The sequence below is a fragment of the Clostridium sp. OM02-18AC genome (assembly GCF_003481825.1).
Lineage (GTDB): Bacteria > Bacillota > Clostridia > Lachnospirales > Lachnospiraceae > Brotaphodocola.
This window is the reverse complement of sequence record NZ_QULW01000014.1, coordinates 1-57,671: the sequence shown is the minus strand read 5'-3', so window position 1 is coordinate 57,671 and position 57,671 is coordinate 1. Positions and strand designations below refer to the sequence as shown.

Genomic DNA, 57,671 nt, shown 5'->3' with positions numbered 1-57,671 from the left:
AATGACGGGTGGTGTTGTGCTTCTCGGCACGGAACACCGGAGCCACCTCAAATACGCGGTCAAACACGCCGACCATCATCTGTTTGTAGAACTGCGGGCTCTGTCCAAGCTCTGCTTTTTTGTTAAAATAGTTTAATTTAAAGACGTTTGCGCCGCCTTCCGCACCGCGGGATACGATCTTCGGGGTATGCACTTCGGTAAAGCCCTGACTGGACAAAAACTCACGGAAACCGCGCACAATACCTTCCTGAACTTTGAATTTTGCACGTTCGCGGACATTTCTTAAGGATACCGGACGGAGACTTAAACGTGTCTCTAAGGAGGTATTCATCTTCCATTTGTTGATGGCGATCGGCATAACCTCGGACGGCTGGGACAATACCCGGATACCGGTAAGACGGAGTTCAAATCCCTGCGGGGCACGCTCCTCCAAAGCAACCACACCGGTCACTTCCACAGCGGATTCTTCCTTCAGTTCTTTTAGATCGAAGTCGGTTTTTCCTTCCTCATACACACACTGCACCAGACCTTCTGCCTTGCGCAAAATGACAAATGCAAACTCACCCATATCACGGATGTTGTGGACTGCACCGTTCATTTTTACGACCTTTCCGACATAATCTCCGCTTAAGATTTCGCTGATTCCGATGGTTTCCTTTTCCTTTACACCTGTTAAAAATTCCATGCTGTTCTCTCCTTACCTGAATGTGATGGTTCTGTATTCCGGAAGGAATTTGGGGAAACTATCAGGAAATACACGTTGGTGAATTTCTGATATATAACACAAAAAATCCCGTCGCGGAATACTGTTACATATTCCGGGACGGGACACTATGATTTTGTTATGTTCCGCGGTACCACCCGCATTGAGACCTGACTTTCTTTCCCCTTTGAACGAAAGCGGCTCCACTCTTTTAAGACACGTAACGTGTGTCCTACGGATACCCCTACGCACATGACTGGCAACTTGAACCGTTTAACAGTCTATGTCTTTCGAAATACCGGCTCCGGAGTGTTCCCTGTGAGCCAGAGTCCAACCTGACGGCGCTCTCAGTCGGTGACGCCCTCTTCCTGTCGAAGTCCTGCTGGCAAGAGTCTCCTTCACTGCCATTTGTTTGGTTTTCTTTCAGAAGTGTTCCTCTGAAAATTGACATCATAATATCACAAGTTTTTCCGCTTGACAAGGCAGAAAATTTTTTTTTAATCAGATTATTTTTCAGTTTTGTAATTTCTATACAGCAACTGCTGCTTTCCTGAACTCATGAACAGATCAGCAGCATTTCCATTTTCTTTTCCACAAATTCGTCAAAAACATGCTGTTTCAGGCATATTTTCCGAATCTTTTTTCGAAGTCTCACGACCCGCATGGCAATGGCACTTTCCTTCACACGGTCTCTTTTTGCTATTTCCCGGTAGGAAAGTTCCTGCAAAAAGACAAGACGGATCAGTTCCATTTCCCGGCTGTTAAAAAGACATAAAACAGCAGGTGCACAATTCTCCAGATCCATTTTTTCGATGACCGCAGTTTCCATTCGGCATACATGTATTTCCCGGTTAAGTACTGTCATTTCTGTCTTTTCCAGTTCTTCCAGCTGTTCCTGCCTCCGTTTTTCCTGCCGTATGGTATCGATCAGCCGGTTGACCAGACACGTTTTAAAATATTGTTTTGCCTGTTTTTCTGTCAGATTTTCAAAGATTTCCAGATGTTTTTCATTCGCGATAATGGCTACAACTGCATCATGAATGATGTCTTCCGCATGATATGGCAGCCCGGTATTTTTCAATTTCCGATATAAAAACCAATAGTAAAACTGCTTGTGTTTCTCATAAAATGTTCCAAGATCCATAAGTAAATATCCCCTCTGGCTCTATGCCATTTTCTGTTGAAAACACTATAACACGCAATATTTTCCAGAACCACAAAGGTGGCATATTCCGCTGTGTTTTTGACGAAATATGCCACCTTGTTACTGTTCAAGCGTGCTCAAAGCCTTCTTAAACTGCCGTCTGAATAAGAGTATCGTAAACGATACTGCCAGGAAATCTGCCACTGGTTCTGCTGTATAAACCGCCATAGTCTGATCGCTTACCAGTACATGCGGAAGAATGTAGATCAGCGGAAGTAAGAGAATAAACTTTCTGGTTACTGCCACAATGATGGATTCCTTAGCAAAACCAATGGAGGTAAAGGTCATCTGGCAGGCGATCTGAATGCCAAACATAAAGATGCAGCCCATATAAATACGAAGTGCGCGGGACGTAAAAGCAAGAAGCTCTGCATCCGCAGTAAACATCCCTGCAAAAGCCTGCGGAACCAGCTCCACAAACAGCCAGATCAGGACAGAATAGGTCAGGCTTACCTTTAACAGAAGCTTAAATGCGCCCTTTACACGGTCTGCATTCCGTGCACCGTAATTGTAGCTGATGATCGGCTGGGCACCCTGACCAAGTCCCTGCAGCGGAAGCATCGCAAACTGCATGGCACTGGTTAAGATCGTCATGGCACCTACTGCAATATCGCCGCCGTATTTTAACAAAGACGAGTTGAAGCAGACCGAGATCACACTCTCACTGGACTGCATAACGAAGGTCGCTGCACCCAGAGCCACACATGGCAGAATGATGGATGGATTCAGCCCCATTGTACTGAAACGGATCTTCAATCGTGTCTTTTTTCCGGTCAGAAATGCCAGAACCCAGATGGTAGAAACTGCCTGGGAAATGACAGTCGCGAGCGCGGCTCCGCGGACTCCCATGTGCATTCCAAAGATAAATACCGGGTCCAGAACAATGTTCGTAACCGCGCCGATGAGCACGGAAAGCATCCCGGTTTTTGCAAATCCCTGGGCCGTGATAAACATATTCATGCCGAGTGTCAGCTGCACAAAAATCGTTCCAAGGGAATACAGATTCATGTAACTGACTGCATAGTCAATCGTGTTTTCGCTGGCACCAAAAGCCAGAAGTAGCTTCCGGTTAAACAAAAACAGAATGGCGGTCAGGATCGCGGAAATTACCACCTGCAGCGTAAAACAGTTTCCAAGGATCTTCTCTGCCTGATCGTAATCCTGCTTTCCCATGTGGATGGAAGCACGCGGAGCGCCTCCGCTTCCCACCAATGCCGCAAATGCCGAAACGATCATGATCAGCGGCATGCAGACTCCGACTCCGGTCAGCGCCAGTGCGCCGGATTCCGGAATGTGACCGATGTAAATACGGTCTACAATGTTGTACAGCATGTTAATCAACTGTGCCGTAATGGTCGGAACCGCCAGAGAACGCAGCAGTTTTCCGATGGGCTCTGTCCCCAAAAAATCTTTTTCGTTGTTCATATGTTTTCCTCTTTCATGTAAGGGCCTAAATGCCCTGGAACCTCTATTATACACATTTCTTATAAGTATCTGCAAGCAGTACTTTATAAAATTGTATTTTTTCAAAGACTTTTCCTGTTTTTTGAAAATACACTTGCATTTCTAAAGCAAATCGTCTATGCTTCTTTGCAAGAAGCAAACTCTGGAGAGTCTCATGTATGGAGCGCCGAAGGTGTACAGCACGAAACGTGCCAATCTCTCAGGCAAAAGGACAGAGCACATGATGCAGCAATGCATCCGTCTTTCCACACTCTTTAGAGGGAGTTTTTCATCTGCAGTCACGCAGTTGGAATACTTCCTTTTTTGTTTACCAAAAACTGGTTTTCTTCCGGTTTTTTTCCCCCAGAGCTTCTATCAAACAAAACCCCTATGGGAGAAAGAGTGAGTATTATGTTAACTAATGTAAGTGCGTTTCTGAACTGGCTGGATGGCTTTGTGTGGGGCGTTCCCCTGATCGTCCTGATTCTGACAACCGGAATCTTCTTAACGATCCGCCTGCGCGGCATCCAGTTCCACAAGCTGGGCATCGCCTGTAAGTACATGTTCCAGAATGAAGGCGAAGGCCACGGTGAGGTCAGCAGCTTTGCAGCCCTGTGCACCGCCCTGTCCGCCACCATCGGTACCGGCAACATCGTCGGTGTCGCAACTGCCCTGGTCGCAGGCGGCGCAGGTGCCCTGTTCTGGATGTGGATCGCAGCCTTATTCGGTATGGCAACCAAATATTCCGAAGGTGTTCTCGCCATCAAATACCGTGTCGTCGATGAAAGCAGTCATGTACTCGGCGGACCATTCTACTATATCGAAAACGGAATGGGCAAAAACTGGCGCTGGCTCGGTAAGATTTTCGCATTCTTCGGCGCCGGTGTCGGTCTCCTCGGAATCGGTACTTTCACCCAGGTAAACGGCATTACTGCTGCTGCCGGAGACTTTTTCGATAAAAACAATGTGCATGTGATCAACCTCTTCGGACATGATTACAGCATCGCTGTTGTCGTAACCGGCATCATCTTAACCATCTGCGTGGCTCTGGTCGTGCTTGGCGGTATTCAGCGTATCGCAAGTGTTTCTTCTATTGTAGTACCGTTTATGGCAGTCTTCTACATTGCATCCTGCGTCGTTATTCTGGTTCTGAATGCTTCCCGCATTCCGGCTGCATTTGCCGAGATCATCCAGAGTGCATTCGGGCTCCGGGCAGCTGCTGGCGGTGCACTTGGTGCAGTTCTTGTTGCCATGCAAAAGGGAATCGCCCGCGGTATCTTTTCCAATGAAGCTGGACTCGGAAGCGCTCCGATCGCTGCCGCTGCCGCACAGACCAAAGAACCGGCCCGTCAGGGGCTGGTTACCATGACCGGAACCTTCATCGATACCATTATCGTGTGTACCATGACTGGTCTTTGCATCGTCCTGACCGGTTCCCACACCGTCGGACTGGAAGGTGTTGCCGTAACCACCCGCGCATTCCAGCAGGGACTTCCGATCCCGCCGCAGTTTTCCGCATTTCTCCTGATGATGTGCCTGATCTTCTTCGCATTTACCACCATCATCGGATGGAACTACTACGGGGAACGCTGTCTGGAATATTTGTCAAACGGAAGCCAGAAAGCAGTCATGGCTTACCGGTTCCTGTACATACTCGCGATCTTTATCGGACCATTTATGACCGTAGAAGCCGTGTGGACCATCGCCGATATCTTCAATGCGCTGATGGCACTGCCGAACCTGATCGCACTGCTGGCACTCAGCGGTGTTGTTGTCGCTGAGACACGCGACTACTGGACGCGGATCCTTGGGGATAAAATCAAATAATAATATCACACGATAACGAATGAGGGGCGAAAGTTCCCGCAGCCGCCATGACAGGCGGCTGTGGGAGCTTTCGCCCCTTTGATTTACTGTGCAATATTGTTTATAATCGGGCAATATTGCCATTTCATCTTGCTATATCATAGTTTCGTTGTATAATAAAAACAGGCAAGCTCAAGACTTTGTTAATGTAGTCCTGCCTTGCCTGTTGATATATTCTTTCAACACCATATTGATATACTGACTAAACGACCGGTCATCCTCCTCTGCGTAATCTCTGATAATCTGAATAACGTCACTATCCAGTGTGATACTGACTTTTCCCTTTAACGGCCTCATTCCGTTATCCTCCTTCTTCTTTTGCATTGTTTACAGATTCTGTAAGCTTTTTTGACTATAGCATGTTGGAGGATTCGATATTGCTAAGTAGTATAAAGTATGATAAAGTAGGATAAATCCAGGAAGAAGGAAGAGACCATGAAACGAGATCCATCTGTAACCAATCATAAAAATTCAGAAAAATACAGTGACAAATTCCTGTCATGGGAGGAGCTTTTTGAAAAAGGAACGCTGCTGCGTAACACCATAAAACAGCTTTCCCTGACTCCCGGTGCTTTCTATTCTGTTACAAAATCCTGTACCGATGGAACTTTTCAGGCAGGCGATGTCATCACGCTAGAAGCAAACCATGACCTTTTCTGCCCCAAAACCGGGGAACGGATCACACCAGGACAGTGTACGAAAGAAAATATGGATTTTTTATGTGTGCCGGCCGGTGGCGACATACATTAATACGTTTCTATTTCAAGGTCGCCTCCAGAAATCTCTGCACTGCTTCTTCCACTCCAGCCGAGTCTGTTCCACCGCCATAATCCAAAATTACCAGGCGGTTCTTATCGCTCAGGATGACTTCATCCAACGCAATAGAATTCTCTGCGGCAGCCGCTTCTGCAGCCTTCATTGCGTCCTGTTCTTTCTGTAATTCCTGTGCAGTCCGCTCATCTGCCGCTATGACTTCTCCAGTTTTTGTATCTGCACTTCTTGCATCTACGCTTTCTGCCGCTTGATTCTTGACATTTTGATTCTCAGCACTTTGGTTTTCCGCATTCCCGTTTTCTGTCTCATTCCGTATATAATAACGATACCAGGAAACCTGTATCCCATCCGGCAACGTGCTCAATACCTCTGGCACCTCCAGTTCCCTGCAGTCCCAGAACTTTGTCAGATTTTTTGGATAATTCTGCCTGGTCTTTTGTATGATCCACGGAATCCGGCTTTTATAAACATTCACAACTACCGGATTCCCGGCTTTGTCAGCCTGAACCGTATTGCTCTGCCAGGTGGCAAATACCGTCTGCTTTACGTTTGTATTTTCTTTTTCATCCCCGATCAAATGCCCGGTCAGGGCTCCGGACAGCGGGACCAGGATCATGCAAAGCGCAGTCACTCCGACCAGATATCCGATCCAGTTTTCTCTCTGATCTCCGCTTCCATGTTTCCGGATCCAGCTTAATACCAAACATGCACTTCCGCACAGAATCAGGCTGGAGATTAATACCGTCACAAGCAAGTGGACTGAAGTTGAAAAAGCCAGAATAAGGAAAAGGAGGATTATGCCAAACAGCAGAGCTGCCATACGCCTCTTGGACTTCATCCTGCGTTTCAGATCCATGACCGGAAGTTTTCCCTGTTCTTTTAACGCGTGTTCGCTGTTTCTTACCCAGCGAATCAGCTGCAGATAGGGAATGCCATAAGAAAGGATCAACAGCAGGCACACTGCACCGGAAACCATGCTCCAGGGATCCGCCAGCGTTTCTGCGGGATAACGCAGCCCCTGATGCAATAACCAGCCCTGCAGCACCACGATCAGCGGATATAAAATCCGGGTCGACCAACCAAGTGCCAGCGTTTTCTGAATCAAAAACTGATTTGCATCGCTCATCTCTTCGGTTCGTTCCAATGTCTCATCCGTGGTATAAAAGATCTGCCAGTTGATGCCGCTGCACTGGAACTTCCATCCGGCAGCTTCGCAGCGCTCCCGGAATTTTCCGGCATCCCAGGAATCTGCACCGGTAAGCACAGAAGTCTTCGGTGCCAAAACCGCGGCATAACGACGTTTTTCCGGGTCTGCATGGTAACATTTCATGCCGCTCCCGCCAATGCTCTCCGGATACCATCCTTCCAGCGCCAGTTGTTCCAGATACTGCCGGAGCGCATCCGCTTCCCATACGGAAAATGTCCACCAGATATGTTTTGTCTGCTTCATCGTGCCGCCTCCTTTCCAATTTCCAATTACTTTCTTCTAATTTCATTATACAAAACATGCCCCCTTGCGCAAGAACGGCACACTTACTACTTCCTTACGCTTTCATTACACAAATGTCTTAATTTCCATTGTTTTTATTTTCTTGATAACGTTTTATTCGTAGATATGGAAAACTCAAACCAGACGCATTTTCAAAAGCAGAGAATTGTGTTATAATTGTATATAATACTGTACAATGAGATGGGGGATGTGGGGTTATGTTTCAGTCACTACTTAACTGCGAGTGGGTGTTCATTTCTCAAATGATATATCGAATCAATCAATGCAATTCTTACGATGAATTCAGCACTACCGTTCTTTCTAATCTGAAAGGACTTATTCACTTCTCGAAAGGCATTTCCTTTCAGGCTGTCCGTGAAAGCGGAAAAAACGTCCTGAAAAGTCCCAAAGGGCTGAATATCCTGAATGAGCCTACGAATGAAGATTTCTACCTGGAACGCAAATATAATCCGAAGTGGACAGATTATTTTTCCGCACCATGGAGTAATGTATTCTGCTACTCCGAGATCAGTACTGCTGACGAATGGGAGAATTCCCTGATCTATCGTGAAGTCCTAAAACCACAGAACTTATATTACGGCCTTTATACTACCCTGGTTTACAACGACAATGCGCTTGGAGCTTTCGTACTCTGGCGTTCCAAAGAAGAGGGCGATTACAGCCAGCGTGATCTTTATATCATGGACTCTTTAAAAAATCATCTCGCCTTAAAGATGGCTATGCTAGCTTCGGATCCGCATTCCTGCACAGACTATCAAAAGTCTCAGGATCAACTTGCTGCGTTTTCCAACCATTTTCGCCTTACGAAACGAGAAACCGAAATTCTTCATTATATTGTTTCCGGAAAAAGCAATGAGGAAATCTGCCAGCTGGCATTCATCAGCCTTTCTACACTCAAAAAACATGTCTGCAACATTTACAAAAAGACCAATGTCCATAATACGACAAAGCTAATCAAGCTGTTTCATGAAGCTTAACATTGTCTTTTTCAAAAAACGGAGTAGCTTTTCCAGAAAGCTGCTCCATTTTTGTAAAAGCGTATTCTAGTTCAATTCGTTCGTATTTTGTTAATTATTAGACGTATTTTTCTTCTCTTTTTTCATCTTTTTCTTCCTTTTTACTTCTTTTTCTTTCATTTTTCTACTCTTTTTTCTTTTTTTCAACAATAGCTCTTGGAAAATCACGCAAACAGCCCATATCATTTCGTTTATTATATTGCTAAAATATTATCAATAAGAAAATTCATTATTTACAAAAGGAGGATTTTTATGTTAAGTGCAAAAGCAAAAGAATTATTCGCTAAACTTGAATTGGACTATGAACCCATTGCTTTAAAGTATATGGCAGTCCGTCCAGAAGGAATTGAGCAGTCAAAAGATCATTTTGCATTCTGCGAGTATGTACGAGAAGCGCAAAAAGGAAAAACATTCTATATTTCAAAAGAGAACGATGCCTGCTACGGAAAACTTGCACTCGGCATGATCGATCCGCCGCCAGTTACTGCCAGTGGTCAGGCTGGTCAGGATTTCGAAATGTACCGCACAGCTTCCGGATGCCGGAAACTGTATCAGGAAATGCCCCGAATCATTCGCGGTACCGTTAATTATGTGGTCTTTTCTCCTGTAAAAGACTGTAATTTTGATCCGGATCTGATTATGTGCATCGCAGATGTGGAAAAAGCTGACATCATCATGCGTGCTACCAGCTATATTTCCGGTGATTTCTGGGAATCCAAATCCACTCCGGTAATCAGCTGTTCCTGGATGTATGCTTATCCAGTCATTTCAGGAAAAGTGAACCACATCACAACCGGTTTTTACCATGGATTAAAGAGAAGAAAAGCTTATCCGGCCGGTCTGCGTATGATTTCCATTCCTTTCCAGAAAATCGATGAGGTTGTTCAGGCACTCGATGAAATGCCGTGGACTGCCATTGCATTCCGGGAAGATGAAGAAAGTAAGGCAGAACTCAAACGCAGAATGGAACACTGGCAGGAAATGGCTCATGAATTAAACAGCACAGTGGATCTTAAGTAAAATATCAGCAAAATGTAAGCCATAACATAATTTGCACCTATATTTACATATGAGGGGGATTTCGTATGGAGGATAAGAAAAAAGCAGGGATTGATCCCAACAGCAGAGATTACAATTTCTCAGATATTGAGCCAGACGAGCGTTTTACACAAACCAGAAAAGAATTCTGGGTAACGCTTGGAACTTATCTTGGTTTTATGGTACTCATGATTGGTAATCTGTATCTGGTTGGAGATACTGACCCTGCAAATTATACCTATGTTCTTGGATTTCCGCTCTGGATATTCCTGGAAATCTGTATCCTGATTGGAATGGTTATTGCAGTACTCCTGGTTGTTACATTTGTATACCGGGATATGGAGGTTACTCCGCGGGGCAGCTTAAAACCACGTCAGAAAAAATAGGGGGAAAGAAGTATGGAGATATCAAGTTCAACTCGTATGGTCATTATTTTCGTTTTTGCTCTTTATACCATCCTGCTGTTAGGGTATAGTTTATACACCAGAAAAGCTATGAACGAAGGCAAAGGCGACTATATCAGCAAATTCTATACTGGTGGTCGTAACGGCGGTGTGCTGATGACTGCGATGATGGTATCCGCTGGTGTTGCCGGTGCCGGTGTTTTCATGGGCGTTCCCGGTTATACTTACACTTTTGGCGCTATCTGGATGGTCTGCTGTTTCTGGTCCATGTGTACCAACTTCATGGTACTCGGACTGATCGGCAAGCGTGTCGGTATTGTTGCACGCCGTACAAACTCTCAGACTTTCGTGGAATTACTGATGAATCGCTACAATAAAAACAAACTTGTCGGTGCGCTCTGTGGTCTCGTTGTTTTATTTTTCCTTGGAGCTTTTGCCGTATCTACCATTACTGGCGGTGGACGTATCTTCCAGATTCTGACTGGTCAGGACTATCGTATCGGTCTTGCAATCTTTACCGTCCTGGTAATCATTGCAGCAATCACCGGCGGTATTAAAGGTGTCGCATCTGCTATCGTAATCCAGGGTATTGTCATGACAATCTCTGTTATCGTCCTGTTCTTTATGGGCATTACCAGCACCGGCTTAAGTTATACCGGAACCATCCACGCACTACTCGATACCAACCCGGATTGGTTTGTTCCTACCAGTATCAAAACCGTAATTTCCTTTGCATTCTTATGGGGAATTACAACCTTTACCATGCCGCATGTTACCATGACTACCCTGACCTACAAAGATACCAACACACTGCATCGCGCAATTAAGATTGGTACCATTGTCGTAGCAATCTGGCTGATTGGTCTGAATGGTCTGTGTTTCACAGTTAAATACTTATTCCCGGAAGGAAGCCTTGCAACTCCGGACCTTGGTATCCCGACTCTTGCTGTAACCGTTATGCCTCCGTGGGCAGCCGGTCTGGTACTTGCAGGTGTCTGCGGTGCTGTTCAGTCTTCTGTCGGCGGTATGGTTGTATCTCTGGCCGGAACCCTGATCAGTGACCTGTATAAGAACCTGATCAATCCATCTGTAAAACCGGAAACTATCAAAAAACTGAACACCATTGGTATCGTTGTTATTTCCCTTGTTATTTTCATCTTTGCATGTGATCCACCGGAACTGCTTGCTTCCCTGATCACCTACGCAACCGGCGGCATGACCGTTGCGTTCTTCCATACAGTTCTTCTTGGACTCTTCTGGAAGCCGGCAAATGAATACGGTGCACTCGCAGGAATCATCAGTGGTATTGCACTTTACCTGCTGATCAACTCTGGTATCATTCCGATTTCTCTTGGATTTAACCCATGCCTGATGGCTACTTTCTTATCTACTGTCATCATGGTGATTGTTTCTCTGGTTACTCCAAAAACACCGTATGGAATCATTGCTACCTGGTTTGGCAAAGATTATCCAGAACAGTAATTTGCTAATGTAAATAAAATTTTCTGAAATCCAAAAAACAGTCAGAAGGAATCCTATTGCAGCCACTCGCAGCATATGTTTTTCTTCTGGCTGTTTTTCCTTGTCTTGCCATTTCCATTTTCCTGTGGTACAATCCTAATCGGTTAACGGAATGCAGTGTGAGGGGGAGCGCCCTGACACTACGATCAGAAAAATTACTGCGATGACGAAAACCAGATTGCGAGGGAGTCCGTGTTCCGGGCTGAGAGGATCCCAGAAAGGATCGACCGTCCCCAGCTTGTACTCTGCCCAGATACAGGCTGTCAGCATTCTGTCTGAAAGTCATGTTCAGGCATGCTGCGGCATGCTTTTTTTGTACCTTTTCGAACCCTTTCAGCAGAATCCCGTAACTGCTGCGAACAGCAACCACATTTTTCACGGCAGCTACACGAAAATTTATTCTGCCCGAAACGGGCCATGGAGGTAGTATTATGAGAAAATTTGTTGTACCAGCTCTTTCCCTGGCGCTCTGCCTGGGTCTTATCACCGGTTGTTCTTCCAAGACGGATGCACCGGCTGCTTCTGAAGCAGCAGCTTCCGCAGATTCCTCTGCTGAAACTTCTTCCGATTCTTCTGCCGAAGCTTCCTCTGAGACAGAATCTGCCACAGAACCGAAGGCAGTAGATTCTTTAAAAATTGCCTTTTCCCCTTATGCCGATGCAGATACCATCACCACTGCCACCGAGCCGCTGGAGAATCTGTTAAAAGAAACGCTTCTGACCAAAGGCTACGATGTTGCTAACATTGACATGACTGTCGGTACCAGCTACACTGCGGTCGGCGAAGCATTGAGTGCAGGAAGTGCCGATATCGGTTTCATCTCCGGCGGCAACTATGTGCTGTTCTCCGATGACTGCGATGTACTTCTGACCGCACTGCGCTACGCCATCAACAAGGATTCCGAAGATCCGAAGGACTGGAATGACGGCACGATTGAGGAAAATACCGATAAAATGAGCACCTATTACCGATCCATTCTTCTGGCCGGACCAAGCGAAAAAGGTCAGGAGCTGCTTGCAAAAGTAAACAACGGCGAGGAACTGACCTGGGACGATTTAAACAGCGCAACCTGGGCTGTTATGGGACCGACCTCCGCATCCGGTTACATTTATCCGGCACTTTGGCTGCAGGAGCGTTACGGCAAGACCATTGCCGATCTTGACAATGCCGTTCAGTCTGACTCCTACACCACCTCCCTGTCACGTCTCGCTTCCGGCCAGGCTGATATCATGGTTTCCTATGGACACATCCGTACCAAATACGCAGCAGACTGGAAAGAAAAATTCGGCGGCACCGATGACATGGTGAACCAGACCGGCGTGATCGGTGTTACCGAGGGCATCTACAACGATATGATCGCCTACAGCAAAAACTCTGACCTGATGCAGGATGAAGATTTCCGCAAGGCACTTGGCGACTCCTTCATCGAAATTGCAAACACCGACGAAGGCAAGGACATCATCAGCGTATTCAGCCAGGTTGGTTATGAATGGGGCGACGATGCAAACTACGACGGCGAACGCGCTGCACAGGACCTCTTGAAATCCTTAAACTAAATGTTTCACGATATGCAAAGTCCGCACGGCACAGGCAGCTGCCCTGCCTGCGGATTTTTGCATTTGCCCCAAAATAATTTCGCACGAAACCACAGGCAGGTATTTTATGGAAATCGCACTCAAACACTTAGAAAAACAATTTCCAAACGGGACCACGGCCCTGAACAATGTAACTTTTACAGTTTTCCAGGGTGAATTTGTCTCTGTCATTGGCGCTTCCGGCGCCGGAAAAACCACGCTTTTCCGCATTTTAAACGGGATGGATACGGTAACATCCGGAACTCTTTTGTTCGACGGAAACGATGTTTCCACCATAACTAAGCGGGAGCAAAAGCAGATCCGGCGCTCCATTGGCACCATCTATCAGGATTTCTGTCTTGTAGAAAACTCCACCTGTCTGGCGAATGTCCTTACCGCCTGTCTTCCTGACATGAACCTTCTTTCTGCAGTGATCGGACTTTATTCCAGAGAACAACGAAACGAAGCGCTCTCGCTTTTAAAGCGGGTCGGTCTTGAAGAAAAAGCAGAAGAACCTGTAAAAAACCTGTCCGGCGGACAGAAACAGCGGGTTGCCATTGCCCGTGCGCTGATGCGCCACCCGCTGCTACTTCTTGCCGATGAACCTGCCGCTTCCCTCGATCCGGTCACCGGCAGACAGATCCTGGAACTTTTAAAGGAAATCCAGCAGACAGAGGGTGTCACCGTTTTGATGAACAGCCACAACCTGGAATTTTCCCTGGAGTTTTCAGGTCGCATCATCGGCCTGAAAGACGGGACTGTTGCTTTCGACGGCCGGCCCGATGCGCTGGACAAAGAGATGCTGCAGCAAATCTATCAGGAACAAGAATAACATTCCTGTAAAAACGAGACATGAAAGAATCAGCAATTTCCTGCCGACGTTTTCCCGGTATGCAACACTGAAAAATACAGCCAAACTATATAGAAAGGGAAACGAACCGTTACCAGACACGTCCACGTGAACCATGAGAACAAACCGTTTCAGAGGAGAGCACCCATGACACTAAATCTTCATTACAAAAGAAAAACCATCTTCCGTATTCTGGGCTGGTCTCTCTTTCTTTTTGTCTTTTTTGCCGCCGCAGCCTTCACCGGCTGCGATCCGGCTTATTTTTTTGCACGCCGGAGTCACTTGGCTGATCTGGCTGCCGATATGATCCGTCCGGACCTTTCCTATCTTCCGAACATTGTTGTCCCGCTTTTTTACACGCTGCAGATGTCTGTGACCGGCACGATTCTCGGATCCGTTCTGGCACTGTTTGCAGCTCCGGCCGGTGCTGTATCCTTGCGTTTCCCGGCATTGTTCCGCCGTTTCACCCGCTTTGTGATCCAGGTTCTGCGTTCTTTCCCGGCACTTGTACTGGCACTGATTGCCACCTTTTTATTTGGACTCGGGACCTTTGCCGGAACCGCTGCGATCACGCTCTACACCTTTGCCATTATGACAAAACTCACTTACGAGGACGCAGACAGCACCAACTTAAGCGCTTACCTGGCACTCCGCTCCATGGGATGCAGCGCATTTCCGGCATTTTTTCACACGGTACTGCCGGAAATTCTCCCTTCTTACTTAACCAATGCCCTGTATCTTCTGGAAACCAACGTGCGGCACAGTTCCATTCTCGGCTATGTAGGTGCCGGAGGCATTGGTCTGATCTTAAATGAAAAGATTTCCTGGCGGGAATTTCATAAGGTCGGAGCCATTCTTCTGCTGCTGTTTCTCGCTGTATGTGTGATCGAAGCCATAAGCCGCGCGCTCTCCGGCCTGATCCGCAGAGAATTCCTGCTGCAGACCTCGTCCGGGCTGCATCGAAAACACCTGCTCCGCCTGTTTTCGCTTGCGCTCGTTGTGCTGTTTGTCTGCTGTCTGCTCACCCAGAACCCACCGGATTTTTCCCACACCAGTCCCGGAAGTCTGCAGCATATGCTGTCCGGTTTCCTTCATCCTGACTGGAGTTTCTTTTTTTCCACAAAAAAAGACGGTCTCTTCTATCTTTTGATCGAGACCGTCTGTATTTCCATTGTCGGAACCGGGATTGGCACACTGATTGCAGCGCCGCTCGCATTTTTCAGCACACGGCGCTTTGCAACCGTGCCGGTATGCGCATTCTTTCAGGTTTTGGTGATCGCCATCCGATCAATTCCATTTCTGATCTATGGTTTGATTTTTATCCGCGTATCCGGTCCTGGCGCTTTCACCGGAGTCCTGACTCTGGCCATGTGCAGCATCGGTTTACTTACCAAACGCTTCACGGAATGTCTGGACGCACTGGACCTCGGTCCATACCGTGCACTCCTTGCCATGGGAATCACACCGCTTGCAGCAATCCGTCATGCCATTCTTCCGCAGATTGCTCCGGTATTTGCTTCCGCGATCCTCTACCGGTTTGATGTGAATATCCGGGAAGCCTCTGTGCTGGGTCTGGTCGGCGCAGGCGGGATCGGTGCGCCGCTGATCTTCGCCATGAACAAATACAACTGGAGCCGGGCAGGCGCCATTCTCCTGGGACTCATTGTGCTTGTCTGGATCGTGGATAGCGTATCTGGGAAGCTGGCACGGAAATAAGCATCGTCACTGTTTCTACATGCGGGAGATATAAACTACACAACCACAGAAACCAGTTCTATCATTTCATCCACGCTGATATCTTCTGTCCCGGTTCCTTTGCGGACTCTCGCCACTTCCTGTTCTCCCTGATCATAATAGATCACTTCCAGAAGTTCCTGGGATAAATTGCGAAAAACTGACGCTGCAACACCCTGAATCTGATCCGGAATCTGGATAGAAAATCCAACTTCTTTCTCTGCCGCTTCCAGCGTCGCATGATCCGTGAAAGGATTTGGCATACCAATCGGTTTTTCCTGCTCTGCTACGTCATTGCTCATCTGCCCTGTTGTAAAACCGCGAGGTTCTGACACTGGATGAGGAACGGATTCTGGATGACGCAGAGCGATATTTAAAAGAAAGGTAATTTCACTATGATCATGACTTCCCTGTTTCTGATGATCCTGTTAAACATCGTTGTCGGTGCCTGCGTGGGTCTGACCGGCATTGCCGGATTCCTGCTTCCCATGTTTTACACTGGATTTTTAAACATGCCCTCTTCTGAGGCCCTGGCTTTGAGCTTTTCTGCGTTTCTGGTATCTGGCATCATCGGCTCCATAAACTTTTACCGCGCAGGGAATCTGGAAATCCGCCCGGCCCTGGTGCTTTCCCTTGGAAGTCTGATCGGTGCGATCTTTGGGGTGAAGATCAACCTTCTGATCCCGGAATCCACCATAAAAGTGCTCTTGTATCTGGTCGTACTCTTCTCCGGAATCTCCATTCTCCTCCGGAAAGATCCGCCAGCCGGTGATAAAAGCCGCCGCTTAGCAAAAGCCGACCTCAAAAAAAATCTGCTCTACGTGCTGCTTGGCATCGTGACCGGCGCAATCTGTGCCGCCTCCGGCGCAGGCGGCCCGGTTCTGGTTATGCCGCTGTTAACTGTTATCGGCTTTCCAGTGCATACCGCAGTCGGCGTGGCACTCTTTGACTCGATCGCCATTGCCCTGGTAGCTGCCTCCGGTTACCTGATGCACGCCGCAGGCAATAAAGAAATGTGGATGCTGCTTCCAATCCTTCTGATTGCACATGGCATCGGTGTCTTTTTCGGAAGCCGCAACGCCGCCCGCATCAATCAGAAGCTCTTAAAGCGGATCGTTGCTGTGGCATCCGTTCTAATCGCACTGTGGAAGTTATTCTTATAAAAACAGATGATTTGTTACTGTTCACAGGATTTTGATTGCATATTGACAATTTAAGAAAAATAGAATATTAGACAGCTAAGGAAAGTGAGAAGATTCCATAAGGCAAGCGAAAAACCCAGAGGATTAGACCCCTCTGGGTTTTTCTTGTTCGTCGCGGTGAACTATTCCGTTTATGCTGTTGCTACCCTATTTATCTCTATTCAGCCATTTGCATATGTAGTAGCTAACCACACCTGCTGCGACAGAGACAAGAAGTAGGAAATGAAAGAGACCGTTTTCCGGACCTTACTTGTTTTATTCTAAAATTCCTACCCCTGAATAAACCGGCTCAAGAACTCCTGTGTCTTTGCCTTCTGCGGATTGCCGAAGATATCTGCCGGCTTTCCTTCCTCTTCGATGACTCCGTCCGCCATGAATACCACATGGTTGGAGACATCACGTGCGAAGGCCATCTCATGAGTTACGATGATCATGGTGATACCTTCCTTTGCGAGGGTACGCATAACCGCCAGTACCTCGCCTACCATCTGTGGGTCGAGTGCGGACGTCGGTTCATCGAACAACAGCACCTCCGGCTCCATTGCCAGAGCGCGGGCGATTGCCACACGCTGCTTCTGTCCGCCGGAAATCTGCTTCGGCTTTGCGTTGATGTATGGTGCCATGCCTACCTTTTCCAGGTATTTCATGGCCATGGCCTTTGCGTCTTCCTTCGAACGCTTTAACACCTTGGTCTGACCGATCATGCAGTTTTCCAGAACGGTCAGGTTGTTAAACAGGTTAAAGCTCTGGAAGACCATGCCTACCTTGGAGCGGTATGCCGGAACATTCACACCCTTGTCGGTGATGTCCTTCTCATGATAGAGGATTTCTCCGGTGGTCGGAGTCTCCAGCATGTTGATGCAGCGAAGCAGCGTGGATTTACCGGAACCGGATGCCCCGATGATACAGGTTACATCGCCGGTGTCTACGGTAAAGTCAATGTCACGCAGGACTACATGCTTGCCGAAGGATTTGCTCAAATGACGAATTTCCAATACATGATTCTCTGCCATCGTTAGTCTTCCTCCTTCTTTTTCTCTTCATAACGGTACATGCCGCTGGTGTGTGCCAGGGTATCCGTGGTTGCCAGATCGTAGTTGTCGGAACCGTCCATGCGGTTCTCCAGCCACCGCAGGATGCGGGAGCAGGTAAAGGTCATGATAAAGTACACGATCATGGTGATGGTGTAGGTCTCAAAGTTCATGTACAGCGCACCTGCAGCAGATTTCGTCTTGTACAGAAGCTCTGCCACACCGATGACGGAAAGCACGCAGCTGTCCTTGATGTTGATGATCAGGTTGTTGCCGATCTGCGGCATGATGTTTCTGAGTGCCTGCGGCAGAATGACATACAGCATGGTCTGTACATGGGTCATGCCGATGGCCTTTGCGCCCTCAGTCTGGCCCGGGTCAATGGAAAGGATACCGCCGCGGACGGTCTCAGCCATGTACGCACCGGTGTTGATGGACAGGATAAAGTAGGCTGCCTGCCACATGCTTAAGTTTAAGCCTAAAAGCGGAAGCATACCATAATAGATAAACATGGCCTGCGCCATCATCGGGGTTCCGCGGAAGAATTCCACGTAGGCATTCATGATCAGCTTAATGATCCACAAAACTACCTTTTTTACCGGGTTGTCTTTTGCTTCAACCGGAATGGTCTGCACAATACCCACTGCGAAACCAATGATGCAGCCCACCAGGGTACCCACCAGCGCAATGCGGATGCTGACTCCTGCACCCTGCAGCATAGACATTCCGTATCTCTGGAATACGACCATTACACGGCCGAAAAAGTCTGTTGGCATAATACTTTCTCCTCTGAATATTCAATAACTGTAACTACACAGACGCGCCAAATGACGCGTCTGCAGCCCTGCATCATTGCAGGAATGATATAACTTCGTTCGCCAGATTCGCTTTATTTGAAGCGCAATCCTAGTTAGCTAACGGCTGAACGGAAATTGCCTCGTCCATCATGGCAGAGAAATCGTCTTTGGTCATCTTGGTGAGGACGCTGTCGATGGCTTCTTTTAACTCGGTGTTGCCCTTCTTCATGGAGATACCGATGTTGATATCCTCATCGCTTACCTGGAAGTCGTTGTCGCCGCCGCCAAACTCAAGCATCTTGAAGTTCGGATAAGCAACCAAAGCGCCTTTACCGGTCGGCTGGTCGGTTACAACGAGGTCACACTTGTCTGCGTTTAAGGACATGAGCATATCCGGTGCACTTGCGGTTGCAGCCAGGATGTTGGCGTCCGGGATCTGCGGCAGGCAGTTCTGATACCAGATCGTGCTCTGCTGGGAAGTACAGGTTGCGCCAGCTAAGTCTGCCACGCTGGTTGCATTTGCGTACTTGCCATCCTGTTTTACCAGGGTAACGATCGTTGCATAGTAGTACGGCTCGGAGAAGTCAACGGCCTGCAGACGCTCCTCAGTGATGGACTGACCTGCGATCACACAGTCAACCTGACCGGACTGGATCGCCGGGATCAGGGAATCCCAGTCAAGACGGACGATCTGAAGATCATAGCCTAATTCTTCACAGATCTTCTTTGCCATCATGACATCGTAACCGTAAGCGTACTCGTTGCTGTCTGCGATCGGAACGGCACCGTTGGAATCATCCGGCTGGGTCCAGTTGTACGGTGCGTAAGCACACTCCATCGCTACCTTTAATACTTTTTTCTCGCCGTCTTTTGCTGCCTCGGTCTCACCAGCTGCGGTGGTCTCTGCTGCATCTGCCTTGCTCTCAGCTGCTGCAGTGGTCTCGGTCTTGCTGCCGCCGCATGCAGTCATGGATGCTGCCATCAGGGCTGCCATAGCAGCTGCCATTAATTTTTTTGCACTTTTTTTCATAATGTTTCCTCCTCGTGCATCAAGAAAGCAAAGAAATCCCTTGTTTGAAGGCTTCTTTGCTTTCTTTTTTGCGTATCTTATGATTTTTTTGCTTTTTTTATCATACAACCCGCCTGTGGCTTTGTCAATTGCTTTCTTTTTCCATGATAATTCCGTCACAATAAAACTTCCGTTACTGCCCACCAGGCCCCGGAATCTGTGCCGGAGACGGAGATGCTCCCGTACCAGTCCCCGGTGTGCTTCCAGGTCCTGCCGGAGTATTTCCCGATGCCCCCGGCGTACTCTGTGTTCCACCAGAACTGCTCCCAGGTCCGGACTGGGAATTTCCGGATGGAGTGTTCTGGGACGCGCCGTTCTGCCCCGGATATGCCTGGGCTCCACCGGAGCCAGCTGCATTGTTTGACGGCTGCTGCTGCGATGCAGCCGTGGTCGGCTGCGCGGCTCCTCCCGACTGTGCCTGCGCGGCTGTCGTCGGCTGGGCTGCTGCAGATGTTGACTGTGGCTGCGATGCCGTACCCGGCTGGGTCTGTGCAGCGCTCGTCGGCTGGGTGCTGCTCTCATGCGATGACGACTGACCATTTCCTCCACTTTGTGACTGTGGTTTTGTCTCTGCCGCCTGCCCACCTTCTGTCTGCTGCGGCTTCGTTTCTGCCGGAGTCTGGGCTGCCGTAGTCGGCTGGGTACTTCCTTCCGTTCCGTTCTGTGCTGCCGTACTGGTCTTTCCATCGCCGGTTCCGTCTAAGTGATAACAGATCACCGGCATCCCAGCTGAAATATTTTCATAAACCGTCTTGGCCACTGCCGGAGGCAGGTTGATACAGCCATGGGAGCCGTTTGTCTTGTAGATTTTTCCTCCGAAGCTGGAACGCCAGTAGGCATCGTGCATACCGATCCCACCATTGAACGGCATCCAGTAAGATACCGGAGTGGAATAGTTTTCCCCTTTTAATGTGGCATTTCTCTGCTTATAGGTCAGCGGATATACGCCCGCCGGGGTACTCCATCCACGGGATTCATTTCCCGACACGAAATCAGACTGTACGACCAGCTTTCCTTCCTTATAGAAAAACATATGCTGCGCCGTCAGATTGATTTCCGCGTAGGTTGTTCCGTAATCGTTTCCGTCGTGGGATGCCGCCGTCTGGCTGTAAACTGGTTCCCGCTCCTGACTCTCACAGGAAAGAAGGAGCTGCTTTAATGCAGCTGTTTCCTCGCTCTGATTGATCTTCCAGCCGTATACACTCTTGCTTATGGTCACACTCTGACCGTAAGAAGTCTGAAAGGTTTTCGGTTTATACGCAGTATTATAATTCTGTGCCAGCCAGGACACATACTCAGCGATCTTTGTCTCATCCAGGGAAACACCACCCTGTCCATCGCTCACGAGCCAGGTGTGGATCTTTTCCCCGTCCAAGATCTCGCTCTTGCTGCCAAACCGGTACGTTATGCTGGTCTGCACATACTTGTTCCAGGCTGCAAGCTCCGCATTCAATGCCTCATCTTCCGCCGTAATCTGCGGTTTTTTATAGACGTCCGCATCCTCCAGCGAAAGTGTTTCCTGGAAATTCAGGATTGCCTCATGCACAGCAGATGAGAGCAGCTCCATATCTGGACTTGCCCCCTCCTCTTCCGGTACGATCTCATATCCGGTTCCAGAGATATAATCCGATATGTAGGCATTTTGCGGCTCAACAACCTGTTCCGGACTTAGACACGCAAGTCCGGATACCACTTCAAAAAGCTTTGTTTCATCAAACACCGCCATGGTATCGATGGTGTAATCCACATATCTTCCGATATGAAATCCCCATGCCAGAACACTCTGGTCTTCCAAGATCTGCTCCAGGGTTCCATCGAATTCCGGATGAAACCCGATATCACTTCCGTTTATGACCTCGTTTTTTTCTCCGCGTTCCTGTAATGTCAGGGTATAACCGCTGGTTTCTGCCGTGATGCGGTCTTTGGTTTCCTCCGGAGTAAGACCGGAGACATCCAGACCATTGATCGTCGTATTTGGAAAATAAACCCGCTTATATTTTTGTCCTAAAACTGCATAAACGGCTCCGGCTACAATCACCACAGCCAGAACCGCCGTACCCGCTATAACGGCAACGGTTTTTCCATTGTTTTTTTGTTCCGGGTTCTGTCCTTGCGGCCCTCCCAGAGCGCTCTGCTGCTTTGACAAATCCTCCGGTTTCCGGCTTTCCTTCTGAGCCAGTCTTTCCTTTTGCTTCTTTCTGTTCCACTTTCCGCGGCTGCGGCCGTAGCCCGCCTGCTGATTCTCTGTTTCCATAAATCAAATTCTAATCTTTCTATATAATAATGATAATCCTGTCGGGTGCAGCGATATTTGCCCCATGATACCGGTCGTTTTCACACCATGTGATCTTACAATGCCATTTAATTGTAGCAGATGACCGGAATTCCCGTATAAACCAGATCATAAAGCGCCGCTGCCTTTTCCGGCGGCAGGTTCACGCATCCATGGCTTCCGCTTGTCTGGTAAATAGTCCCGCCGAATTTGCTGCGCCAGTTTGCATCGTGGAAGCCAATGCCTCCGTTAAACGGCATCCAGTAAGATACCGGTGTCTCATATTCATATTTGCCGTCTGCCTGCTTCTGCCCGCGCAGGACGCGGTCACGCTGCTTGTAGGTCAGTCTGTAGAGTCCCGGCGGTGTCGTATAATTTTTCGATACATTACCGGTGACACAAGGTGCATCCCAGACAACCGTTCCTTCTTTGATCATGTATACATGCTGGGCAGTCAGATCTGCCTCCACATAAGTCGTTCCCCATTCTGCCGCACTGCGGTCCACTGCACGAGACGCATAGACCGGCTCCCGGCTCTGGGACTGGGCCGTGCGGATGACTGCGGCAAGCGCATCTGCTTCTGCTGCCTGATCGATCTTCCATCCAAAAGATCCGCTCACGCTGACATCTCTTCCCGTCGCGGTGTGGAAGGTCCGTGCAGTCCCGGCAGTATCGTATTTATCTGCCAGGCTCTTCACATACGCACGGACTTTTTCCATATCAAGCTGGATCTGCCCCTCTGCACTTCCCGTGATCCAGGAACAGATTGAGGCGGAATCCAGTGTTTCGCTCTGCTCTCCAAAGGTATAGGTGACCGTCATCTCCCGGCACTGGTTCATGGTGTCACAGAGCGTCTTTAATGCTTCATCATCCTTGGTGACAGAAGGTGTATAGTAGCAGCCTGCTGCTTCCAGGTCCACCTCAGTCTCGCCCTTTGCTGCGGCATCGCGGATGAGCTGCGCTGTCTTTTCGCGGTCCACGTTGTTGCCACGTACTTCCGGGACGATGGTAAAAGGCTGACCCTCCTGATATCCGGATACGTATGCATCTGCCGTTGTAACAATGCTGCTGCCGCTGATGGCATTTAAGCTTCCAATCTTTGCATCAAGCGCTGCCTGGTCAAAGCTTCCTGTCATCTCAGTGCGGTGCTTATTGTCTGCGTCTGGTCCGGAAATCCGTCCGGATGCATTCTGTTCATCCAGGATCTGCTGCAGATATCCTTCCGGCAGTCCAACCGAAAAGCCAATTTCCGGTCCCGTGATCACTTCCGTCTTTCCGCCTTTTTCCCTGATCGTAAGTTTATAATCACTGGCGTAAAAATCCGCAACACGCTGCGTCGCCTGCTCTACAGTCATATTGCTGATGCCCAGACCGTTGACCGAGGTCCCAGATACAAAGGTTGTTTCATTTGCATAGGCACTGACAGGCCATAAAAGAGCGGCCCCAATCGCAAACACAGCACTCTTTGCATTTCTTTTCCAGCTTATTTTCATAATCATCCTCCTAAACGAGTCAACACACACCCGAAACAGTTTCCCGGCTGCACAGCGTACACCAGGCGCCCTTCCTTGCAGGAACGTACTGCCCCGACAGATATATGTCCCATTATAGAAGCCGTCTGAAAAACCGTCAAGCAAATGCACCTGACGGTTTTCTTACATTTTATTTGAATTTACAAAATTAACCACGCAAAATATGCAGTGTAGCACAGAAGCATCAAAATGCCAATGCCTCTGCCGAGTTTCTGTTTCCGGAACGTTCCAAGAAAAAGCAGCACAGCCGCTCCGATTGCAACCACGGTATCCATCCGGAAATTCGGCTGAAAACTTACCGGTGTAATGAGCGCTGCCGTTCCAACTACAAACAAAATATTAAAAATATTGCTTCCCACAATGTTTCCGATGGCAATATCGGCTTTTCCTTTTAATGCAGCGGACACCGAAGTAAACAGTTCCGGCAGGGACGTGCCGAGTGCAACAATGGTAAGACCGATAAAGCGCTCACTCATTCCCATCAGTTTTGCAATTTCCGTAGCCGCATTCACCGTTACGTCGCTTCCTGCCACAATCAGAAAAAGTCCAATAAGCGCACCCAGAAACATCCGCCAAAGCGGCACCATTTCCTGCTCTTTTACCGCCTCTTCCCTTCCATTCATGGCCATGTACAACAGGTAACCCAGATAGATGAGGAACAAAACCCACAGCATGGCTCCTTCCCCACGTCCTACAACATTGCCGCTCATGCCAGCCAAAAGCAGCACCACCGTGATGAAGATCATATACGGGATTTCAATCCGTACCGTTGATCTTGCCACAGCTAACGTCGTGATCGTGGCTGTAATGCCCAAAATGATCAGAATATTTAAAATATTACTCCCCACAATATTTCCAATGGTGATCTCCGCATTCCCCTTCAGCGCTGCCGTAATGCTGACCGCCGCTTCCGGCGCGCTGGTTCCCATGGCAACGATCGTCAGACCGATCACCAGCTGCGGTACCCCGAAACGGTCTGCAATTCCCGAGCTTCCATCCACAAACCAGTCCGCTCCCCTCACGAGCATAAAAAATCCACCTGCAAGCAATAACAATTCCATGATCATTTTCATAGTCGTTCCTCCTCTTTTGCCGGCCGGTGTGGTCTGTAAATAGAAAACAAAAAAGAATGTGCCTTGGCACATTCTCGCGCCGAGGCGCGGTTGCTTCAGCAACCATCTACCTTTGCGCCGAGTGCGCTTCCTCGCGGAGCATTTTTATATGATAGGACGCAATTTCCTATCATATAAAAAGCGAGGCTCCCACCGCACCTGTTCTGGTTATACGGTGAAAGTCTCGCTGCTTAGTCACAAACCGGGTTTCATATCTTCGAAACCGTACTGACGGTTCTGCAAACATCTGCCATGGCTGGCAGCCTGTCAGCTACTCCCTTTCTCTTATAAAGGAAGCATAGCAGATTTTTCCAGAAACCGCTATGCTTTTTTCCAATTTTCACAAATCTTAACAAGTTGTTAATTGTTCTTCTTCTCTGCGGCCTGTCTCTGAAGCGCTGCGGAAGCTGCCTGTGCGATTGCCTGGTCCGAAGCTGCCTGTGCTGCAGCCGCCGGATCAACCGGAGCCGGAACCGGACGATTCACTGCAAGCGGAAGGTTAACACCCATAATATTTAAGACAACGCCCTTTGCCTCTTTGTCTAATACCTTCGGAAGCTGGGCAGCGCCTACGATCACCGGCTTGAACGCATTGTTGCGGTTAAAGCGGCTGAACTCTACTGCATCGGTAAATACCAGCTGGTATTTGTCCCCGGTATTCAGCTTCACAAGCGGGGTGCCCTTGCCATCCTGCTGCAGTGCAAAAATGAATTCGCTCTTCATGAAATCTGCAGCCATTTCTTCCTGGAGCTGTGCCATACGTTTCGGATCCTGAAGCTCTTTCGGTCTGCGGATCTCCTGTGCAAAATACAGAGCCGTCAGATGAAGCTGCGGATTCTCGATCCACTTCTTGCCTTCTTCCAGCTGCGGATTCTCCCTGCGCTTTGCAAATTCATCGATCTGGAGCAGTTCTTTCTGATCATCATAATAGATTTCCAGGGCATTTACCCCCATGGTATAAAGGTTCGTAAAGAATAACAGCATATGATTTGCAAGGATCTTCGCAACCCCCACTGCAATTTTGTCTGCCTTCAATTCTTCGGCTCTCGCTTTGGCTGCATCCTCTGACAGGTAAACAAACACCTTGTCGTCGTAAGTCTCTTTGTCACATTCTACATAAGGTTCTTTGGTAAATCCGGATATCAGTGCATAAACGGCTCCCTCTGCATCTTTCATCTGCGCAAGCAGTCTGTCCTTTGCTTCACTCATTTCACTACTCTCCTGTCCGCGGCCATACTGTATATTCGTTCCTGTTCACGGATATTCAGCCATACGGATCCGCCTGTCTTTCTATTTTTCAGCCGCCTGATCGCGGCCTGAACTGCAGCAGTTCAAAATTTTTGTTTACGCATTGGCAAATAAAAATGTCTTCTGGCTGCACTGTTCCTAATTATACAGGCTTTTGGGTTCTTTTTCAACCCCAGTTCATCCTTCCGTAACGCAGCGTCATACCCCGGATCTCGTCCTTTAGGTCTTCCGTCAGGTCATTTTCCCCAAGGCGCCATCTCCAGTTCGTTCCCACGGTGGACGGCTTATTGATGCGGCTGCGGTTGTCGAGTCCCATATAGTCTTGGATCGGGATCACGCAGAGTGCCGCACGGCTTCTCAGGATCAGACTGATGAACGATTTTCCAAGCTTCGACTGCGGCGTGTACTGGTCGCAGAGATAATCCCGCGCCATCTTCTGCTCAGCCGAAGTGATGCTCTTCCACCATCCGGCAAGCGTCTCATTGTCATGGGTTCCGGTATAGGCCACGGAATTTTCCGGATAGTTGTGCGGCAGATAGTCATTGGCGCAGCCGGAATCCCGGGAATCAAATGCAAACTCCAGCACCTTCATGCCCGGAAAACCGCTCTCCTGCACCAGTCTGCGCACGGAATCAGTCACATAACCCAGATCCTCCGCAATGACTTGTTTCCAGCCAAGTGCCTGCTCCACCTTACGGAAGAGATCGATACCCGGTCCCTTTTCCCAGTGCCCATGGATCGCAGAAGTTTCTCCGTAAGGAATCGAATAATATTCATCAAAGCCACGGAAGTGATCGATTCGTACTACATCATACAACCGGAAGCAGTGCGCCAGTCTGGAGATCCACCACTGATACCCCGTCTCCCGATGATACTCCCAGCGATAAAGTGGATTTCCCCAGAGCTGTCCATCGGCTGAAAAGCCATCCGGCGGGCAGCCTGCCACAGCCACCGGCACATTTTCGCTATCTAGCTGGAACAGTTCCGGATGCGCCCAGGCATCGGCACTGTCCATGGAAACGTAGATCGGAATGTCGCCGATCAGTTGGATACCACGTTCATTGGCATAAGTCTTTAACTGATTCCACTGGCGGTAAAACTGGTACTGCAGATACTGCTGGAACTCAATGTCGAAATACAGTTCCCGGCGGTAATAGTCCATCGCATTGCCCCAGCGCAGGCGGATATCTTCTGCCCATTTGGTCCATTCCACGCCATCAAACCGGTCTTTCACTGCCATGAAAAGCGCATAGTCGGAAAGCCACCAGCTGTTTTCTGCCACAAATTTCTGGTAATCTGGATTTTCGTGGATGTGACTGCGCTCATACGCTTTCCGAAGCAGCGGGTAACGGCCCAGATACAGTTTTTCATAGTCAATATCCCGCTCCTTCTTTCCAAAATCGACGGCATCGCATTCCTCTTTTGTGAGAACACCTTCCTCAATCAGGGCCTCCAGACTAATAAAATACGGATTTCCCGCAAATGTGGAAAAGGACTGATACGGCGAATCCCCGTAGCTGGTCGGTCCGAGCGGAAGGATCTGCCAGTAGCTCTGCCCGGCTTCCTTTAACCAGTCCACAAATTCATAGGCGCTTTTTGAAAAACATCCAATGCCGTACTTGGACGGCAGACTGCTAAGCGGCAGTAAAATTCCTGCTGATCTGTTCATATTTAAAATACTCCCTTATTATTTTGTCTCAATCATCACGCCGAAATGATCGGATACCACCGGATAAAACGTTCCATTGCAGATCACGCGGCTCTGCACGACCATTTCCGGGCGGCTGCTGAACATATAATCCAGACGGCAGCTCTCCCCTTCTGCCATCCGTTCCCTCCAGCCATCGATCACATGATCCACGGTTGCGCCATCGTCTTTCTTCTGTGCCAGACAATAACTGTCCAGCCAGCCGCTCTGCCGGATCAGACTATAGCCCTCACCATGAACCGCGGACGGACTGTTAAAATCGCCAAGAAGCCAGACCCTTCCGGTTCCAGACAGTCTTCCCTGTTCCCGGAGTTTCCGGTTTAAGGTTTCCCACTGTCCGGCAAACGGATCTTCCTCATCTTCCCACCAGCCCATATGGACGGTGTAAAACCAGGTATCCGGATTCTCTTTCGTGCGGATGCCAAGCACCCGGCGGGTCTTCCAGTAATGGTAATCCGAAGACCGGCTGATCTGAAACTGATCGGTATCCGCGATCGCTCTTAAGCTAAACAATGCCATCCCTTCATCATAACGGTCATAGCCAAGCTTTGCCGAGATCCAGGTCCAGGAATACGAAAGACCGCGCGCCGAAAGCAGCTTTGCCAGCCGCGCCGCATGGTTTCCCTGCCGAAGTGGAAGGGAAAAACCGCTGCAGCGCACAAATCCCGGGAACATCTCATCCGGCAGGATTTCTTCGCTGGCCAGCTGGTTGACCTCCTGCATGGCCAGGATATCCGGTTTTTCTTTGCAGATCAGGTCTGCGAAGGCACATAATTTTTCCTCATAGTGCTCCTCGATCAGACTGTGCGTGTTGAGTGTGATCAGTTTCATGCATGTTTCCTCTTTTTCCTACAGAATTTGGTTCAAAAATCCTCTTGCATCGGATTTTTGACCTTTCGACCCTGGTATCACAGAATATCGTTGATATCCGACTTTAAGACATCGGCCTTCGGTCCGTAAACAGCCTGGATTCCCTGGTCTTTTTTGATCAGTCCCAGTGCGCCTTCTTTTTTCCACTCCGGCAGTTCGGCAACCTTGTCCAGATCATTTACCGTGACTCTCAGGCGGGTCATGCAGGCATCGACCAGAACAATGTTCTCTCTTCCGCCGAGAAGTGTAATGATGCGCTCGGCCTGACTGCTGCCTGCTGCCCCGGTGCCATTTCCGCCGTTTTTGCCATTGCTGCTATCGGCAACGCTGTTATTTCCGGCTCCGTTTCCATTTTCCGGCAACGTTCCGGCTGTATTTCCATTCGCCGGCTTATTTCCGCTGCCACCCACAGACTTTGCGCCATCGTCAGCTGCACCTTCATCGGTATAGTTTCCGAGGCGTCCCGGGGTTGCGAACTGGAATTTTCCGATCATAAAGTATGCCACAAAGTAGCCGATCACGAAAAATACCACAACGCAGATCACAAAGTTGATCAGGTCACCGCCCAGACCAGCCTTGATAGACATCGGGATACGGGTAAAAAATTCCAGGTTTCCAAAAGAATGGAGACGCAGGTGGATCACACCGGCCATAGCAAAAGCGCATCCCTGCAGTACTGCGTAAACCACATACAGCGGCAGTGCGCAGAACATAAACATAAATTCCAGCGGCTCGGTAACGCCAGTCAGGAATACTGCTAAAATCGTGGAAACAAACATGGAACGGTAATTCTGACGCTTATCCGCATCGACTCTGCGGTACATCGCCAGGGCGATTCCAAGAAGCAGACCGGTCGCACCGATCATCTGGCCGACCTTGAAGCGGGCCGGGGTCACGGTGGTAAGCAGGTTCTGGTACGCGGCCATATCACCGGAATTCTTGTAGTTAATCAGGTCGGTTGCCCATGCCAGCCACAGCGGATCCTGACCAAACACCTGGGTTCCGGCATTGATACCGGTTGCAATGGTATAGGTTCCGCCAAAGGAAGTATAGTTCATCGGAATCGTCAGCATATGGTGCAGGCCAAACGGCAGCAGCAGACGCTCCAGGGTTCCGTAGATAAACGGGGCCAGGATTGGGGATGTGGAAGAAGAATTCGCGATCCACACACCAAACGCGTTAATGCCAGACTGTACCACTGGCCAGATCACGGCCAGGACCAGGGAAATGATCACAGACCAGGCAATGCAGACCATCGGAACAAACCGTTTTCCGTTAAAGAATGCCAGCGCATCCGGCAATTTGCGGAAATTGTAATAACGGTTGTAGATCACACCACCTGCAAAACCGGAAATGATTCCGACAAACACACCCATATTCAGAGCCGGTGCGCCAAGAACGGAAGTGAAATAACCATTTACCAGGATTTCCTGTCCAAACAGCGTATGGGTCACTGCATCCGGGTCATTTAACATCGCGGAGGTTACACCAAAAATGGAACCCGTGATCTGGTTGATCAAAATAAAAGTAATGATCGCCGCAAATGCACCGCCTGCACGCTCCTTCGCCCAGGAACCGCCGATTGCGATCGCAAACAAAATATGCAGATTGTTGATCACAGCCCAGCCGATATTTTCCATCGTGCTTCCGATCGTCATCAGGACGGCCAGATCTGCCCCGCCCATCTGAACCAGCTTACCAAGGCTGATCATGAAACCGGCTGCCGGCATCACCGCGATAACTGTCATCAAAACCTTGCCAAGCTTCTGAAGAAAATCGAAGTTAAAGCTTACGGCTGGTTTCTTTTTCGGGTTCTGGCTGCTGCCAGCTGCTTTATCTGCCTGGGCTGCTGCTTCCTTTGCATTGTTTTCATTCGCCGCTTTTTTGTCTGTTGTTTTGTGGTCTGCTGAAGCTGTTGTCTGGTTTGCGTTCACTGCTTCTGTACCTGCGGTTTTCCCAGTTGCTGCACCTGCGTTTCCCCCGGTTCCTGCTTCCACCTGCATCAGCACAGTCTCTCCTGCTTTCACGGCACCCTCTGTCGGACAAAGTTTCTTGCCTTCCATGCCGCCGCACACCAGAACCGGCGTCACCGGGTTGATGTTGTGCTGTTTTAAATACTCCAGGTCAACCGCTGCCAGGCGATCTCCTGCTTTTACCTGGTCTCCCGGTTTCACAAACACCTGGAAGCAGGCACCGTTTAAATGAACCGTCTCAAGACCCACATGGATCAAAAGCTCCAGTCCCTCTGCCGTGCGCAGTCCAAATGCATGTCTGGTATCTGCCACGGAGATTACTTCTCCGTCTACCGGGCTTACAATATTTCCCTCAGACGGGATCACCGCCATGCCATCCCCAACGATCTTCTGGGAAAACACCGGATCCGGAACCTGTTCCAGCCCAACGGCTTCTCCCGTCATCGGAGAAAAAATCTTACTGCACTTCATAAAAAATCCCCCTCATGTTCTCTGGCTGCATTCCTGATCGCGTTTGCGTACGCCCTGGCATCTGCTGTCCGATCCTTCCTGCGCTTTTTCTGCCATGCGTTATCATTTGCGCAATTTATGCAACCGTTTGCATTAACTATATCCGGTTTGCACAAAGAATGCAACAACATTCTTTTATTTCGCGTGGATTCTCTGATTTTCACAACTTTTCTGCTTTTGTTTTGTGCGGAATGTCCAGAAATTTTTGTTTCTATTTTTATGCAACTTTTGCATGTATTTGCATAGTATCGTTGACTTTTTTTCTGCAATCCCGTAAAATAAGAAGCAGCATAACGGTTCAGCAGCTATGCCCACATACGTGAACTGCGGCAAAACAGCCGAACCCAAAACTGACATAACAAACACTTGAAAGAGAAACACATCTATATAGAAAGGAAGCAGCACCGATGTCCGTAACCATCAAAGATGTAGCTGCACTGGCCGGGGTATCCGCTTCTACGGTTTCCCGCACCTGCAAAGACAGTCCTTCCATCAGCGAAGAAACCAAGCAAAAAGTGCGCAGTGCCATGAAAGAGCTGGGCTATGAACCCAATTTTCAGGCCAGCAACCTTGCATCCCGCAACACACGCACCATCGGGATTATCTTACCCGTCTCCGCACGTGAGGTTTACGAAAACTCCTTTTACCTGGAAGCGATCCGCGGTATCAGCCAGGTCTGCAACCAGCAGCAATATATCAACACCATTGTGACCGGTCAGGACGAGGACGAAGTGCTGGAAGCGGTCCGCTCCATGACACGCATCGGTCAGGCAGACGGCTTTATCCTGCTTTATTCCAGACAGAATGACCCGGTTATCGAATTTCTCCACCGGGAAAAGCTGCCCTACGTGCTCATCGGAAAAGCCTGCCAATATGCAAACCAGACCATTTACATCGACAACGACAATCTGCTCGCCGGAGACGAGGCAACCGAATACCTGTACCAGCTTGGACACCGTAAGATTGCCTACCTCGGTGTGGACAACAGCCTGATTTTCTCCGCTGACCGAAAAAATGGGTATCAGCTTGCCCTTGCACGCCATGGAATTTTACCAAAACCGGAATACTGTCTGGAACTGCCCTCCATCACGGCAGAAGGCTACACTCCGGTCCACGCATTATTAGAGTCAGCCGACCGTCCCACCGCGATCGTGGTCAGCGATGATATCCTTGCACTGACGCTGGAACGCATCTGTACGGAAACCGGACTGTCCATTCCAGAGGACCTTTCCATTCTTTCCTTTAATAATTCCCTGTTTGCGCGTCTCACCTCACCGCAGCTGACCTCGATCGATATCAATTCCTGTCAGCTCGGCATAGAAGCCGCCGGACAGATGATCAGCCATATCGAGCGCCCGGGGCTTCCAGCAACCAAGATTCTGGTACCGCACCAGCTGATCGAACGGGACAGCTGCGCATGCCCTTCCATAGACTAAAAAGCAGCAACACAGGTGCCCTGCACATGCTTACGCCAAAGCGCTGTTTCTTTGGCAGATATTTTTCTGTTACTGGGGGAAACATTACAAATGAGTACAACACGAAGAAGTGATATTGATATTGCCAAGGGCTTTGCGCTGTTTCTGGTGGTACTGGGTCATGTCGTGACCATGCACCACACCATATTCCGGTGGATCTACGCGTTCCACATGCCGGCCTTTTTCTTTCTCTCCGGCATGACCTTCCGTCCGGAAAAATATAACACCTGCATGGATTACATCAAAAAAAGAGGAAGGACTCTCATCCTTCCTTATTTTGTGATCACACTGACCGCGCTGGCCATCTGCACCATCCGCCCATATTATCATCTTGCGATCGACGAATACGGCTGGAAGCACATCCTGACCTGGATCTTCTACTATGGACAGCCCCAGCAGATCTATGTGGGACAGTTATGGTTCCTCCCGGCACTGTTTTTTGCCGGATTGTATGCCCTCATCTGGCTGAAGATTTTTGACCGGCGCTCCCTGACCGTGCGCTGTTACGCCCTGGTGGTTCTGGTTCTTGCAGGAACTTACATCCGCCTTGCTGATCCGCTCATTCCAGTCATGAACCGGCTTCCCTGGAAACTGGATTCCGCGCTCTGCGCAGCCGTATTTTTGATTGCCGGATACTACGCAAACCGCGAAAAGCTTCTCGAAAAAATGGAACCTTATGCCGGTTTTCTGATTCCGTTTTTTCTGGTCTTAAGCTTCTTTTTCGGTCCAAAGCTCAGCGACTATGTGAATCTTTGCGACTGCCGCTACACCGCTCCGCCATACTACTTTGCAGCTGCGTTTTCCGGCATTGCCGCACTGCTTCTTGCCGCCCGCATGGCTGCCCGTCCGGCTCTTTCGGGCAGTGTATTTTCCAGATTCTGGCAGTTTTGCGGTCGCCGTTCCATGTTGCTGTTTTCCATTCAGAGTTTCGCTTTATACTTCTTTGTGGAAGTCATTCTGCGCACGACCGGCGTGGAATTAAAACCGATGGAATGGATGCCGACAAGGCTTTCTACGTTTGCCCTGGCAGTCGCCACCTTTGCACTTATCTGCCTCATTGGATGGCCGTGGGACTATTGGAAAAGAAAGGTACATAACAAAACACGTTAAAAGCCCAAAAAACAGGCACCGCTAATCATGCGAATGCCTGTTTTTTGTAGGATTTTATAAAGTAATGCTTCCCAGTGTTTTCTTCAACTGCACGAGTTCTTTCTCCAACGCAGCTTTCTTCTTCTGGTCTGCCTCAAACTCTGCCATTTCCCCGGTCTGTGTTTCTTCCCCTGCAAAGCTTAAAAAGCCCTGGGTAAACACGGACGGGTACTTGAACTTTTTATCTGCCTTCTCGAAATGAACCAGAAGCGTTCCATTGTCATTGGACTGGACAATACCCGTTCCATAAGTCTTATGGCTTACCGGCTTTCCAACTACATCCGGCAGATTCACCGGCTTTTCCTGCAGTTCCTTTAAGCGTGCTTCCTTTAATGCAATCTCCTGCTTCAGCTTTTCCTGTGCCGCCTTGGCCTCCGCCGCTTTCGTGCGTTCTCTTCCCGGCACCTTGCGGATCTCCATACCGGCATAATAACGGTACAGACTTGCGCAATCCATGAGATCGTATACCAGAATATGAAGCTGGTCATCGTAACCGTCCAGCTCTTCTTCAAACAGATTGCTGTAAAGACCTGTCAGCTCCTCATTTTCACGGATTTCTTCCAGAACCTCATCGCACATCCGGTAGTAGCTCTCCAGAGAAAAATTCTTGCTGCCAAAATCCCCGTCAAACTCCGTGCATGCTGCCCATCCGGGAGCGGAGGCTGCGTCAAACATATAGTTTTCCTCCGGTTTCCAGAGATTCAGGTAATAAATAACATGATCCCGGTTCTGGAGATACTTCTTCGTGCCGCGCTCATAATAACGGATGCGCTCATTGATCTTATCTGCAAAGAAATCTGCGCGGTCCTGACGTTTCTGCAGATCCCCGCCGTCATCACTGAATAAAAAGCGGAAGCATTCCCTCACGTACTCCACTTCCGGTTCTCTGGCAAGCAGCATCCGGAGTCCCGCTACCGGCTGCATGGCTGCATCGTCCAGAAGATTTCCCGCTTCCTGCATCGCTTTTTCAAACATTCCGGCAAAATCAGCCGCATTCAAATTCCAAAACCGCTTAAAACACCCCACAGCGCGCCATTTATAAACCTGATCGCTGTCATCTGCCGCTTCAAGTCCTGCCAGACGACCCATGTACTGTTCCAATACTGTTTCAAAATTCTTTTTATTCATATCCCTCACCTGTCTGTAAAATTTGATATTACGGTTCACGCGCTGCGCAAACCGTAATATTTTGTTTTCTATGGATTCCCATTATATAGCAGGGAATATTCTCATTCAAGACTTGACATCTGTTTCACAATGTGCTTTCGAAACATTCGTTACTGTACATGGGTAGGAATTTTCTGAACTGAAAATTCCGTACGATACCGCTATGGCAGCAGATTTTGCCGATTCGGAATGCGAAGCATCGGCAAAATCCGTTGCTGTTTGCGCAACGCGTGAACAGCAACAAACATTCCTGTTTGCAAATACATTCCATCATTGCTATAATAGACGAAGCAGATTTACAAAAATTCAATTTACAGTTCAGGAGGGATTCCTATGAAACAACCAGTTACCGTCGGAACCATCCAGCTTGGCGATGGTATTCCGAAAATTTGTGTTCCCATTGTAGAACATACCTATGATTCCATTCTTGCTGCAGCCAAAAATGCCCTGGCGTCCTACCCGGACATTATAGAATGGCGCTGCGACCATTTTGACCAGGCAGAAGACCCGGAAGCTGCAAAGCACGTTCTTCAGGGACTTCATGAAGTCCTTGGCAGCATCCCGGTGCTCTTTACGTTCCGCTCCAAAAAAGAAGGCGGCGAAAAAGAGATCTCCCCGGCATCCTACCAGCATTTGAACTGCCAGGTAGCCCAAAGCGGTCTTGCAGATCTGGTCGATGTTGAGATTTTTACCGGCGATGATGTGGTCCGCACCATCCTGGACACCGCCCACAGCGCCGGAGTCCCGGTTGTCGCTTCCAGCCACAACTTCCAGTCCACCCCGGCACAGGAAGAAATTCTCTCGATTCTTGGTAAAATGGACCAGATGGGGGCAGATGTTTTAAAGATTGCTGTTATGCCGCAGTCCCGGAAAGATGTACTGACCCTTCTTTCCGCTACCGAAGAAATGGACCGCCGTACCACACGCCCGCTCATCACCATGTCCATGGGACCAGTCGGCATGATCAGCCGCCTTTGCGGAGAAGTCTTCGGCTCTGCCCTGACCTTCGGCTCCGTTGGAAAAGCTTCCGCACCAGGACAGGTAAATGCCAACGATCTGGCCGGTGTCCTGAAACTGATCCACGAAAGTATGGGAAACTGATACAGCCTTTCTTTCATCCTTTCGCGCCAGGATCAGCAGATATGCCGCTGGTGCTTTCCTGGCAGGAATGCGAAAAGCCGCAGTTCGTTCCGTCACCCGGAACAAACTGCGGCTTTTTATGTGGCACTTTCCCGGTAATAACAGTTTCCGCTGCAGCCATGAGGAAATAATTCCGTTTTCATGTTTGTTTTGCAGGCAGAACCAGCCGATTCCTGCAAAATATCCAGCACTCTCTTCAGATTCCGGATATCCCGCTCCATAAAATCCACATAATTCCCCCGTCCGACCAGTTTCAGATGCGTGATTCCGGCTTTTTGAAGCTGATCTAATGCACAAAGACCGCAGCCGGTAGCACCACAGAGATAACCATCTTCTGCGTATGCTTCTTCGCTGTCGCAACGCTCCATTCCATCCCGCTTTTCTGTTTCCACAATATTTATGGACATGTTCTCCTGCCGGATCGGTCCCAGACGGTACGGAACCCGGCACAGATAGCCCATCTCATCACAGTGTAAAGAATTGCAGAATGCCCCGCTGAACTGGCACAGTTCATTTAACACAAACGCCTCATATTCCAGTGTTTTTCCATCCTGTTTTCCATGCTGAATTACGGATTCCATATCCGAAAAGCTGTTCTTTCTATGAAAAATCAACCGCTGTATCTGATATTTCTGAAAGACAGAAAGCATACGGCTGTTTACTTCCCCGGTCTCGCCGCTTAAATGAATCTGACAATCGATCTGATGCTCCCGCAGATACAGAATCAATGCCGGATCTGCCACAATAAACGTCCGGTATCCGAGTCTCATACAGTTCTTTATGATCCGCGCAATCTCCGGATATTGTTCCGGCAGATAATACAGCGCATTAAAGGTCAGATGAACGGGTCTTTTGTATTTCCGGACCATGGCTGTCAAAATTTCCAGTTCCGAAAAGGCGCCAAGCTGCACATTGCTGCAGAACACTTCCCTGCGGTTTAATGACATCAAAGTCCCATATTTCCGGTTCCATTCATACGGCACATAACCGGCAAAAAACTCATCGGCACCCGCCTCACAAAACCGGATATATTCTTCGATCGAGCCAAGTCCCGCTACGATTTTCATTCTGTTTTCTGTCTCCTGATTTTCTTTTCTATGATCCTTCATTTCGCCACTGCTTTGTTCTCTTTCCGCCTCTTGCAAGCAGGCTTTCATCGGATTCCAGCCATCCATCTCTGATGCCATAAAATCCGTTTTCCATATCCGGCTGCCTTACCACCAGCTGGCCACCACCAGGCGGCTGATCCGATGACTCCTGCAATATGTCACCGTCTGCTCCCAGTCCTGGTCTGCAATGCCGGTTTCTCTCAAAATATCCGTATCCATTCCAAACAGCGAGTTCCCCCGTCCCACCATATGCAAATGCTCCGGATACAGATATCCTGCTGTTTCACAAAGTCCGCCGCACGCTGTCACCAGCTGCTGTTTTCCCCTGTCCCGCTGCCGGACTCCGGCATACAGCGTACAATACTGTGACGTATTGGTCTGGTAAAAGGGCAGATGCAGATGATTCCGGGTATTTGGAAGCTTTTGGTCATAGCCACAGCTTTCCCATTCAAAACGTGTGATTCCAAAACGTTGGTCCAGACTATCCCGGTAGAACTCTGCATTCAGGCTGTTTTCTTCCAACAGCCTGTGATCTCCCATTTTGTATGCCATACGCGGATCTTTTTTCCGCTTGTTCAGCAGCGTGCCAAGGCATGGTTTTAAGTATCTGGTCCGCTCTTTTAACATGTCAGCCATGGCCCAGTCATTCACTGCAATTTCCAATTCTGTCCCCTGTGAAGCACACCATGTTTCCAGTTTCTGCAAGAGCAGTTCCGTAGATTCCAGCTGTTCTTCTCTTACATACGAGAACGTAAGCGTAACTGCAAGCTTCTGCTTTTCTGCCTTTTTTAACATCGCAAACAGAACCGTTTCCTCCGGAAATAACAACGGACAAAATGCATTTCCGATGTAAATGCGGTCTGGATTTTTATGAGAAAAGCAACGTTTTATGATCGGATTTTTCGTTTTGTAATGACGCAAAAGTTCAGCAAAATCCTGCTCCAGAAATGCCGCATACTGCTCTGGATGGTCCAGTTCCAGGGCAAGTTCCGGCTCATTTTCCGGGCTGCTTTTTCGCTTCTGCTTCTGCTCCTGTTCCAAGTTTCGTTGGCATTCCTGTTCCGGCTTCGTTTTTGCCTTTTCCTCCACCCCGGAGCACTCCATCACATCTCCTGTTTCCGCACATTTCTTGTTCGTTTCTGCTTCCCATTCTTTGTTTAACCCGGTCTCTTCATACCAGTTCTGCATCTGCTCCACAAAAGAATCTGCAAACTTTTCATCTTTTTTTGCCGGATACCCCGTCAGTGTTTCCGCCAGAAGTCCATCGTTCGCCTCCAGCTTCAGCCGGATATAGCGGTCATACTGCCCGAACAGCTTCCGCACTGCCTGGTGATAATCCTCCTGCGTTACAGTCACCGCATAAACATAGAAGAACTCCGTCTGACATTCCAGTCTCCAGCACTCCGGGCTCACCGTTCTCTCATCGTACTGATCCCGTTCCATATCATAAAAAGAAAGCACAAAATCCGTATCGATCTTCTCAATTTTCTGCAGGGTCCGAAAACAAAATCCTTCCTCCGAGAGCTTTGTAATGCGGATTTCTTTTTCTTTATAAAAACCAGCCAGCAGCGCAAACGGGATCATTTCCACCGCTGATTCTGTCCAATTCCAGAGTTCCTGCTCCATTGTAATCTGTTCCTTTTCCTCTTCCGGTTTTCACTTCCGTTTTTCACTCCCGCTTACCATTTTCAATACTGTTCACGCGCAGCCCATTCCCCATCGCAAACGCTCCGGGATCACAGAAGCAAAAGCCCTTTGATCACAGCATCATTATATCAAATTTTGTATGCGCCGCATATCTATTTTCTATTTGCTATTTACTTCCAAATGCGTTATCGTATTGTAAGAATCAAAATAGCGTCGACTGGCGTCTCCCGACATGAAGTGAAAAACATTCCCGGGCACGCTTGTGCGAACCACAACCAAAATAGGAGAAGATACAATGGCAAAACTCGATCATGCAGCAATCCGCACCACTTCTTATGAAGAAACACAGAAATTTTTTGAAGATGTATTTGACATGCACATGTGGCGGGAAATTGGAGAAAAACCAGCCAGAAAATGCTGGTATCAGGAAGGCATTCAGCTCTGTGAGACAAAAGAAATCTGCGCCGACGGCCAGAATGGTTACGATCACATTTCCATCGCCGTCGATTCCATCCCGGAAACCATGGAAAAGATCAAAGCTTATCCTACAACTGCCATCAACGATCACTGGTTTTCTCTTTCGAACGGAACCCGGATTGAATTAAAGCTTCTCGAAGACTGGAAACTGGGTCAATAACACATCTCAAAAAACTGACAAAGGACTGAAAATCTGCCCCACCATACATGGCGGAACCAGATTTTCGGTCCTTTCTTGTTTCATGTGCTGCTTTTTAACGCGTAGCTTTCTCTTTTTCCATCCGTGCGCGCATCAGCGGTTTGATGCCGCCAGCTTCCAGAATTTTCATAGCCTGGTCGCCAAGTCGGTCACAAGGATATACTTTTCCGGTCTTCTTCACGGTAACAGTGCCTTTCTCGATGTCCAGAGTAAGCTCCTGACCATCCACCACTTCTTTGCTGATGCCCTTGCACACAATGAGCGGCAACCCTAAGTTAATGGAATTCCGGAAGAAAATGCGCGCGAAGGAATCTGCGATCACGGCACTTGCCCCCATATTGATCAGCGCGATCGGTGCATGCTCACGGCTGGAACCACAGCCAAAATTGGTTCCGGCTACAACTATGCCGCCCTGCGGGAAATTCGCAGCAATGGTTTCATCCACGCCGCACAGACAATGACTTCCAATCTCTTTCGGATCGGTGATCGCAAGAAAACGGCCCGGATAGATCTGATCGGTATCGATGTTATTGCCTACTACAATGATATTTCCTGTAATCTGTGTTTTCATGACGGATATCCCCCTTATAAATACTTTCTCGGATCAGTAATGCAGCCATTTAAAATGCTTGCCGCAACCGTTGCCGGGCTTGCCAGATAGATTTTTGCTTCCGTGGAACCCATACGTCCCGGGAAGTTCCGGTTAGTGGTCGTAATGCAAGTCTCGCCTGCTGCCAGAATTCCCTCATGCGCACCCAGACATGCGCCGCAGCCTGGTGTCGTAATGGTCGCACCTGCTGCCATCAGACTCTGGATATAGCCTTTTTCCATGCATGTCTGCATGACTTCCGCAGAAGCCGGAACCACCACCAGTCTTGTGTACTGCGGAATGTGTTTTCCTGCCAGAATTTTCGCTGCTTCGGCAATGTCTTCTTCTCTTCCGCCGGTGCAGCTTCCGATATAGCCCTGATTTAAGGTGATCGTCTCATCTTTGATCACTTCCGTAAGCGGAGCAACGTTATCGACGCTGTGCGGACATGCCAGCTGCGGCTCCAGCTCTGACACGTCAAATACATAGCTTTCTTCATACTGGAAATCCGGGTCTGTGTACTGTACCTCAAACGGTCTGACTGCACGCTTGGAAACATAGTCCAGAACTGCCTGGTTCGGCTGCATGTAGGCAGTCTTTGCGCCCATCTCCACTGCCATGTTGCAGATGACCATACGGCCGGAAACACCAAGATTCTCTACGTAGCTGCCGGTAAAATCAATTGCTTTGTATACAGCTCCGTCTGCCTTGATCTTTCCAAGAACACTTAAAATGACATCTTTCGGATACACACCCTTTTTCGGCTCCCCTTCCAGACGCACTTCGATGATCTCCGGAACACGGAACCACAGCTCACCTGTCATCAGAATCGTTGCCATGTCCGTTGCACCGCAGCCAGTTCCCATGGCACCAAATGCTCCATGTGTCGTGGTGTGGCTGTCGGTTGCTACCACGATCATGCCCGGATAAATGACACCGGCTTCCGGCATTACCTGATGGCACACGCCACAGTTGGTATCGAAATGGAATTTCAGGTTGTTCTTCTTTGCAAATTCTCTCATCTCAACATGGTTTGCAGCACTCTTCATGTCCGGTGCCGGTGCGTAGTGATCGAACACAAACGCTGCGCGCTCGCTGTCCCAGACTTTCTCGCCACCCATTTCATAAAAAGAATACACGGTCTGCAGATACAGATCGTTGATCTCCGCAAAATCAACCTTTGCTGTTACAATTTCCCCCGCGCTCACCTGTTCACGACCACTGTTTTTCGCAAGAATTTTTTCAATTGCGTGCATCTTTACTCCTCCTGTGGATTGATTTATTTTCCGCAACTTCACAGATCTGCCTGATCATCACGGCTCTTGTTTTCATTTTGCATGTCGTATTTCGCATTTCATATTTTGAATATCGTATACGATATACGATTTGTAATTCAAAGATTATCACCTTCCAAATAGCTTTTCAAGCCTTTTTCCTCATTTTTCAAATCTTTGGCACTTATTCACATTTTTCAAATACCTTTTTTATGGAAAGCAACTGAATATCGTATACGATTTGTTGACACCGATTTTTCAAAATGATATCATCAAAGTAACGAATTCATTTCTGCAACCGCAAGGCAGAAAACTGTTATGGGGACCCCAAAAAGGGGCAGAAAAACAGATTTCATATAAAATAGAAAGGATCATCAGAATTATGGAAAGTATGGAACTGTTACCGGCACGTGTCCGGATCACGGCAATCTTAAAAAAAGCACTCTTTTCAGGGGAATATAAAAGCGGTGATGAACTGAGTCTCACCGATATCGCAGGAAAACTCGGTGTCAGCCGCACTCCGGTCCGGGAAGCATTTCAGGCTCTGGAAGCAGAAGGACTGATCGAACTGCGCATGAACAAGGGTGCGATCGTAAAACCGATCGATGAAAAATACATCACCGATCACTACGAGATGCGCATGCTTCTGGAATCAGAAGCCGCAGGACGTGCTGCAAAAAACGGCATGCCAGACGCTGACAAGCTGATTGAAAAGCTTGTGGATGCCCAGAAACGCATGGAATCCTTATCCGGCAGCGAATATGAAGATCTGAACTTTGAGGTACACACCGCAATCTGGACAGCTGCAGATAACCGGCGGCTTTACAAAATTCTTTCCAGTTTGTGGAACGGTCCCAGTATCGGCTTTACTTCTCCCAAACTGGATCATTACATCAAATCCACACAGGAACACATCGATATTCTGACCTATATCAAAGAGCACGATGCCAAACATGCCAGAAAGGAAATGGAACATCACATCGAGCGGAGCATGGATAATATTCTAAAAAACTTCAAATTCCGCTGAGAACGATACGACAAAAATACGGCACCCCCCATTTCCACCTTCACGATATCCACCAGGCATTCACCGCAGCACAAACGAAACGCTGCAATATAAAAAGACAGGAGTAAAAGACATATGGAACGAGACAGCGCACAGGAACAATATGACAAAATGACAAAAACGCCGGTTCACCAGCTGGTACTGCGGTTGGGACTTCCCACCACCGTCAGCATGCTGGTGACCAGCATCTACAACATGGCAGACACCTTCTTTGTCAGCCAGCTCGGAACCAGTGTCAGCGGCGCCACCGGCGTGGTATTTGCGCTGATGGCGATCATCAACGCCTTTGGATTTATGTTCGGACATGGTGCCGGAAGCAACATCAGCCGGAAGCTGGGCGGGCACGACGTGGAAAGTGCCCGCGTATTTGCTTCCACCAGCTTCTTTTTGTCACTGCTTGCCGGAGGCTGCATCTGTGTCTTCGGTTTTCTGTTCCATGCACCGTTTATGCGGCTTTTGGGAAGCACTGATTCCATTCTTCCCCACGCCATTGAATACAGTACCTGGATTCTCATTGCCGCCCCGGCCATGGCTTCCAGCTGTGTCATGAACAACATTCTCCGTTATGAAGGAAAAGCATTTTTCGCCATGCTCGGTCTGGCTTCCGGCGGCATTCTCAACATCTTCGGGGATATGTTTCTGATCTTCGGACTGAACCTGGGTGTGCGCGGAGCCGGTATTTCCACTGCAGTCTCCCAGTACATCAGCATGTTGATCCTGATCACCCCATTCTTACGTGGAAAAGTCCAGAGCCGCATCCATATCCGGTATATCACACATCAATTTGCGGATGTGACCAATATCCTCACAACCGGTTTTCCAAGTCTGATGCGTCAGGGACTCAACAGCATTTCCGTGATGATCTTAAACTTATGCTCCGCACCATACGGCGATGCCGCCATTGCTGCCATGAGTATTGTTACAAGAATTATTATGTTTCTGTTCTGCATCGCACTCGGTATTGGCCAGGGCTTCCAGCCGGTCAGCGCATTCAACTATGGTGCAAAAAAATACAGCCGCGTGCAGGAAGCCTTCTGGTTCAGCATCCGCAGCAGTCTGATCGTCATGAGTATTTCTGCCCTGATCGGGATCGGCTTTTCCAGCTTTATTGTCAAATTGTTCCGTGACGACCCGTCCGTTATCTCGATCGGTACCACGGCACTGCGCATCCAGTGCCTCGCTCTCTTCTGCATGCCATTTTCCCTGTGCGGCAACATGATGTTCCAGAGTATCGGATTCAGCGGAAAAGCAACCTTCCTTTCCATGATCCGAAGCGGTCTGGTCTTCATCCCGGTTTTGTGGATTCTAAGCCACACCCTGGGACTCCTCGGCATCCAGATGGCACAGACGATCGCGGATTTCATCGCAGCCGCCATCACCATTCCTATGGTTGTGCGGTTCTTCCGGGGCATGCCGGAAGATGTGCCGGATGCAGTGTAACAATATAAGTATATGACAAGGGCCGTGTGAGTTGCCGAAAGGCAACTCACACGGCCCTATTAAAGTGAATCAAATTGTTATTTAGTGTCTATGCATTGCCACCTGGTCTACACCCAGATTCTTTAAGTTTGCATGCACTTCGCGGTCGTCTGCCTGACCAATGAGAAGATCTCTTGCCTTCTTTGCCTCAAGCTCGGTCTTGTGCTTGCTCGGGCCGCCGACACAGCCGCCCACGCAGACCATACCCTCTACGAAGTCTGCCGGAAGCTTGCCGACCTTCATAAGGAGCAGGGCTTTCTTACACTCTGCTGCGCCGTTGCACTTCATGACATTTGGAGCGATATCCTCGTTCATCTCCTTGAAGCACTCTACCACTGCTGCAGTTACGCCGCCTGCGTTACCGAAGCGTTTACCGAATACGGAACCTTCCTGATAGGTATTCTCTTCCGGCTCAAGCTCTACGCCCTTCGCACGCATCATGGCACGGATCTCACCGAAAGTCATAGCGTAGTCGGCATTGTCTTTGATATTTAAATCCAGGGTCTCGCTCTTCTTCGCGATGCACGGTCCGATGAATACGGTGATGATCTCCGGATCTTTCTCTTTCAGCATTCTGGAAACGGCGCACATCGGGGACACGGTGGTGGACATATTGTCTAACAGCTGCGGGAAATGCTGCTTGATCATGTTTACGAATGCCGGGCAGCAGGAGGTGGTCATCTTCTTGCCTTCTTTGTAAGCCTCTGCCCACTCAGCAGCCTCTGCTGCAGCGGTCATATCGCCGCCTAAGGCAACCTCTACCATATCTGCAAAGCCGACTTTCTTTAATGCGGTTTTCCAGCTGGCCATGGTGATCTCCGGTCCAAACTGACCCTCAGTTGCCGGTGCTACCATGGCAACTACTTTCTTGCCTGCGTTGATCATGTTGATGACATCAACCATAAAAGTCTTGGAACCAACCGCACCGAACGGACAGCTGTGGATGCAGGCGCCACACTGGATGCACTTGTTCTCATCGATCTCGCATACGCCGTACTCGTCGTAGGTGATGGCATCTACTGGGCAGGCTTTCTTACACGGGCGCTCCAGATGTGCGATTGCGTTGTACGGGCAGGCATTTGCGCACTTTCCGCACTCTTTACACTTGTTTGGATCGATGTGTGCGCGGGTATCTCCCATGCTGATCGCACCAAAATTACAGGAATTCTGGCATGCCTTTCCCATACATTTCCGGCAGTTATCGGTTACGGTATAAGATGCGATCGGACACTCCTCGCAAGCTGCACCGATGACCTGAACCACGTTTCTGGTATCTTTGCCGCTGGTCGGGCATTTGCCCTCTGCCAGGCGGACACGCTGACGAATGATCTCGCGCTCTTTGTAGATACAGCAGCGGAACTGTGCCTGCGGTCCCGGGATGATGGTGTACGGAACCTGGTCCTTATGTTCCTCATCCAGCTCGCCAGCCCATGCCAGCTTTGCTACCTCGTACAGTACGTCGTGTTTGATGCGTAAGATTGTTGCGTCATTTGTTACCATAATTTTCCTCCTCATTTCCGGATGTCCGCTCCGCAAAATTTGGCTGTTCACCGCAGCCGCAAACCTGCGGACTACAGCTTCTTTTGCATACCTGGCAACAGCCAAGTCTGCTCACAGCCATGTGACATCCTGCTCAACTCTCTGTTTTCTTTCATCTTGTAACTGCCAGAATTTCCGGCCGCTACCATTCATTTATTTATAAACCTGCTTCATGATGTTAGGGGTAAAAGTTTTTTGTACCCTGGTATCATTTAATAGTAGGTTACGGTTACCTGTTTTCCCATATCTTCCACAACCGTCTTCAGCTGCTCTACCAGGTTCTGGCGGATACCTAAGTCAAACGGTAGGCCCGGATTCTGATAAGCGCTGTTGATGGCTTTTCCGACATATAAATGCAGTTCTGTGCAGTCTTCAATCAGCATCTTGGCTACCATGGACGCACCATTTGGCTTATCCAGTTCCAGGAAAAACTGCTCGGATACGGTTTCATTCTTGACATATCTTCTTAACAGCTGCACCACACGGTTCAGCGTCAGAACGCCTTCCGTTACCAGTTCAATCCCGTCCATATAGGCAATGGGCGGAATATCCGGATCGGCATATTGCATCGATACGTCCAGACGTTTCTTTAACACTCTGGACACAATGGTGGCACTGGTTCCGCCGCAGACGATCCGCTTGGTGGAATCGTCGCCGGACATAAAGCTCTTCACCATCTCTTCGTCCATGGAAGGATCCTTTGCAGGACCCGTCATCAAATGCACCGGTTTCGCGTTGATGATGCGCATGCACGCCACCGTGGTGTCATCACCCGGGCGGTACTGGTAAAGTTCGTCGCACGCCTGGCAGATGGATGACGCCAGTCGCATGGCTGATATGGTCAGCGCATACTGCTTCAGCGCATATTTGGCAATGTCTTCCCAGAGCCAGCCAAAGTTTAAGAGCTGCCCCACACCCGCATGAACGGTTCCATCGCTCATCAGGATCAGTGCGTCGCCGCGCTGGACCCGAAAACGGAATTCATTGATTTTTTTGCCCTGCACTTCCCGGATGTTCTGCGGAATCGGCACCAACTGACCATTACGGATAAAAATACAGCTTGGATTGTCAAATTCGACCAGATACGCGTCTCCGCTGTGAAAGACCTGCAAAATGCTGAACGTGGAATATGCAACCTGCCGCACCTTGCAGATGGGAAGCGTCTCCACGATCGTCTCCACACACTCTTCCAGGGTTGCTCCGTTTAAAAACATCGTTCCCAGGATCTTGGAGGTCAGCGTGGCAAGGATATTCGCCTTTACACCGCTTCCCATGCCATCTGCCAGGATCATAATATTGGAATCATCCGTTTTTAACAGCTCGACCTTATCTCCGCAGAGAACCTCTGAAAATTTATTCAGGCTTTTATAAGCAACATCTACGGTAATTGCCATTCTACTTACCTCCGTTGTCGCTTCCGTCCTCCAGAAGGGATTTGCAAAGCTTTGTCAGCGTCGTCTTGGTCTCTGCTGTTGTCTCGCCGAGAAGTCCTGCAATCTCCTGGGCTACCATCATCTGCTTGTGGATGACTTTCTGAGCTAAGTCGATGGTGTCTAACTTGCGCTCATACTCCAGTCTGGCCTGTTCTTCCTCTTTCGTAATGTCGATGAAGGTGGCAAGTACCACATTCTGCTCCGGTATGTATACAATATTCTGAAGTGTATCCAGTTTAAATTCCGGATAATGCACCTTTTTGCCATGGATATTCTGGTGGGTATCGAACACCCACTGGAAATCCGACGGGTCGATGAACTCATAAAGATACATCTGCAGTGCTTCCGCACGGGTCTTTCCAAAATACTTTTCACCCACGGCAGAATATTCCATAATCTTCATGTCCGCATCCACGATTATGACCACGTTCGGTGATGTCTCCATAACCAGATTCGCAAAAGACTTGGACTTCTCATACATGAACGGAATGCACATGTCGAGCTCTGCCTTCTTCTGATACACGGCAATCGCCTTTTCGCGGCAGGTCGGATACCCGCAGGCACCACAGTTTAATTCATCATCCGGGCGGATTTTTCCGGTCTTTGCAAGAATTTTACGGATTTCTTCCTCGGAAGGAACCGGATCTTTCGGTGTGCGGTCCAAAAATACCTTATACAACGCTGCCTCTTTAAGCAGCGGCTTTGTTTCCTCTTCTGGTACCGGATCCCGGGAAATCCGCTCTTCCATATCCAGCTTCACTTTGAACCTGGAAATGGACTTATCGTTTACCGTCGGTCCCTTGATACAGCCGCCGGAACACATATTCATCTCGATAAAGCAGCCTGTGATCTCGCCCCGCATCATGCTCTGACACAGATCGATACAGTTGCTCTCTCCATGCACATAAAACTTCCGGTATCTGTCCTGCTTTGCCTCTGTGACCATAACAGAACTGATCACCCCGTTGGTCACCGGGTAGAGACGGTTCACCCGCGGGTCCAGCTGCTCAAACGGCATATCCTCACAGTCTTCAATGACAATATCTTCCTCATTCAGCCAGCGGTTGATATCGTTGAAATTTAAGACGGCATCAATGCAGTCTGCATGGCGCGGATCCAGGGCTTCCTGTTTTTTGGCAATGCAGGGACCTAAAAATACCACTTTGGTATCCGCTCCCATCTCCTGCTTGATCATGCGTCCATGCGCGATCATGGGAGAAACCACCGGGGCCAGATACGGAATCAGCTGCGGGTAATATTTCTCGATCAGCGCATTCACACTTGGACAGCAGGTACTGATAATATTTTCCATGGTACCTTCCACAAGCAGCCTTGTATACTCCGCTGTTACCAGCGCAGCGCCTTCCGCTGTCTCACGCACATCGGCAAAACCCAGACGCATGAGTGCGCAGCGCACCTGCCCAATGGTGTGATATTTTAAAAGGCCCATATAAGATGGCGCGATGGAAACAACGACCTTCTCCCCCGCCTCGATCATAGCCTTTACCATACCAAGATCACTCACCAGTGTCTTGGCCGACTGGGGGCAGATCTGCAGGCAGCGCCCACATAAGATACAGTTGTCCGGCATGATCTCCGCACGACCGTCCTTTACCATGATGGCTTTGACTTCGCAGTTTCGCACACACTTGTAACAGTGACGGCACTTTGTAGCTTTAAAGTCAATGATCGCCATGCTTACAGCCTCCCTAAAATTTCCTTTTCAAAGAAGTCATCGGTTGTTTCCGGTTTTAAGGAGAACAATTCTCCGTCTACCGTTACACAGACACCATTTACACAGTTTCCGCTGCAGAATGCTCCGTTTAAATCTACCTTATCGGAAACTCCGTGCTCTTTTACCAGCTCCTGAAGACGCTGGATGATCTCTCTGGATCCCTTTAAGTGACATGCACTTCCAATACAGATCGTAACTCTCATAACTCAATCCTCCAAATTTTGTTCATATGACCCACTGGTTCTGGTCCGCAAACCCGTTGAAACCTATAACTGACACAAATGCGCATCACATTCCTGTTTTCTGCGCATACTATAGGTTTATTTTCTCATATTGATACATTTTTATCAATTAGCAAATTGCATAAAATGGGGAAAACCGTGTTTTTTCTTCCATACATAACCTGGATTCCCCTTTTCCTCTTTTCCCCTGCCTGTTTTACGGTTTTCGACGGCAAAATCTGCTTCCAAAAAAAGGCAAAAAAGTAGCAAAAAACTTTTTTAAACTTTTTTCAAAAAGTGCTTGCATTCTTTTCCAAAAGGTGCTATATTATTGGAGTCGCTTCGAGGCGTGGCTCAGTTTGGTAGAGCGCTGCGTTCGGGACGCAGAGGTCGCAAGTTCGAATCTTGTCGCCTCGATTCTGGCCTCATTGTCAAGCGGTTAAGACGACGCCCTCTCACGGCGTAAACTCGGGTTCGATTCCCGATGAGGTCATAGAATCAAGAATCAAAGCGAAAAAACACCAGAGCATCTGCTCTGGTATTTTTTATTGTAAATTTTCAGAAAATTCAAATCCCTTTCTCCAAAAAATAAACAAAAAGACGAGAAATCCTTCTCTATGCAAAAGGTTTTCTCGTCTTTTTTCAGCTGGGCCAGCGGGATTCGAACCCTCGAGTGCAGGAGTCAAAGTCCTGTGCCTTACCGCTTGGCGATGGCCCATCATTACCTCAAAAGATAAATGCCTGTCTATTATATCTGATTTTCAGCAAAAAAGCAAGACAGAGAGCAGAATTTCAAATCGAATTTCAATCCGAACTCCGGCTGAATTTCAAATCTGAATTCCGCGCGGAAATTCAAATTGCACTTTCTCAACTTGTTCTATATAATAACAAGTATACAAAGGGGGGAGTTGCATTATGCGGGTTACTTTGATCAAAGACAGGAGCTTTTACAGAAATGTCCTGTCCATTATGCTTCCGGTTGCACTGCAGGCAGCCATCAATATGGGCGTCAATATGCTTGACACCATGATGCTTGGTTCGTTTGGCGAAGCACAGCTTTCTGCTTCCAGCCTCGCCAATCAGTTTTACAGCTTTTTTCTGATTTTCTGCTACGGGATCATCGGTGGTTCCAGTGTACTGGCTTCCCAGTACTGGGGCGCCCGTGACAAAGACCATGTACGGGAAACGTTCAGCATGGCACTGCGTATCGCACTTGGGGTGGCGCTGGTATTTGCAGCCCTGACATTGTTCTTTACACGTCCCATCATGAAAATCTATACTTCCGAAGAAGATGTGATCAATTACGGCATAAAATACTTAAAGATCACGGTACTGATCTTTGCCATCCATGGAACCGGTCTGGTAGCTGCACAGCTGATGCGCACCGTTGGGCAGGCGAAACTTGGGCTCTACGTCTCGATTTTGTCCTTTGCCATAAACCTGGCCGCCAACTACATTTTCATCTTTGGAAAATGCGGTATGCCGCGCATGGAGATTGCCGGTGCTGCCCTGGGCACCCTGATTGCCCGCCTGACCGAATTTCTGGCAACCTTCATCTATATCCTTGTCATGGATAAAAAACTCGGATTCCGACTGAAACACCTCTTAAAAGCACCTTCCATCCAGTTTTACAAAAACTATCTGCGGCTCGGCGCACCAGTGCTTTTGAGTGATGCCCTGTTAGGTCTGGGACTGAATCTGCTTTCCGTGGTTCTCGGCCATATGGGTGCGGCCGTGGTAGCTGCAAACTCCATCTGTCAGGTGATCGACCGGCTTTGTACCGTTGTCATTCAGGGCGTTTCCAATGCCTCCGGCATCATCACCGGCAATACCATCGGCTCTGGAAACCGGGACCTGGCCATGAAACAGGGCGAAACGTTTTACCTGCTCAGCATGATCTTCGGCGCCATTGCCTCCGTCATGGTATTTATCCTTGGCCCGATGACCATTTCCATGTACTCCCTGGCTCCAGAAACCGTAACCATGACCAGACAGCTCATGAATGCCTACGTTGTCATTATCTTTTTCGAGGCAATCCAGTGCGTTATGACCAAAGGGGTGCTGCGCGGCGGCGGCGATACACGTTTCCTTTTGAAAGCAGATATCCTTTTCATGTGGCTGGTCTCCATTCCGCTCGGAGCTGTGGGCGGTCTGCTGCTTCACTGGCCTGCATGGCTCACATTGTTGTGTCTCCGCATCGACTATATCATCAAATCCTTCTGGTGTGTTTCCCGCCTTTTAAGCGGCAAATGGATCCACTCCGTGGAAGCGTAAGCAATAAATGTGCCGCTTACGCTCTCTGAGATTCACGAAAAAAGCAGATGTTTTCCAATCTGGAAAGCACCTGCTTTTTTCATGTATAAAAATCTTTTATTTGCTTAACGTACCATTCTCAAAGTAATCAATTTTCATGGAATGGCGTACATCTGCCAGAGTTTTTGCTGCGGTAGCTTCCGCGCGTTTGCTGCCCTCTGCAAGGATGTCGTAAACATCCGGAAGACGCTGCTCCCAGTCTTTTCTGCGCTCACGGATCGGAGCCAGCTCAGCCTGGATCACATTGTTTAAGAACTTCTTGACCTTAACGTCCCCAAGACCTCCGCGTCTGTAATGGTCTTTCAGCTCGTCCAGATTGTTGTAATCCGGCAGGAACTCTGCGAAATGTTCCGGACGGCAGAATGCATCGAGGTAGATAAATACTGGATTGCCCTCAACCTGTCCCGGATCCTCCACGCGAAGGTGGTTCGGGTCGGTGAACATGGACATGATCTTCTTGCGGATATCTTCCGGTTCATCGGATAAGTAGATACAGTTTCCAAGAGACTTACTCATTTTTGCCTTGCCATCGATACCAGGCAGACGCAGGCATGCCTGATTCTGCGGAAGGATGATCTGCGGCTCAACCAGGGTCTCACCGTATACCGAATTGAATTTGTGCACAATCTCGCGGCACTGCTCGATCATCGGCATCTGGTCTTCGCCAGCCGGTACGGAGGTTGCCTTAAACGCAGTGATGTCAGCTGCCTGGCTGATCGGGTAGGTAAAGAAGCCGACCGGGATACTTGCCTCAAAGTTACGCATCTTGATCTCGGATTTTACCGTTGGGTTTCTCTGCAGGCGGGAGACCGTAACCAGATTCATGTAATAGAAGCTAAGTTCGGTAAGCTGCGGAACCATGGACTGAATAAAGATGGTAGACTTTTCCGGGTCCAGACCACAGGCAAGATAATCGAGTGCAACCTGGATGATGTTGTCGCGAACCTTTTCCGGATGCTCTGCGTTGTCTGTCAAAGCCTGTGCATCGGCGATCATGATATAGATTTCATCGAATTTGCCGGAATTCTGCAGTCTGACACGTTCTTTTAATGAGCCAACATAGTGGCCAACATGAAGACGACCGGTAGGACGGTCGCCCGTTAAAATGATCTGTTTCATAAATATTTGGACTCCTTTGTTTTGCGCGGATCTGCCGCTGATTTCTCTATTATAATTCTTTCAGTGGGGCACTGTCAACCTGACCTTTGCCATGCTGCCGGTGAAAAGCAGTGAATACACCCGCAGTGACACCAGAATGTGAACTACATCGGCAATTGAATTACCGAGGATTCCCACTCACGATCCTAACAAGTAAAACAAAAGGGCTTTCCGCAAATCTTATGATTTATAGAAAACCCTTGTAAATATAATGCGGAACGTGGGACTTGAACCCACACGCCTTGCGGCACAAGAACCTAAATCTTGCATGTCTGCCAATTCCATCAGTTCCGCGCATATAAAATTATACCATCCAAACTGCAGTGTTCTTTCTTTTGCAGATGTAAGCCAACAGCAGATTGTAAAAAATCCTTACGCATCGTTTGCATAAGGACTTAACAATCAGGGTGGATAGAGGGATTCGAACCCTCGGCCTCCAGAGCCACAATCTGGCGCGCTAACCAGCTGCGCTATACCCACCATTATGAAATTCATCTTCCACTTTCGTGAAAGAAACGAGCCTGAAGGGATTCGAACCCCCGACCCACGGCTTAGAAGGCCGTTGCTCTATCCAGCTGAGCTACAGACTCACTTTTGAAAAGACTTGCTTTTCAAAAGCGGGTGATGGGAATCGAACCCACGTATCCAGCTTGGAAGGCTGGTGTTCTACCATTGAACTACACCCGCATATTCAATTGCAATCGGGGTGACAGGATTCGAACCTGCGACCCCCTGGTCCCAAACCAGGTGCTCTAGCCAAGCTGAGCCACACCCCGGATTACTGAAAACCCGTATGTTCTCTCGCGCTCAACCGAGTGCCATCGAACAACGCGAGAGTAATTATATAATACAGGTCTTATTTTGTCAACAGTTTTTGAAAACTTTTTTTACAATTTTTTTTTATAATTTTTTTTCATTTCCTAATCCCCCAGAAACATCAGATGATATTTCGCAGTTCCATCGTCTTCCAGATCCATGATGATATACGAAGGCATTCTGCCCTCCTGGCGCGGATAAGACAGGCTTCCAGGATTTAAGAGCGTGATTCCTTCCCGCTCTTCCAGATACGGACGGTGCGTGTGGCCGAACATGGCGATGTCGCAGCCCCGGTCGGATGCTTCCTCCCACAGCCGGTCCACATCCAGCGATACGTTATAGTAATGACCGTGAGTCAGAAAAGCGCGGTGTGGTCCAAGATCCAGCTCGATTTCCCGGTCCAGCTTGGAAAAGAAGTCATTGTTGCCCTGAACCATCACAAGCTCACAGCCCTCGTTCAGCCAGTCCGCAATCACGTACTCGCTTCCCTCTGCATCACCCAGATGAATGAGCATGTCGAGCGGCTTCTCCTTCTCGATCACATCGTACAAATTTCCGTCTTTTCTGTGAGTATCACTCACGATCAGTATCTTCATCAGGATTCCTCCTCAAAGTAATGCGCTAACTCCCGTTTCATTGCCTCTAACGCTTTCCCGCGGTGGCTGATCGCATTTTTCTGCTCCATGGTAAGCTCCGCAGAGGTCATGCCAAATTCCGGCAGATACAGGATCGGATCGTAACCAAAGCCGCCGCATCCGGCCGGCTTTTCAGCAATCTGTCCTTCCATCGCCGCCTCGGTATGAAGCACACGTCCGTCCGGAAGCACCGCTGCAATGTTGCAGACAAAGCGGGCACTGCGCTCGTCTCCCTTCGCATCTGCAAGACGGTCAATGATATTCTGGTTCTTGATCTCATAGGAAGTATCTTCTCCCATATAGCGGGCGGAATAAATTCCCGGCTCACCACCAATGTAATCTACCACAAGTCCGGAGTCATCGGCCAGCACAATGTCGCCGGTACAGTTCCAGACTGCACGGGCTTTGATCTCGGCATTTTCCGCAAAGGAAGTTCCATTTTCCACAATTTCCGGATTTGCTCCGGCTTCCTTCATGGATACCACTTCGCAACCAAGATCTGCCATGATCTGGCGGATTTCTTTCATCTTTCCGGCATTGCCGGTCGCAAATACGATTCTGTGTTTTTTCATGATGTTCTCCTTATTTCTCCAGTCATTCCCATTCACGCGTCGGGAAATGTTCCAGCTCAATGTATGCTTTCAGGATTTCTCCAACACTGCGCATGCTTTCCGATTACTCCCATGCCGTGTATGCTTTCAGACAAAGATTGCAGGCCTGCTGTGTCTCCGCAGATTCCCACAGATCCCCATCTGCGCTGATATAGCCTTCCCCATCTGTGAGATCGACCTGGCATCGCCCATCCTGCGCATCGTACTCGATCGCCATAGGATGAACTGCACCCGGTGTTTTGACTTCGATCAGTACCGCAAAACGCTCTCCCGACGCAACCTCCACAGCCTCTGCAAGCGGGATCGTGTAATACCCCGCATAGAAAACATTTCCGTTTGTCGTTCCAAGCTTTTGCCGTTTCAGATTTTTCCAGTCCGCATCAGACGGATGCTCCGGCACATTCTTTAGAATGCTGATTTCATACTCTGTATTCTGGTCTACGGCATAAAATCCGACCGCCTGGACCTTCTGTAGTGTTCCAGTCGCCTGGTACACATTCGTCGCCCAGATTCTCTCGCTGCCATAGCCAATCTGCCCCAGCCATCCGCAGAGATCGCTCTGATAAATCGCATCATAATTATCTGCGGATTCTACACCGGAATATACCAGACTGGTTGCTCCCAGATTGGTATCATAATAGGAGACATAGAAAAATCCGTCTTTTCCGAATCCGGTTCCCCAGCTGTTTTCACAGAGAAATGCGCCATTTTCCGGCGGCGGGGTCGTGAAATTTTCAGCCGGATAATCATCGTCCCAGCCAACGATCACGACGTCATGATTCGGCTGCTGCGTCCCGGAATAATAGTAAGCCCCTGTTTCCTTATTATAATAACGGCTGTCCTGCGTCTGCCCCTGCAGCGTTGTGTAAAGGACACTCTGCACGCCTCCGATCCGGTATACCGCGGCTTTGATGACCTCCCGGTCGTATTCCGGCAGAATCCGGATTTCCTGCACATGCAAGGCCGCCTTTAAGCCTTCCGGTGAACTACCGTCCCCGTAAGGATCCTCCTCCTCCAGGACCGGTCCACGCCAGGAAAGCAGATAAGCCATAGACATAATGTAATCTCCGCCGCTCTTCTGATCCAGAAGGAAATGCGGATCGTGGGACATATGGTCCTCAGAAAAATCGTATGATTCGCCCGGCAACAGGCTGCTTTCCAATGCCAAAAGCGATGCAAATGCCCAGCAGGTGCCCAGGTCACCCTGATTTTTTACCGGGGCCGTGCGGCCGTCAGTACGCGCATCGTAACGGGAAGGGAGAGACTCTTGCGCCACTGTTTCTTTCTCCAGTTTATCTTCTGCCTTTTTTTCTGTTTTTGGTTCGATTCCCTGTTTGCCTGCCTTTGATTCGCTTTCCTGGTTATCTGTCTTTGGTTCGCCTTCCTGCCTGTCCGTTTTTCCCCGGTCCTTCCACTGTACCTGTCTGGACTCAAAAGTGCTCCCGGATTCCGGCTGCGGCAATGCCTGGCATCCGCTTATGGAAGCAATGAATAAGAATGCGGCAAGCATCCCGCAGGTTTTTCTAAAACATCGTTTCAACTTGGTCTTTCTCCACACTACTTGCGAAATTCGCCATCCGGCTTTCTTCTCGGCGGCTTCGGTCCCAGAAACTGGTAAAAATAGGTCTTCATCATACCATTGTAGATCTTGCGGTTTTTATCTGCCTTGCGACCCATATATTTTTCCACATCTTCATAGGAAGTGATGATGAACGCAGACCAGCTGTCCAATGCCTTGAAGCGGTCACCGATCTGGGTATACAGCGCCGGAAGATTTTTCTTATCTTCAATTCGCTCGCCGTACGGCGGATTGGTGATCAGGAAACCATATTTTTTCGGGTGGCTCAGTTCAGCCACCGGGCGCTGCTGGAAGTGGATCATGTGTGCCACACCGGCAAGCTCCGCATTGGCTCTGGCTGCCTTGATGACCTCTGGATCCAGGTCATATCCCTGGATATCCACAGTCACAGTATCGTCCACCATCTCATGCGCCTCGTCCATAGCTTCATACCAGCACTTGCGCGGAATAATCTGCTTCCAGTTTTCCGACAGGAAAGAACGGTTCATACCAGGCGCCATATTGGCTGCCATCATAGCTGCCTCGATTGGGAAAGTTCCGCTTCCGCAGAACGGGTCGACCAGAATGCGGTCTTTGTTCCACGGAGTCAGCATAATAAGGGCTGCTGCCAGCGTCTCCTCGATCGGGGCCTTACTGGTCATCTTGCGGTAGCCGCGCTTGTGCAGGGACTCCCCGGTGGTGTCCAGTGCAACCGTCACGATATCTTTATACAAAGACACCCGGACCGGATAATCTGCCCCGGTTTCCGGGATCACGGAAACCTCATAGGCCTGCTTCATGCGGTCTACCATCGCTTTTTTCATGATAGACTGGATATCCGACGGGCTAAAGAGCTTACTCTTGATGGAATTGGCTTTCTTGACCCAGAAACGACCGTCCTGCGGGATGTACTCCTCCCACGGCAGCGCTTTCGTTCCCTGGAACAGTTCCTCAAAGGTTGTCGCCTTGAAGCTTCCCACTTTCATAAGGATGCGCTCTGTCGTGCGCAGAAAAATATTCGCACGGCAGATGGCCTCTGCATCGCCCAAAAAGGTTACTTTTCCATCCTCCACCTGGGAAATCTCGTAACCGAGATCCAGGATTTCTTTTTTCAATACTGCTTCCAGCCCAAAATGGCAAGGTGCAATCAGTTCGTATACTTTTGTCGCCATACCGTTCCTTTCCTAATTAACCCAGTTTTGCCTCTTTGACTACATTTCCGTCAAAGTCAAAGATCTGAAAGTTCTGATCTTCCAGAATTGCATAAGTTGCCGGATTTCCACCCTTCGGAATCGAAGTGGAACCCGGATTTAAAATATAATGTCCATTCACCTTTTCTGCTTTCAGCAAATGGGTATGTCCATGTACCAGAATATCGCCAGCCTTTAACGGAGGCATCTGATCCTGGTTGAACAGGTGTCCATGGGTCGCAAAGAAAGTCAGACCATTCAGCACCAGAATCGCATAATCCGCCATAACCGGGAACTCTAAAACCATCTGGTCTACCTCAGCCTCGCAGTTTCCGCGCACGGCAATGATCTCGTTTTTGTACTCATTTAACATAGTGATCACCTGCTTTGGCGCATACTCCTGCGGGAGGTCATTACGCGGTCCGTGATATAAAAGGTCACCAAGCAGGATCAGGCGCTCGGCACCAGACTCGCGGTAAACCTCCAGAAGTTTTCTGCAGTAATGTGCAGAGCCATGAATATCGGATGCAAACATGTATTTCATTGGTTTTCCCTCATCTTTCCTTAATAAATATAAAGCAGCTGCGCTGCTTCGCAGTTACAGCATTAATACTGTTATTTTATTACCCACCTATAAAGTTGTCAACGAATTACCCAACGTTTCTTATTCCTGAAAATTTCAAAAGTAAATTCCACCGTCCGCTTATGCGGTGGAATTTACTCCTACATG

49 protein-coding genes, 8 tRNA genes, 2 pseudogenes and 1 riboswitch (1 of these 60 running past the window's edge) are annotated in these 57,671 nt (G+C 48.9%); of the genes and pseudogenes, 20 read left to right on the top strand and 39 right to left on the bottom strand.

The features are described 5' to 3' along the window. The 3 genes from aspS to DXB18_RS10765 form a co-directional block, all read right to left on the bottom strand. Window positions 1-685: the 5' portion of an aspartate--tRNA(Asn) ligase gene (gene aspS / locus DXB18_RS10775; RefSeq protein ID WP_118707751.1), read on the bottom strand. It extends 647 nt beyond the left edge of the window; 685 of the gene's 1,332 nt are visible here — the first part of the coding sequence; the start codon lies at window positions 683-685; the stop codon falls past the left edge of the window. Window positions 686-1,259: 574 nt separating this feature from the next. Then, complete coding sequence (locus DXB18_RS10770; RefSeq protein ID WP_118707749.1) at window positions 1,260-1,847, bottom strand: RNA polymerase sigma factor; 588 nt, start codon at window positions 1,845-1,847, stop codon at window positions 1,260-1,262. Window positions 1,848-1,967: 120 nt separating this feature from the next. Continuing rightward, the gene (locus DXB18_RS10765; RefSeq protein ID WP_118541544.1) at window positions 1,968-3,332 is read right to left on the bottom strand and encodes an MATE family efflux transporter; all 1,365 of its coding nucleotides are present in this window, start codon (window positions 3,330-3,332) and stop codon (window positions 1,968-1,970) included. Window positions 3,333-3,503: 171 nt separating this feature from the next. Next, a riboswitch (glycine riboswitch) is annotated at window positions 3,504-3,596 on the top strand. A gap of 165 nt (window positions 3,597-3,761) precedes the next feature. Here DXB18_RS10765 and DXB18_RS10760 point away from each other — a divergent pair. After that, window positions 3,762-5,177 carry a sodium:alanine symporter family protein gene (locus DXB18_RS10760; protein WP_118707747.1) on the top strand — a complete coding sequence of 472 codons (1,416 nt, stop codon included), beginning with the start codon at window positions 3,762-3,764 and terminating at the stop codon, window positions 5,175-5,177. 171 nt (window positions 5,178-5,348) lie between these two features. On the opposite strand, the gene DXB18_RS10755 is transcribed toward DXB18_RS10760, so the two are convergent. Further along, the gene (locus DXB18_RS10755; RefSeq protein WP_118707745.1) at window positions 5,349-5,513 is read right to left on the bottom strand and encodes a toxin-antitoxin system protein; all 165 of its coding nucleotides are present in this window, start codon (window positions 5,511-5,513) and stop codon (window positions 5,349-5,351) included. Window positions 5,514-5,651: 138 nt separating this feature from the next. Between DXB18_RS10755 and DXB18_RS10750 the strand changes: the two genes are divergently transcribed. Then, window positions 5,652-5,966 carry a hypothetical protein gene (locus DXB18_RS10750; protein WP_118707743.1) on the top strand — a complete coding sequence of 105 codons (315 nt, stop codon included), beginning with the start codon at window positions 5,652-5,654 and terminating at the stop codon, window positions 5,964-5,966. Between the two features lie 7 nt (window positions 5,967-5,973). Here the strand turns inward: DXB18_RS10750 and DXB18_RS10745 are convergent, their stop codons facing one another. Continuing rightward, entirely contained in the window at window positions 5,974-7,440 is a 1,467-nt protein-coding gene (locus tag DXB18_RS10745; protein ID WP_118707741.1) for a DUF2812 domain-containing protein, read from the bottom strand. A 302-nt stretch (window positions 7,441-7,742) separates the two neighbouring features. On the opposite strand from DXB18_RS10745, the gene DXB18_RS10740 reads away from it, so the two are divergent. The 7 genes from DXB18_RS10740 (at window position 7,743) to DXB18_RS10710 (ending at window position 15,619) form a co-directional block, all read left to right on the top strand. After that, entirely contained in the window at window positions 7,743-8,477 is a 735-nt protein-coding gene (locus tag DXB18_RS10740) for a LuxR C-terminal-related transcriptional regulator (protein ID WP_182430550.1), read from the top strand. Window positions 8,478-8,768: 291 nt separating this feature from the next. Continuing rightward, window positions 8,769-9,536 carry a DUF169 domain-containing protein gene (locus tag DXB18_RS10735; RefSeq protein ID WP_118541532.1) on the top strand — a complete coding sequence of 256 codons (768 nt, stop codon included), beginning with the start codon at window positions 8,769-8,771 and terminating at the stop codon, window positions 9,534-9,536. A gap of 65 nt (window positions 9,537-9,601) precedes the next feature. After that, a complete protein-coding gene (locus DXB18_RS10730; protein ID WP_118541530.1) occupies window positions 9,602-9,940 on the top strand; it encodes a YhdT family protein in 339 nt (112 codons plus the stop codon). Between the two features lie 12 nt (window positions 9,941-9,952). After that, window positions 9,953-11,440 carry a hypothetical protein gene (locus tag DXB18_RS10725; RefSeq protein ID WP_118541528.1) on the top strand — a complete coding sequence of 496 codons (1,488 nt, stop codon included), beginning with the start codon at window positions 9,953-9,955 and terminating at the stop codon, window positions 11,438-11,440. Window positions 11,441-11,910: 470 nt separating this feature from the next. After that, window positions 11,911-13,035, top strand: a complete 1,125-nt coding sequence (locus tag DXB18_RS10720) for a PhnD/SsuA/transferrin family substrate-binding protein (RefSeq protein ID WP_118541526.1) — start codon at window positions 11,911-11,913, stop codon at window positions 13,033-13,035. A 106-nt stretch (window positions 13,036-13,141) separates the two neighbouring features. Beyond that, a complete protein-coding gene (gene phnC, locus DXB18_RS10715) occupies window positions 13,142-13,885 on the top strand; it encodes a phosphonate ABC transporter ATP-binding protein (protein WP_118707737.1) in 744 nt (247 codons plus the stop codon). Between the two features lie 165 nt (window positions 13,886-14,050). After that, window positions 14,051-15,619, top strand: a complete 1,569-nt coding sequence (locus DXB18_RS10710; RefSeq protein WP_118707735.1) for an ABC transporter permease subunit — start codon at window positions 14,051-14,053, stop codon at window positions 15,617-15,619. A gap of 35 nt (window positions 15,620-15,654) precedes the next feature. Here the strand turns inward: DXB18_RS10710 and DXB18_RS10705 are convergent, their stop codons facing one another. Beyond that, window positions 15,655-15,939, bottom strand: a complete 285-nt coding sequence (locus DXB18_RS10705) for a hypothetical protein (RefSeq protein WP_118707733.1) — start codon at window positions 15,937-15,939, stop codon at window positions 15,655-15,657. A gap of 93 nt (window positions 15,940-16,032) precedes the next feature. Between DXB18_RS10705 and DXB18_RS10700 the strand changes: the two genes are divergently transcribed. Further along, window positions 16,033-16,800 (top strand): sulfite exporter TauE/SafE family protein, encoded by a 768-nt coding sequence (locus tag DXB18_RS10700; RefSeq protein WP_243035215.1) that lies wholly within the window; start codon window positions 16,033-16,035, stop codon window positions 16,798-16,800. 308 nt (window positions 16,801-17,108) lie between these two features. Here DXB18_RS10700 and DXB18_RS10695 read toward each other — a convergent pair whose 3' ends face one another. The 11 genes and pseudogenes from DXB18_RS10695 to DXB18_RS16870 form a co-directional block, all read right to left on the bottom strand. Continuing rightward, window positions 17,109-17,852, bottom strand: coding sequence for an amino acid ABC transporter ATP-binding protein (locus DXB18_RS10695; protein WP_118541512.1), 744 nt, complete (start codon window positions 17,850-17,852; stop codon window positions 17,109-17,111). A gap of 2 nt (window positions 17,853-17,854) precedes the next feature. After that, entirely contained in the window at window positions 17,855-18,646 is a 792-nt protein-coding gene (locus DXB18_RS10690; RefSeq protein ID WP_118541510.1) for an amino acid ABC transporter permease, read from the bottom strand. 130 nt (window positions 18,647-18,776) lie between these two features. After that, entirely contained in the window at window positions 18,777-19,697 is a 921-nt protein-coding gene (locus DXB18_RS10685; RefSeq protein WP_118707807.1) for a transporter substrate-binding domain-containing protein, read from the bottom strand. Window positions 19,698-19,869: 172 nt separating this feature from the next. Next, on the bottom strand, window positions 19,870-21,990 hold the full coding sequence (locus tag DXB18_RS10680; RefSeq protein WP_118707731.1) for a L,D-transpeptidase family protein: 2,121 nt from the start codon (window positions 21,988-21,990) through the stop codon (window positions 19,870-19,872). Between the two features lie 107 nt (window positions 21,991-22,097). Next, a complete protein-coding gene (locus tag DXB18_RS10675; RefSeq protein ID WP_243103356.1) occupies window positions 22,098-23,501 on the bottom strand; it encodes a L,D-transpeptidase family protein in 1,404 nt (467 codons plus the stop codon). A 179-nt stretch (window positions 23,502-23,680) separates the two neighbouring features. Continuing rightward, on the bottom strand, window positions 23,681-24,613 hold the full coding sequence (locus DXB18_RS10670) for a calcium/sodium antiporter (RefSeq protein WP_118541504.1): 933 nt from the start codon (window positions 24,611-24,613) through the stop codon (window positions 23,681-23,683). A 399-nt stretch (window positions 24,614-25,012) separates the two neighbouring features. After that, the gene (locus DXB18_RS10665) at window positions 25,013-25,861 is read right to left on the bottom strand and encodes an SseB family protein (RefSeq protein WP_118541502.1); all 849 of its coding nucleotides are present in this window, start codon (window positions 25,859-25,861) and stop codon (window positions 25,013-25,015) included. Window positions 25,862-26,066: 205 nt separating this feature from the next. Next, window positions 26,067-27,569, bottom strand: a complete 1,503-nt coding sequence (gene malQ / locus DXB18_RS10660) for a 4-alpha-glucanotransferase (RefSeq protein WP_118707727.1) — start codon at window positions 27,567-27,569, stop codon at window positions 26,067-26,069. 18 nt (window positions 27,570-27,587) lie between these two features. Beyond that, complete coding sequence (locus DXB18_RS10655; RefSeq protein WP_118707725.1) at window positions 27,588-28,439, bottom strand: endonuclease/exonuclease/phosphatase family protein; 852 nt, start codon at window positions 28,437-28,439, stop codon at window positions 27,588-27,590. A 77-nt stretch (window positions 28,440-28,516) separates the two neighbouring features. Beyond that, window positions 28,517-30,262 (bottom strand): annotated as a pseudogene (locus DXB18_RS10650) (PTS transporter subunit IIBC); the annotation flags it as partial. Window positions 30,263-30,559: 297 nt separating this feature from the next. Then, window positions 30,560-30,922: pseudogene (locus tag DXB18_RS16870) on the bottom strand (PTS glucose transporter subunit IIA); the annotation flags it as partial. Window positions 30,923-31,368: 446 nt separating this feature from the next. Here DXB18_RS16870 and DXB18_RS10640 point away from each other — a divergent pair. Together DXB18_RS10640 and DXB18_RS10635 are read left to right on the top strand one after the other, a co-directional pair. After that, window positions 31,369-32,397 (top strand): LacI family DNA-binding transcriptional regulator, encoded by a 1,029-nt coding sequence (locus DXB18_RS10640; protein WP_118541494.1) that lies wholly within the window; start codon window positions 31,369-31,371, stop codon window positions 32,395-32,397. Between the two features lie 90 nt (window positions 32,398-32,487). Next, window positions 32,488-33,546, top strand: a complete 1,059-nt coding sequence (locus tag DXB18_RS10635) for an acyltransferase family protein (protein WP_118707719.1) — start codon at window positions 32,488-32,490, stop codon at window positions 33,544-33,546. 54 nt (window positions 33,547-33,600) lie between these two features. Here DXB18_RS10635 and DXB18_RS10630 read toward each other — a convergent pair whose 3' ends face one another. Next, on the bottom strand, window positions 33,601-34,713 hold the full coding sequence (locus DXB18_RS10630; RefSeq protein ID WP_118707717.1) for a hypothetical protein: 1,113 nt from the start codon (window positions 34,711-34,713) through the stop codon (window positions 33,601-33,603). 202 nt (window positions 34,714-34,915) lie between these two features. Here DXB18_RS10630 and DXB18_RS16345 point away from each other — a divergent pair, with 202 nt between their 5' ends. Together DXB18_RS16345 and aroD are read left to right on the top strand one after the other, a co-directional pair. Continuing rightward, a complete protein-coding gene (locus DXB18_RS16345; RefSeq protein WP_207665782.1) occupies window positions 34,916-35,089 on the top strand; it encodes a hypothetical protein in 174 nt (57 codons plus the stop codon). Further along, window positions 35,086-35,853, top strand: a complete 768-nt coding sequence (aroD, locus tag DXB18_RS10625; protein ID WP_118541489.1) for a type I 3-dehydroquinate dehydratase — start codon at window positions 35,086-35,088, stop codon at window positions 35,851-35,853. The genes DXB18_RS16345 and aroD overlap by 4 nt, the downstream gene beginning before the upstream one ends. 116 nt (window positions 35,854-35,969) lie before the next feature. Here the strand turns inward: aroD and DXB18_RS10620 are convergent, their stop codons facing one another. Continuing rightward, a complete protein-coding gene (locus tag DXB18_RS10620; RefSeq protein ID WP_347560882.1) occupies window positions 35,970-37,079 on the bottom strand; it encodes a U32 family peptidase in 1,110 nt (369 codons plus the stop codon). A 27-nt stretch (window positions 37,080-37,106) separates the two neighbouring features. Next, window positions 37,107-38,627 (bottom strand): hypothetical protein, encoded by a 1,521-nt coding sequence (locus tag DXB18_RS10615; RefSeq protein WP_118707715.1) that lies wholly within the window; start codon window positions 38,625-38,627, stop codon window positions 37,107-37,109. A 316-nt stretch (window positions 38,628-38,943) separates the two neighbouring features. On the opposite strand from DXB18_RS10615, the gene DXB18_RS10610 reads away from it, so the two are divergent. Beyond that, window positions 38,944-39,285, top strand: coding sequence for a VOC family protein (locus tag DXB18_RS10610; RefSeq protein WP_118541485.1), 342 nt, complete (start codon window positions 38,944-38,946; stop codon window positions 39,283-39,285). Between the two features lie 94 nt (window positions 39,286-39,379). Here DXB18_RS10610 and DXB18_RS10605 read toward each other — a convergent pair whose 3' ends face one another. Beyond that, the gene (locus DXB18_RS10605) at window positions 39,380-39,895 is read right to left on the bottom strand and encodes a 3-isopropylmalate dehydratase small subunit (protein WP_118707713.1); all 516 of its coding nucleotides are present in this window, start codon (window positions 39,893-39,895) and stop codon (window positions 39,380-39,382) included. A 14-nt stretch (window positions 39,896-39,909) separates the two neighbouring features. Next, window positions 39,910-41,169 (bottom strand): 3-isopropylmalate dehydratase large subunit, encoded by a 1,260-nt coding sequence (locus tag DXB18_RS10600; RefSeq protein ID WP_118707711.1) that lies wholly within the window; start codon window positions 41,167-41,169, stop codon window positions 39,910-39,912. Window positions 41,170-41,569: 400 nt separating this feature from the next. Here DXB18_RS10600 and DXB18_RS10595 point away from each other — a divergent pair, with 400 nt between their 5' ends. Both DXB18_RS10595 and DXB18_RS10590 read left to right on the top strand, forming a co-directional pair. Then, window positions 41,570-42,214, top strand: a complete 645-nt coding sequence (locus DXB18_RS10595) for a GntR family transcriptional regulator (protein ID WP_243103352.1) — start codon at window positions 41,570-41,572, stop codon at window positions 42,212-42,214. Window positions 42,215-42,328: 114 nt separating this feature from the next. Continuing rightward, window positions 42,329-43,693: an MATE family efflux transporter gene (locus tag DXB18_RS10590; protein ID WP_118707709.1), complete on the top strand. Its 1,365-nt coding sequence runs from the start codon at window positions 42,329-42,331 to the stop codon at window positions 43,691-43,693. An 81-nt stretch (window positions 43,694-43,774) separates the two neighbouring features. Here DXB18_RS10590 and DXB18_RS10585 read toward each other — a convergent pair whose 3' ends face one another. The 5 genes from DXB18_RS10585 to DXB18_RS16730 form a co-directional block, all read right to left on the bottom strand. After that, on the bottom strand, window positions 43,775-45,232 hold the full coding sequence (locus DXB18_RS10585; RefSeq protein WP_118707707.1) for a 4Fe-4S dicluster domain-containing protein: 1,458 nt from the start codon (window positions 45,230-45,232) through the stop codon (window positions 43,775-43,777). Between the two features lie 251 nt (window positions 45,233-45,483). After that, complete coding sequence (locus DXB18_RS10580; protein WP_118541475.1) at window positions 45,484-46,665, bottom strand: SpoIIE family protein phosphatase; 1,182 nt, start codon at window positions 46,663-46,665, stop codon at window positions 45,484-45,486. Between the two features lies 1 nt (window position 46,666). Beyond that, complete coding sequence (locus tag DXB18_RS10575; RefSeq protein ID WP_118707705.1) at window positions 46,667-48,400, bottom strand: [Fe-Fe] hydrogenase large subunit C-terminal domain-containing protein; 1,734 nt, start codon at window positions 48,398-48,400, stop codon at window positions 46,667-46,669. 2 nt (window positions 48,401-48,402) lie between these two features. Then, entirely contained in the window at window positions 48,403-48,642 is a 240-nt protein-coding gene (locus DXB18_RS10570) for an NAD(P)H-dependent oxidoreductase subunit E (RefSeq protein ID WP_118707703.1), read from the bottom strand. Window positions 48,643-48,786: 144 nt separating this feature from the next. Beyond that, complete coding sequence (locus tag DXB18_RS16730; protein ID WP_279220845.1) at window positions 48,787-48,909, bottom strand: hypothetical protein; 123 nt, start codon at window positions 48,907-48,909, stop codon at window positions 48,787-48,789. 94 nt (window positions 48,910-49,003) lie between these two features. On the opposite strand from DXB18_RS16730, the gene DXB18_RS10565 reads away from it, so the two are divergent. Together DXB18_RS10565 and DXB18_RS10560 are read left to right on the top strand one after the other, a co-directional pair. After that, window positions 49,004-49,077, top strand: a tRNA-Pro gene (locus DXB18_RS10565). A 4-nt stretch (window positions 49,078-49,081) separates the two neighbouring features. Further along, a tRNA-Glu gene (locus tag DXB18_RS10560) sits at window positions 49,082-49,153 on the top strand. A 153-nt stretch (window positions 49,154-49,306) separates the two neighbouring features. Here DXB18_RS10560 and DXB18_RS10555 read toward each other — a convergent pair. Further along, window positions 49,307-49,378: transfer RNA gene (locus DXB18_RS10555), tRNA-Gln, on the bottom strand. Window positions 49,379-49,575: 197 nt separating this feature from the next. Here DXB18_RS10555 and DXB18_RS10550 point away from each other — a divergent pair. Then, the gene (locus tag DXB18_RS10550) at window positions 49,576-50,934 is read left to right on the top strand and encodes an MATE family efflux transporter (RefSeq protein WP_118707701.1); all 1,359 of its coding nucleotides are present in this window, start codon (window positions 49,576-49,578) and stop codon (window positions 50,932-50,934) included. Between the two features lie 96 nt (window positions 50,935-51,030). On the opposite strand, the gene trpS is transcribed toward DXB18_RS10550, so the two are convergent. The 11 genes from trpS to yfcE all read right to left on the bottom strand — a co-directional run bounded on the left by trpS (window position 51,031) and on the right by yfcE (window position 57,485). Next, window positions 51,031-52,092 (bottom strand): tryptophan--tRNA ligase, encoded by a 1,062-nt coding sequence (gene trpS, locus DXB18_RS10545; RefSeq protein WP_118541467.1) that lies wholly within the window; start codon window positions 52,090-52,092, stop codon window positions 51,031-51,033. 251 nt (window positions 52,093-52,343) lie between these two features. Continuing rightward, a tRNA-Leu gene (locus tag DXB18_RS10540) sits at window positions 52,344-52,425 on the bottom strand. Window positions 52,426-52,537: 112 nt separating this feature from the next. Next, a tRNA-His gene (locus DXB18_RS10535) sits at window positions 52,538-52,611 on the bottom strand. A gap of 36 nt (window positions 52,612-52,647) precedes the next feature. After that, window positions 52,648-52,721 (bottom strand) — tRNA-Arg (locus DXB18_RS10530). 26 nt (window positions 52,722-52,747) lie between these two features. Continuing rightward, window positions 52,748-52,818 (bottom strand) — tRNA-Gly (locus DXB18_RS10525). A 14-nt stretch (window positions 52,819-52,832) separates the two neighbouring features. Then, a tRNA-Pro gene (locus DXB18_RS10520) sits at window positions 52,833-52,907 on the bottom strand. A 144-nt stretch (window positions 52,908-53,051) separates the two neighbouring features. Continuing rightward, window positions 53,052-53,543, bottom strand: coding sequence for a metallophosphoesterase (locus DXB18_RS10515; protein WP_118707699.1), 492 nt, complete (start codon window positions 53,541-53,543; stop codon window positions 53,052-53,054). Further along, window positions 53,543-54,154, bottom strand: coding sequence for an RdgB/HAM1 family non-canonical purine NTP pyrophosphatase (gene rdgB / locus DXB18_RS10510; RefSeq protein WP_118541463.1), 612 nt, complete (start codon window positions 54,152-54,154; stop codon window positions 53,543-53,545). Before rdgB ends, DXB18_RS10515 begins: the two co-directional genes overlap by 1 nt. 103 nt (window positions 54,155-54,257) lie before the next feature. After that, on the bottom strand, window positions 54,258-55,733 hold the full coding sequence (locus DXB18_RS10505) for a lectin like domain-containing protein (protein WP_147355240.1): 1,476 nt from the start codon (window positions 55,731-55,733) through the stop codon (window positions 54,258-54,260). Between the two features lie 17 nt (window positions 55,734-55,750). Beyond that, window positions 55,751-56,923 carry a class I SAM-dependent RNA methyltransferase gene (locus tag DXB18_RS10500; RefSeq protein ID WP_118707695.1) on the bottom strand — a complete coding sequence of 391 codons (1,173 nt, stop codon included), beginning with the start codon at window positions 56,921-56,923 and terminating at the stop codon, window positions 55,751-55,753. A 16-nt stretch (window positions 56,924-56,939) separates the two neighbouring features. Next, window positions 56,940-57,485 (bottom strand): phosphodiesterase, encoded by a 546-nt coding sequence (yfcE, locus tag DXB18_RS10495; RefSeq protein ID WP_118541457.1) that lies wholly within the window; start codon window positions 57,483-57,485, stop codon window positions 56,940-56,942. Window positions 57,486-57,671: the final 186 nt, after the last annotated feature.

Coding starts and splice junctions, on each gene's coding strand:
- DXB18_RS10770 (WP_118707749.1), bottom strand. CDS start 1,847: ATGGATCTTGGAACATTTTATGAGAAACACAAGCAGTTTTACTATTGG.
- DXB18_RS10765 (WP_118541544.1), bottom strand. CDS start 3,332: ATGAACAACGAAAAAGATTTTTTGGGGACAGAGCCCATCGGAAAACTG.
- DXB18_RS10760 (WP_118707747.1), top strand. CDS start 3,762: ATGTTAACTAATGTAAGTGCGTTTCTGAACTGGCTGGATGGCTTTGTG.
- DXB18_RS10755 (WP_118707745.1), bottom strand. CDS start 5,513: ATGAGGCCGTTAAAGGGAAAAGTCAGTATCACACTGGATAGTGACGTT.
- DXB18_RS10750 (WP_118707743.1), top strand. CDS start 5,652: ATGAAACGAGATCCATCTGTAACCAATCATAAAAATTCAGAAAAATAC.
- DXB18_RS10745 (WP_118707741.1), bottom strand. CDS start 7,440: ATGAAGCAGACAAAACATATCTGGTGGACATTTTCCGTATGGGAAGCG.
- DXB18_RS10740 (WP_182430550.1), top strand. CDS start 7,743: ATGATATATCGAATCAATCAATGCAATTCTTACGATGAATTCAGCACT.
- DXB18_RS10735 (WP_118541532.1), top strand. CDS start 8,769: ATGTTAAGTGCAAAAGCAAAAGAATTATTCGCTAAACTTGAATTGGAC.
- DXB18_RS10730 (WP_118541530.1), top strand. CDS start 9,602: ATGGAGGATAAGAAAAAAGCAGGGATTGATCCCAACAGCAGAGATTAC.
- DXB18_RS10725 (WP_118541528.1), top strand. CDS start 9,953: ATGGAGATATCAAGTTCAACTCGTATGGTCATTATTTTCGTTTTTGCT.
- DXB18_RS10720 (WP_118541526.1), top strand. CDS start 11,911: ATGAGAAAATTTGTTGTACCAGCTCTTTCCCTGGCGCTCTGCCTGGGT.
- phnC (WP_118707737.1), top strand. CDS start 13,142: ATGGAAATCGCACTCAAACACTTAGAAAAACAATTTCCAAACGGGACC.
- DXB18_RS10710 (WP_118707735.1), top strand. CDS start 14,051: ATGACACTAAATCTTCATTACAAAAGAAAAACCATCTTCCGTATTCTG.
- DXB18_RS10705 (WP_118707733.1), bottom strand. CDS start 15,939: ATGAGCAATGACGTAGCAGAGCAGGAAAAACCGATTGGTATGCCAAAT.
- DXB18_RS10700 (WP_243035215.1), top strand. CDS start 16,033: ATGATCATGACTTCCCTGTTTCTGATGATCCTGTTAAACATCGTTGTC.
- DXB18_RS10695 (WP_118541512.1), bottom strand. CDS start 17,852: ATGGCAGAGAATCATGTATTGGAAATTCGTCATTTGAGCAAATCCTTC.
- DXB18_RS10690 (WP_118541510.1), bottom strand. CDS start 18,646: ATGCCAACAGACTTTTTCGGCCGTGTAATGGTCGTATTCCAGAGATAC.
- DXB18_RS10685 (WP_118707807.1), bottom strand. CDS start 19,697: ATGAAAAAAAGTGCAAAAAAATTAATGGCAGCTGCTATGGCAGCCCTG.
- DXB18_RS10680 (WP_118707731.1), bottom strand. CDS start 21,990: ATGGAAACAGAGAATCAGCAGGCGGGCTACGGCCGCAGCCGCGGAAAG.
- DXB18_RS10675 (WP_243103356.1), bottom strand. CDS start 23,501: ATGAAAATAAGCTGGAAAAGAAATGCAAAGAGTGCTGTGTTTGCGATT.
- DXB18_RS10670 (WP_118541504.1), bottom strand. CDS start 24,613: ATGAAAATGATCATGGAATTGTTATTGCTTGCAGGTGGATTTTTTATG.
- DXB18_RS10665 (WP_118541502.1), bottom strand. CDS start 25,861: ATGAGTGAAGCAAAGGACAGACTGCTTGCGCAGATGAAAGATGCAGAG.
- malQ (WP_118707727.1), bottom strand. CDS start 27,569: ATGAACAGATCAGCAGGAATTTTACTGCCGCTTAGCAGTCTGCCGTCC.
- DXB18_RS10655 (WP_118707725.1), bottom strand. CDS start 28,439: ATGAAACTGATCACACTCAACACGCACAGTCTGATCGAGGAGCACTAT.
- DXB18_RS10640 (WP_118541494.1), top strand. CDS start 31,369: ATGTCCGTAACCATCAAAGATGTAGCTGCACTGGCCGGGGTATCCGCT.
- DXB18_RS10635 (WP_118707719.1), top strand. CDS start 32,488: ATGAGTACAACACGAAGAAGTGATATTGATATTGCCAAGGGCTTTGCG.
- DXB18_RS10630 (WP_118707717.1), bottom strand. CDS start 34,713: ATGAATAAAAAGAATTTTGAAACAGTATTGGAACAGTACATGGGTCGT.
- DXB18_RS16345 (WP_207665782.1), top strand. CDS start 34,916: ATGGCAGCAGATTTTGCCGATTCGGAATGCGAAGCATCGGCAAAATCC.
- aroD (WP_118541489.1), top strand. CDS start 35,086: ATGAAACAACCAGTTACCGTCGGAACCATCCAGCTTGGCGATGGTATT.
- DXB18_RS10620 (WP_347560882.1), bottom strand. CDS start 37,079: ATGGCATCAGAGATGGATGGCTGGAATCCGATGAAAGCCTGCTTGCAA.
- DXB18_RS10615 (WP_118707715.1), bottom strand. CDS start 38,627: ATGGAGCAGGAACTCTGGAATTGGACAGAATCAGCGGTGGAAATGATC.
- DXB18_RS10610 (WP_118541485.1), top strand. CDS start 38,944: ATGGCAAAACTCGATCATGCAGCAATCCGCACCACTTCTTATGAAGAA.
- DXB18_RS10605 (WP_118707713.1), bottom strand. CDS start 39,895: ATGAAAACACAGATTACAGGAAATATCATTGTAGTAGGCAATAACATC.
- DXB18_RS10600 (WP_118707711.1), bottom strand. CDS start 41,169: ATGCACGCAATTGAAAAAATTCTTGCGAAAAACAGTGGTCGTGAACAG.
- DXB18_RS10595 (WP_243103352.1), top strand. CDS start 41,570: ATGGAAAGTATGGAACTGTTACCGGCACGTGTCCGGATCACGGCAATC.
- DXB18_RS10590 (WP_118707709.1), top strand. CDS start 42,329: ATGGAACGAGACAGCGCACAGGAACAATATGACAAAATGACAAAAACG.
- DXB18_RS10585 (WP_118707707.1), bottom strand. CDS start 45,232: ATGGTAACAAATGACGCAACAATCTTACGCATCAAACACGACGTACTG.
- DXB18_RS10580 (WP_118541475.1), bottom strand. CDS start 46,665: ATGGCAATTACCGTAGATGTTGCTTATAAAAGCCTGAATAAATTTTCA.
- DXB18_RS10575 (WP_118707705.1), bottom strand. CDS start 48,400: ATGGCGATCATTGACTTTAAAGCTACAAAGTGCCGTCACTGTTACAAG.
- DXB18_RS10570 (WP_118707703.1), bottom strand. CDS start 48,642: ATGAGAGTTACGATCTGTATTGGAAGTGCATGTCACTTAAAGGGATCC.
- DXB18_RS10550 (WP_118707701.1), top strand. CDS start 49,576: ATGCGGGTTACTTTGATCAAAGACAGGAGCTTTTACAGAAATGTCCTG.
- trpS (WP_118541467.1), bottom strand. CDS start 52,092: ATGAAACAGATCATTTTAACGGGCGACCGTCCTACCGGTCGTCTTCAT.
- DXB18_RS10515 (WP_118707699.1), bottom strand. CDS start 53,543: ATGAAGATACTGATCGTGAGTGATACTCACAGAAAAGACGGAAATTTG.
- rdgB (WP_118541463.1), bottom strand. CDS start 54,154: ATGAAAAAACACAGAATCGTATTTGCGACCGGCAATGCCGGAAAGATG.
- DXB18_RS10500 (WP_118707695.1), bottom strand. CDS start 56,923: ATGGCGACAAAAGTATACGAACTGATTGCACCTTGCCATTTTGGGCTG.
- yfcE (WP_118541457.1), bottom strand. CDS start 57,485: ATGAAATACATGTTTGCATCCGATATTCATGGCTCTGCACATTACTGC.